Origin of the sequence: Alkalibacterium sp. (genome assembly GCF_046484155.1) — a bacterium.
In the GTDB taxonomy this organism is placed as follows: Bacteria; Bacillota; Bacilli; order Lactobacillales; family Carnobacteriaceae_A; genus Alkalibacterium.
The window spans coordinates 1-41,107 of sequence record NZ_JAWOBT010000112.1 but is presented as its reverse complement, the minus strand read 5'-3'; the positions used below and the strand labels follow the sequence as shown (position 1 = coordinate 41,107).

Below are 41,107 nucleotides of genomic sequence, written 5' to 3'. Positions count from 1 at the left end.
TGATTTTCGAACGTTTTTCTATGATCATTAAAGATACGCAGTCTCTAGATTATTTAATTGAACACGTTTACTTTGAACTCTTCAGAGAATATTGTCATGCTGTAGCCAATTTTTCTACGTCTGACTACTCATCAGTGATGAAAGAAATCGTTACCTATATCACGGACAATCTAACCAATGAATTGACTCTAACAAACATTGCTTCGATTTATGGTATGCATCCTGTGCATCTGGCACGGAAGTTTAAACAAGAAACAGGTAACACCTTTATTGGATACGTCAACCAGCAGCGTGTTTACCTTGCGAAATACTACTTCCACTTAGGCGATTATCAAATGAGTGAGGTAGCAAATCTAGCCGGCTTTAATAGTCATTCGTATTTCACAAAGGTTTTCAAAAAAATAACTGGCAAGACACCTACAAAATACCTTAAAGAAATTCCAGTTAGTGAAAAAGTTTAAATTTATCCTTCTCTTCCGATAACTTCTTCTATGCAACCGATTTTTCCTTAGATAAAAAAAGAAGCTGATTTTATCAGCTTCTTTTTTTATCTACTTCCAGTTAACTCTTTCCGCTGCCCCATGTTCTGATGTTAAATGAATGGTCTTTTTATTTTTTTCTTTAAACATAAGTGTTATGTCAGCTTTTATGGTTTCTTTTATTGTGTAATCCATCTCATCATTCATCGGTGCAATTAGGTTGTTGCCATTCAGCAAACTCACCTCTGCAATCAAACTTTTGTTTATGTCAGTCAGCTTGACCGTATAGCCTAGTTGATCGTCATTAACCATGACTTCTGCTTTTGAACCTAAATAGGTCGCGAATCGGTGTTCCTTCATACCATCATGAAAGACGGCAATGGTACCCGTAAAATGGTTGATTTTCAAATCGATGTCTGCCACCGATAAAAATAATGAACTCCTATTATTTTCCTTAAACTGATTGGACTGAGCCCACACATACTGGCTTGGAAAATTAGCGCCCCGGTCTTTTTCCATGTAGCCTGTACCCGCATCGATTTTTACTGTCTCACCATTTATAACGACCCTCCCTTTAACGTCATGACGCATACTGACAACGTCATGTGAACAAGGCATTTTAACATATTCAAAAGGTCCCATTATGCTTGGCGAATAAATATCCTGCTTTAATCTTAGGAAATCCCCAAATTCCAAATCGATCAGCATATCATTGCCATCATCCACTAAATGGGCCTTCACACCTGTTTCACTCAATACAAACAAAGGCATAAGTATGGAGTAAGGCGCTTCAACCACCTCAAACGCTTCTATTGGATAGGTTATTTTTCCACTTAAACTCTTCCCTTTATAAAATAGGTTGTACTGGACAAAACATTCTTCCTCATCAAATAATGCTATACCCGGTATAAGAGACAAGGTAAAGTCCTGTTTAGCATCTGAACTTTTCACATACCATCCTTCAAAATAGGGGGCTTTGGCATTCAAACCCTGAAAATCAAATCGATTCGCCATTAGTCTGCTCCTTTTTAATGATATCTTCAAAAAAATGAGGGGCTGGATATCCGATGTCTAAAATAGTGATCTCCCCTGTATAGGACTGTGCATGTTCATGCCCAAAACCTTTTTTCATGAATCCGATGGTATACGTTTCTTCTGCTTCTACAGCGACACCCAATACTTCGCCGGTATTGGCAGAGAGGCCAGAAGGCACATCAAGCGCAATGATTTTGCCTTTAGACTCATTGATGCTTTTTATGGCTCGTCTGTGTGGATCCTCCACGTTTCTGTTCAACCCGATACCAAATAGTGCATCGATGACCACGTCGCCTTTAAAATCTGTGGCTCCTGCAGCAAAGCTTTCAATATCTATATTCAGATTTTTGACAATTTTCAACTGCTGCTTAAATTCTTTTGAACCGTTTTCCGTGTCCCCCACAACATAGAGAGTAACCGACTTACCAGCCTGAAAAAGAAGGCGTCCGATCGCTAAACCATCTGCACCGTTATTCCCTGTTCCGCAAACGATCGCATACGATGTCATTTCATCCGCCTCATCCGCCAGGATCTTTTCGGCAACTGCCAAGGCTGCCCGTTCCATCAATACCATCGAGGGAATGCCAATGGTGTCAATAGTGAAGCTATCGATCGCTTTAATGGTTTGACTTGATAATCCGTCGATCATACCGCTCACCCCAATTTTTTTAGTTGATTTTATTATAACAAAAAGGAACCTGTAAACGAACAGATTCCCTTTTAACCTCTTAGCTATTTAGAATGTCTTCCAATAATTGTGGATCAAATGTTTTTTCTTTCAACATCGCAATTTCATGCTTGTATGGTGGTTTCTTATTTTTCTTGTCTTCCCCTACAAAGGGTGTTTCAAGTATCTTAGGTAAATGAGCCAGTTTCTCATGATGAACCACATAGTTAAGTGCCTCAAAGCCAATTTCACCGAACCCTATGTTGGCATGTCTGTCTTTTGCTGCTCCTCTTAGGTTCTTCGAATCATTGACATGGACAACTTTCAGCATATCCAGCCCTATGATCCGGTCGAATTCAGCTAAGACACCGTCGAAATCATTTTTGATGTCATAACCTGCATCATGAGTGTGGCAGGTATCCAGGGTCACAGATATTTTATCTTTCAATTTAACTTTATCGATGATCTGCGCTAATTCTTCGAAAGAACGTCCGATTTCCGTCCCTTTTCCCGCCATGGTCTCCAAAGCGATCTGAAGGGTTTGATCTTCATGTAAGATCTCATTTAAACCTTGAGCAATCTGTTCAATGGCTAACTCAGCGCCTGCACCCACGTGTGCCCCCGGATGCATGGTCATCTGCATTGCCCCTAGTGCTTCAGCACGTTTGATTTCTTCTTTCATAAATTGAACGGCAAAACCATAGTTCTCTTTCTTTATCGTGTTCCCTAAGTTTATAATATAGGGTGCGTGCACGACGATATCTGCGACATTTATACCATTTTCTTTCATATAAAGTTGCCCTGCCTCTATATTCATTTCTTCAATTTCTTTTCTACGGGTATTCTGGGGCGCGCCCGTATAGATCATAAATGTTGAAGCGCCATATGCAACAGCTTCTTCGGCTGATCCGAGCAACATCTTCTTGCCCTTCATCGATACATGTGAACCTAATAAAACCATTATTTCCCCTCCATCTACTTACTTTCTTTTAATGCTAATCCCAGCTCGTCTAATTGACCGTTAGAAACAAGAGATGGAGCATCTGTCAATGGATCTATAGCTCTTCCATTTTTCGGAAAGGCAATAACTTCTCTGATATTATTTTCATTAGCAAGGATCATGACTATGCGGTCTAATCCAAAGGCAATCCCGCCATGAGGTGGAAACCCGTATTCTAGTGCATCAAGCAGGAAGCCAAACTGACTGATTGCCTCTTCTTTAGTAAAACCTAACGCAGAAAACATCTCTTCTTGTAAGCCTCTCTTATGGATACGCATAGATCCGCCGCCGATTTCATAACCGTTTAAAACAATATCATAGGCATCTGCCATGACATTCTCGGGTTCAGATGCTAATTTGTCGATGTCTTCTTCTACCGGTCTGGTGAATGGATGGTGCGCAGCATTGTAACGTCCTTCTTCTTCATCATATTCTAACAATGGCCATTCTACTATCCAGACAAAAGATATCTGAGATTCATCTATAAGGTCCAATTCTTTCCCTAAGTGACTTCTCAAAGCACCCAGTGCATCATAGACGATTTTTGATTTGTCGGCTACAAATAAGAGCAAGTCGCCGCTTTCGGCATCCATCGTGTCTAAAAGAGAGCTTTGAACTGTTTCATCATTAAAGAATCTAGCGATCGGACCCGTCAACCCTTCATCCGTCACTTTCATCCAGGCTAAACCTTTAGCTCCATATATTTTAGCTATACTTTCCAAGGCATCGATGTTCTTACGAGAAAAGCGCTGAGCTGCGCCCTTAACTGTTAAACCTTTGACCATGCCGCCGTTTTCTACAGCTGATGAGAAAACCTTAAAGGAAGACTCTTTCGCAACATCATTTAAATCGACAAGTTCCAGTCCAAATCTAAGGTCTGGCTTATCGCTGCCGAATCGTTCCAGCGCTTCTTTAAATGTGAGACGTGGAAAAGGTGCTTCCAGAGTGACGCCTTTGACTTCCTTTATCAAGCGGACAAACAGGTTTTCCATCGTTTTCTGGATGTCTTCTTTGTCTGTAAAGCTTGTTTCAATATCTACTTGTGTAAATTCCGGCTGACGGTCCCCTCTTAAATCTTCATCTCTGAAACAACGGACGATCTGATAATAGCGGTCATATCCGGAACTCATGAGCAATTGTTTGAACAATTGCGGTGATTGCGGTAGCGCAAAGAATTTCCCTTGGGTCACTCGTGATGGAACAAGATAGTCTCGCGCGCCTTCTGGTGTCGATTTAGTTAAATATGGCGTTTCAATATCTAAAAAGCCTTCATCATCCAGGAAATCTCTAAACACTTTTTTTACCTGGTGACGCAGTTTCATGTTTTCCTGCATTTTGGGTCTTCTTAAATCCAAATAACGATATTTCAGACGTAAGTCATCGGAGACAGGCGCTGTATCGGATATTTCAAACGCAGGCGTTTTCGCTTCGTTTAAGATCTCTACTTTATCAGCCATGATCTCTATTTCACCTGTGGCTAGTTCTTCATTTACCTGACCTGCTTGTCTAAGAACGACTTTTCCTTCGACAGCAATCACATATTCAGAACGGATTTTTTCTGCTATCTCTAACGCTTCTTGATTCTGATTACTATTGAAGACAACTTGAATAATGCCTTCGCGGTCTCTAAGATCAATGAATATCATCCCGCCCAAATCGCGTCGCTTTTGCACCCAACCTGTAACGGTAACTGTTTCTTCGGTATATGCTTTGGTAATCTTTCCACAATATTCTGTACGTTTCATTTTATTCACCCTTTTTATTTAGTCTTGATTCTACTTCGTTAAATGTCGCTTTAAAGTTGCTGTATAACTCATCTAGATCGATATCCATTTGTTGGCCACTTTGAAGAGCTTTGATCGTGACTTTATTTTCACTTAATTCGTCTTCACCCATGGTAAAGACGAATTTAGCGCCCCACTTATCAGCTGTTTTGAACTGTTTACCGGGTTTCCTGTTCATGAACTCGCGCTCGACAGACAGGTTGTTCTGACGCAGGTACTGCGTTAATTTAGTGGCTGCTTTATTGACTTTATCTCCAATAGTCACCACATAGGCATCGATCGTACTCACTTTTGGATAGTCGTAGTTCATGAAGTCTAAAAGAATGATCAGGCGTTCGATTCCGAAACCAAAACCGAATGCCGGCGTTTTTGGTCCACCCATTTCTTCGACTAAACTGTCATAGCGTCCCCCGGCACAAATCGTTGCATTGGATCCGAACTTCGGATGCGTCGTCATGACTTCAAATATCGTGTCATTATAGTAGTCTAAACCCCTGACCATATTTTTATCTATTTCATACGGAATGGATAAATCTTCAAGCATCTCTTTAACTGCTTCAAAATGCTGGTTTGATTCTTCGTTCAAAAAATCCAACACGGAAGGAGCATCTGCAACCAAGACTTTGTCCTTCTTGTCTTTACTGTCCAGCACACGGAGAGGGTTCTTATACAAACGTTCTTTTGAATCGTTGCTTAACTCGTCAAAGTGAGGTTCGAGATAAGCGATCAATGCTTCCCGATATTTCAGTCTAGATTCTGAATCTCCCAGTGAATTGATGACAAGCTTCAAGTCTTCGATACCAAATGACTTGAATAAATCCATCGCCAATGCCATCGTTTCGACATCTACCGCAGGGTTCTTGCTCCCAAAAACTTCCACACCCAACTGATTAAATTGACGCTGTCTCCCGCTTTGCGGACGCTCATATCTAAACATCGATCCGATATAATAGAGTTTCATCGGTTTGTGATACTCGGGCGCATACAGTTTGTTTTCGACGTAGGCGCGGACCACGCCAGCTGTGCCCTCAGGTCTTAATGCGATATGACGGTCTCCCTTGTCATTAAAATCGTACATCTCCTTGGAAACGATATCGCTTGTTTCGCCAACGCCTCGAGCAAATAAATCGAATTTTTCAAATAAAGGTGTTCTAATTTCTTTGAATTGATAATTATTTAAAATAGCTCTGGCTTGTTGTTCAACAACTTGCCATTTTTCGGATTCAACGGGTAAAATATCTACGGTACCTTTTAATTTTTGGTAATTCATCTTTTAAACCTCCAGATATAGTAAGTTAAAGTATTTTTGTCCATAAAAAAAGACCCTCCTCTATGTCTGCCATAGAAAAAGGACGTACTTATAACGTGGTGCCACCTTAATTTCAGAAAGTTTACACTTTCTCTCTTAGAGTTAACGCTCACACGTGATAAGTTTCCCTATCATTCCTTTTAGATCGTCATTCATTAATGCATTATAAACCTTTTTCAGCCCGGAAGGTTTTCTCTTTAGTGAAACGCTCATTAATTACTTTATCTAACATCAGGATGACTATTTTATTCGCTTCTTATAAGCTTACAAGAATGGCCGCCAGATGTCAATACACATCTTTTCTGGCTCTAATTACGGTGTTTTCCACTCATCTTCCTGTTATTCTTCTTGAAACGATCAAAATATCGGAAAAATATATCTTTACTATTGCTAAAAAAGTATCTCTATCGGTATAATGAGGACAAACCATACGCCGGGGGGATAATAATGAACCAAAGTTATTTACATAAAAAAAATAGTCGCTCATTTTTCATACTCATCATCATTTTGCTGTTCACTCTCCTCTTGACAGCAATAGTAGCTTTAGCAAATGAAAACAAAGTAACTGTGCTCGCGTCGACATTAAACATCCGGTATGGACCGGGTCTTTCACACGAAATCCTCACTCAAGTCCAGGAAGAAGATCGACTTAACGTACTGGGGGAAGAAAATGAGTGGTACAAAGTCCGTCTGGATTCAAATCAAATCGGTTGGGTCGCAAGCTGGTTAGTGGAAAATGAAGAAGTCTCATTAGATAATCACCTTTTTGGACGCGTCACATCCCCGGAGGTAAATGTCAGACAATTTTCTACAATAGACTCCGCTGTTTTAGGCACGGTTAAACAAGACGAGGAGTTTCCTATTTTATACAGAGAAGATGACTGGGTGCAGATCCTCTTTAATCAACGCGTTGCCTGGTTGCATTCTGACTTGATTGACGTCATAGATCAACCTGCAGAAACCGAAGAACTGACGGGTTCAACGGATTCGTTGAGAATAAGTGTCGGAGGCACACCCGCAAATATCCGACTGAAACCGACAACTGATGCCGAGATCTTAACTACACTAAGAACAGCCGAAGAATTCGAGGTACTCACTGAAGAAAATGAATGGTATCAAATAGAGCTTGCTAATGGAACCAAAGGTTTTGTAGCCGGTTGGATTACCGAAACGATTACAACAGAATCGGTTAGCGCGAAAGAAGTATCATTGACCACTGAACCTTCGCATTATGCGACAACGCTGGCTGAGGCAACCATAGTTATTGATCCTGGTCACGGAGGTTATGATCCAGGTGCTGTTGCAGCGAATAGCTTCGCTGAAAAAGAAATCACCTTAGACACCGCTCTTTTGTTAGCGGATCTCCTAAAAAAAGCGGGGGCTAATGTTATTTTAACGCGAAGTTCTGATGATTATATCTCTTTAAACGACCGCGTCTATTATGCACACAGAGCTAATGCCGATGCGTTCATAAGTCTACATTATGATTCAGTCGAAAAGGCTAACACGATGTCAGGTACTACGACCTATTATTATTCAGAAAACGAAAAAGCTTTAGCAGAGACAGTTAATCATTATCTTGCTAAAGATGTTAATCTCGACAATAACGGCGTAAGACACGGTAACTACTTTGTATTAAGTCAGAATTCTCAGCCTTCTATACTGTTGGAATTAGGTTATCTCAATAATGATCACGATATTACAGTCGTTAATACCCATGCTTACCAAACAACCGTCGCTGACGCTGTGTACCAGGCTTTAGACGAGTATTTCTCGCCGCGTTGATTTCATAATCACCAAAAAAGGGTCATCACGATTTTTTTCGTGATGGCCCTTTTGCTTATTTGTTTTTCGAATCAAGGAGTATGGTCACTGGACCGTCGTTAATGAAATCAATTTCCATATGCTTACCAAATTTCCCGGTTTCTACACGAATACCTTGCTTAGATAATAATTCATTGAACTGATTGTATAACTTGTCTGCATATTCCGGCTTTGCAGCCGCCACAAAGCTTGGACGATTTCCTTTCTTAGTGTCTGCATGCAGAGTGAATTGTGAAATAGACAGGATATCCCCATTAACATCTTTAACTGATAAATTCATTTTGTCGTCTTCATCTTCAAATATACGTAGATTACTTATTTTACGCGCAAGATAATTGATATCTTCTTCTCCATCATCGTCTTCCACACCAATAAAAACAACTAATCCATGATTTATTTCCCCAACAGTTTCATTTTCGACTCTTACATTCGCTTCTTTCGCACGTTGTATGACTGCTCTCACTAAAATCCTCCTAAAACCTGTAACTATTACGTTGTTATGCGTTTCACCGAATAGACATCTGGTACAGATTTAACTTTATCAACGATCTGTTCTAATTCTTTGAGATTTTGAATAGCAATAGTGACTTTAATTGTAGCCGTTCCATTTTTGTCCACGCGTCCATTCACATTACTCAGTTTATTGGTCTGAGAATTGATTACTTGCAGGATCTCGTTTAAAAAGCCACTCCGGTCATATCCTTCTATTTGTAGTTCAGCGTTATAGTCTTTACTTTTATTAGCATCTGTCGATTCCCATTCCACGTCAATTAAACGGTTTTCGTTGTCATCTGACGTATGAAGATTCGGACAGTCTTTTCTGTGGATAGAGATACCTCGTCCGCGGGTGATATACCCAACGATATCGTCGCCAGGAACTGGGTTACAACATTTACTTAAACGAACAAGTAAATTATCCGCTCCTTGAATAACGACGCCACCTTCTTGTCTTATTTTCATTTTTTCAGGTTCTTTTTTATTCTTTAACTCGATCGTATGGGTAGACTCATCAAATTGGTATGTTTCTTTTTCGCGTTCTTTACGTTCTTTATCGGTCAGTCGATTGGCGACGGTCGCACTCTTGACTTCACCATATCCAATCCCAGCATATAAATCTTCAATATTTTGAAAATTGAAACGGTCAGCTGCTTTTTTCAACTTTTCTTTTTTTAAAATATCTTTTGGATTAAAGCCCATTTCAAGCAGTAATTTTTCAAGGATATCTTTTCCACGTTCGATACTTTTTTCTCTTTCCTGGGTTTTAAAGAATCGCTTGATTTTATTTTTTGCTTTCGAGGTGTTTACATAATTCAGCCAATCTCTGCTCGGTCCGAATGAATTAGCAGAAGTTAACATTTCAACGATGTCACCTGTTTTGAGTTTATAATTAAGTGGGACGATTTTCCCGTTCACTTTCGCTCCCATCGCTTTATTACCTACTTCAGTATGCACATGATAGGCAAAATCCAGCGTACTGGATCCGCTTGGTAATTCCATAACGTCTCCTTTGGGACTGAAGACGTAGACTTTATCTTTAAAAATATCTTGTTTGATCGAATCCATAAAGTCGCTCGCATCGCTGGATTCACTTTGCAGTTCCAGGATATCTCGAAACCAGGTAATGTGCTCACTTAGTTCATCGTTATCTATTTTTTTACTGATACCTTCTTTATACGCCCAATGAGCCGCCACACCATATTCCGCGATTTCATGCATTTCCATGGTTCTGATCTGCACTTCAAGCGGTGTTGCGTTCGGTCCCAGCACTGTCGTGTGCAGCGACTGGTACATATTTGCTTTCGGCATAGCGATATAATCTTTGAAACGTCCCGGCATTGGCTTCCATCTCGTATGAATGGCTCCTAATACGGCATAACAGTCTTTGATAGAATCGACAATGATCCGAATAGCCAGCAGATCATAAATTTCGCTGAATTGTTTTTTCTGACTTTTCATCTTTTCATATATCGAATAAATATGTTTCGGTCTTCCTGTTATTTGCGCCTCGATCCCTAATTCCTTAACTGAGGCTTCAATAGCTGTTTTAGCATCTTCAATGTAATTCTCCCGGTCTTCCCTTCTAGAATTCATGAGATGCACGATACGGTAGTATTGCTGCGGGTTCAGGTACCTTAATGACGTGTCTTCTAATTCCCACTTCATCCGGTTGATACCCAGACGATCCGCTAAAGGTGCATAGATATCTAACGTTTCCTTGGCGATCTCCCGTTGTTTCTCAGGACGGTGGTGTTTGAGCGTGCGCATGTTATGGACTCTATCTGCCAGTTTGACAAGAATGACACGCACATCTTGAGCCATAGCTAGAAGCATTTTACGATGATTTTCTGCCTGATGCTCTTTTTTCGACCTGAATTTAAGTTTACCCAACTTGGTAACGCCATCAACCAGGTCGGCAACTTCCGGAGTGAATATCTCAGCTAATTGAGCATACGTGTAGTCAGTATCTTCTACGACATCATGTAGAAAACCTGTCGCAACAGTCACAGGGTCCATTTTCAACTCTGCTAGAATCCCAGCGACCTGAATAGGATGCATGATGTATTCTTCCCCTGATTTTCTCATCTGGCCTTTATGGGCTTCGTCAGCCAGATCATATGCTTCCTTTACAAATCTAACATGTTCACTACTCATGTAAGTCAGACAAAGTGCAATCACTTCTTGTGCTGTGTAATCTTTATTTTGTGGCATGGGTATCACCTTCATCCTTAGAGGTTATCACTATATATAATAGATCTTTCGTTATAAGAAAACCAGCACTAATTGGAGTGCTGGTGACTTCTTCTTATTAATTATAATGCTTTTTTATGCTTAATTCAAGATATCCTAATATACAATCTCTCAGTATGCTTCTGTCGCTTCATTTCCTTCAACGATTGCTACACCATTAGATGTTCCGATACGGGTTGCACCAGCTTCGATCATTGCTTTCGCATCCTCACTTGAACGGACGCCACCTGAAGCTTTAACTCCCATTTTTGCGCCAACCGTTTTGCGCATTAATTTTACATCTGCAAGCGTTGCTCCGCCTGTGGAAAATCCAGTAGATGTTTTAACAAAATCAGCACCGGCTCTTTTAGCCGCTTCGCAGGCTCTTACTTTTTCATGTTCATTTAATAAGCACGCTTCGATAATAACTTTAACTAGTGCTTTTCCTTTTACAGCTTTTACAACTGCTTTGATGTCATCATAGACCAAAGCATAGTCTTCGCTTTTTAACGCCCCGATATTGATGACCATGTCGACTTCAGTTGCTCCTTCTTTAACGGCTTGTTCAGCTTCAAATGCTTTAACTTTTGATGTGTTGGCTCCTAAAGGAAATCCGATAACTGTACATGTTTCTACATCTGAATCTTTTAACATATCAGCAGTGTATTTGACCCAACCCGGGTTGATACACACAGATTTAAAGTTATATTTGATGGCATCTATACAAACTTTTTGTACATCCAAATCTGTCGATTCTGGTTTCAATAATGTATGATCGATATATCTCTCTATGTTTTCCATTCTATTCACTCTTCCTTTTCCATTTTTTTAGCAATGATGGCAATCCAGTCTTTCATCTGATTGATTTGTATTATCTCAAATCGCTGTTGTTCCAAAGCCTGAATAACCTCATCTTTTTTTTCTAATATAATACCTGACGTGATAAAGAGGCCATTATCATTCAAGTGATGATATGCATCCGGAATAAAAGGTAATATAATTTCAGTTAAGATATTAGCCACAATGATATCAGCCTTGTCTTTAACACCCGTTAACAGATTGTTTGCCTTGAGGACAATATCATTTTCTAACTTATTCAATTTGATATTATCCCGCGCTGACTTCACCGCTACTTCGTCTAGATCATAAGCTCTAATCTCTCCGGCACCATAAAAGGCACTCGCAATTGAAAGGACGCCTGAACCCGTGCCAACATCAAATACTGTTGCCTGAGGATAAAGGGTTGTCTCTAAAGCCTGAATACATAACTGCGTTGTCGGATGAGTCCCCGTTCCAAAAGCCATGCCCGGATCTAAATAGACGATACGTTCATCAGGAAAACGTTTCGTATACGTTTCCCATTTAGGCACAATGGTTAAAAAGCGAGTCACATTTACTGGATGATAATGTTTCTTCCAGGCAGTCGACCAATCTTCTTCCTTAACATCATTAACCTGAATATCAAGATGGGTGATTTCTATCCCAAAATCCGCTAATAGTTTTACTCGTTCAGCTAATAGTTTTTTTATAGCATCCAAATCATCATGTTCGGTGAAGTAGCCTTTGATAATCACGCCATCTTTCGGAAAATCTTCTTCGTTTAATTCCCATAGCGTATCGTTTTTATATACAGGCGGATTCAAAAAATCATTACGATCGCTGATAGAAACACCTGATGAACCTAGTTCTGTAAAGATGGATGTTACAGCTTCCGCAGCCTCATTATTGATAGCTACACTAAACTCTTTCCACTCCGTCATTTGCTTCATCCTTTTTCAATTTTTCTAAAAATGATTTTTCATCGTCTATGGCGATCGGGACTTTTTCTTTGCTGTAACGCCCCGTCTCTTTCAACGTTTGAATCATGTTGGTTAAATTGCTTTCGCTCCAGCTCAGGGAAAATGAATCAGCAAAATCATCACTTAAGAACTCTGTCAACTCTACTTTACCTTTTTTTGTCGTGTAGTTTAGTTGTCTAAGTATGGCATCAACGTAACCTTTTTCGATGCCAAGGTGGCTGTTCATTGAAAAAGAAGCGAGATAGTTTTGTGGTTTCACATGTGCATAAGCCGGATCATAGAAGCATAAAACATCCTCAAACTGGACTAAGCCCGGTTCGTTGTTTTTCCCGAGTATATCCTGTACCTGAACAGATTCTTCCGATTTAACATGAAACGTAATATAAAGTTCAATTAAGTTCTTTTTGCTCTCTTTAACAATTTTCCATTTAAAGTTCGGGAGCATCTCTTTAAGTGTGTTGTCTATATAACCAGATAAGTCATTTGTCATACAAACACCTCCTCGTTTTAGTCTAACATAGCGCTCCATCCATTATCTACCGAAAGTTCCCCTTTCCCCCTGGAGAGATATGGGTTTCCTTTAACGGTAAAACGCAGTAAAGATTCAGTCCATTCCCCTTTATTTGGGATACCAATTCTTTTAGATTTTTCAACTGTTGAAGGGGTTCTTTTATGCCTGATATCTATATAGAGCGACGGTATTAAAATGGATGTCCCATGGTCCATCATCGTAATTCCCATAGCCTTCGTTAATTTCCCCGGTCCATTCGTGACATCAACGCCTTTTCTTTGGCGTCGCTCCTCCATTAGACTTCTTCCTTCATAGGGCTCAACGGCCCGTATGAGGACGCCCTGTGGATCACCTTGGTCTCTAGTGACGACATTTAATAACTGATGTGTGTGCATTTTATATATATAGATGGTTCCTGCCCGTTCAAACATTGCTTTCATACGAGGTGTGTTTTTCCCATTATAACTGTGACAGGCTTCATCTAGAACACCAACGTACGCCTCCGTTTCCACTATCCATCCTGAAGTGGTCACTCCATTTGTTTCTTTAACTAAGAGACAGCCCAATAAGCGTTCAGCCATTTCTTCTGTTGATAGTTCCGTGTTTGTTAGTAAAGACATTCTTTATACGTTCACTCCATTACTTAATCTTCATCGTTTTCATTTAAATCATTCGGCAAATAATCTATTTGAACTTCCAGTACCCGCCTGTTTCTAACGGCGGTGACAGTAACTTTCATATTATGATATTTAAAAGAGTCACCCACTTGTGGGAACTGACCTAACTCTTCAACAACAAAGCCACTTACCGAATTTGATACATAGGTTTCGTATCCGGTGAGTCCAAACAATTCAAATATTTTATCCAAACCAGCCGTTCCTTTAATCTTATATCGTTTCCCTGCTATCAATTCGACAACCTCTTCATCGATGATATCAGATTCATCCCATATTTCTCCAACAAGCTCTTCAAGAACATCTTCCATCGTGGCAATGCCGATGGTACCACCATGCTCATCTGTAACAATAGCCATATGTGTTTTGCTGTGCTGCATCATTCTAAGTAGTCGAGATAGATTCATGACCGGCGGAACAAAAACAACATCTTTTAAGACAGAAAGTAAGGATACGGCTTTCTCTGCGTTCCGTTTTTTGCGTAGATAACGGTTGAAATCTTTTTCATGAAGAACCCCTACAACGTTATCAATCGATTCATCATATACGATCAACCGCGAATAATTGTGCTCTGTAAACAGTTCTTCTACTTCTTCGTCTGTTACATCTATTTCACAACTCACGACATCCACTCGTGGTGTCAAAATAGACGACACTTCTAAATCATCAAATTCAATTGCGGCTTTCACTAACTGACTTTCATAATCCTCAATGCTACCGCCGCTTTCAGCTTCTTCTACAATCGATAGTAATTCGTCCTCACTAATGATATCTATGTCACCAAAATTAAATACTCTCTCCAATAAAACCTTCCACTTTCTAAGCAGCCATAAGAAGGGTTTAAACAAAATCATTAAAAAGTGAATGTACGGTGTTGAAGCCTTAGCAAAAATTTCCGGGTTTTCCTTAGCAAGTGTTTTAGGCGTGATCTCACCGAAAATCAATACGATGATCGTCATTACGATCGTTGCAATCGTTGGTCCGTATACCGGAAACCACTGCACGAATAATAACGTTGCAATAGCAGTCATACCTATATTTACAATGTTATTTCCTATCAATATGGTTGATAAAACAGCATCAAAGTTTTCTGCTAATTTCATCGTCTTTCCAGAACGTTTATCTCCTTTTTCAGCCTCGTTTTTCAATCTGATCCGATTAGCTGATGTAAATGCTGTTTCCGAAGAAGAAAAATAACCAGATAAAAACACTAAAATTACTAGAATGATTATACTGTTTATATTATCACTATCCATTTAAATGTAATCCCTACTTTCTTAGTTTTTCCCTTTTATTATAGCACAGATTATCCTGAAACTTGACTATTATGAATAAAAGAGCTCTAGAACAGAAAAAAGGCAATAGCCCTGCTTAAAAAGTTCAGATCAAAATCTGACTCAGCAAGAACTATTGTCTCTCAATTATTGTTTTCCACTTATATTATTAATTATCCAAGTTCAACACAGCCACGAAGCTTTCTGGTACTGGTGGAATTTTTTATAGAAATACACTAGAGCAATGTACCTTAAATTAACGGCTTTTTAGAACTTACAGACGATGACAAAATGTAGAAAAACAAATAAAGCCACCTACTATATTTTTGTGAATACAACAATAACTCTTACAAAACTAATTCATTTAATAAATTTTCCAAGTTCATTATTGTAATTCTTTTACCATATTTTAAGTAAAAATCTTCCTTTGGTGAATGAAACCAATTAATTTGATAGCCTTTGATTTTTCCATTTCCGTTTTCATATATAACCACAACGTCCCTCTCTGGACCATGCTTTTTAATGTCTTTGCGTACGAATTCAATAAACCAATCATTTTTCATAAGATTTCTTCCTTTACCTAATACTATAACTATTATGCTGCTAAATTTCCGCTAAATCTATTCGATCTTGTATTATTATCTGGCTATTGAAATCAAAGTATGTATTAAATCTGTTCTCAAATTATAATGTACCCATACTTCTACATCCTCCTGTTCTCTGAATAATAACACCAGCTCTGCCACGAATTCCCTTTAGAAATGGTATTGGTTTCCTCTTACATATACTATTGTCCTTTTATTTAAAAACTCATCAAAATAAAATAAAAAATTTTAATAAATTTTTGGCCTTACCCGAATCGGAACAACAATGTGTCTTTTTTCTCATCTGACCAAAAAGACAAATAAATAAGCAGTCGACATTTTCGAGAATACATTCCAGAAACAACAAAAATTGCCTACGATCCAACATTGAAGTTGGGTGGTAGGCAATTTAATTTGTTTAAAAATGATAATGTTGATTTAAAACTGTTTAATCTTCATCCAGGTTGAGAACAGCCATGAAGGCTTCTTGTGGAATTTCCACACTACCCACATTCTTCATGCGTTTTTTACCTGCTTTTTGTTTCTTCAAGAGTTTTTGTCGACGCGTGACATCTCCGCCGTACAGTTTGGCTGTCACGTCTTTACGGTAAGCTTTTACTGTTGAACGAGCAACAATGTTCTGACCGATCGTTGCCTGGATCGGGATCTCAAACTGTTGTCTTGGAATGGTCTTTTTCAACTGTTCAACAACTGAACGTCCACGAGCCTGGGCAAAGTCTTTATGCACGATGAAGCTCAGTGCATCCACTGGTTCACCATGAATGAGAATATCCAATTTCACCAGGTTACTTAAACGGTATCCGGATTCTTTATAATCCAGAGAAGCATAGCCTTTCGTACTGGATTTCAATCGATCAAAGAAATCATAAACAATCTCTGAAAGTGGAATGTTATAGACAACATTCACTCTGATATTATCAAGGTAGTCCATCGTGAGAAATTCACCACGTTTACGTTGGGCAATTTCCATTACAGCGCCCACATAATCATTCGGAACCGTTATGGTTGCTTTTACATATGGTTCTTCGACTGATTCGATCTGCTGAGGTTCAGGCATTTCTGACGGATTGGAAACCATGATGGATTCGCCGTCCGTTTTGTTTATTTTGTAAATAACTGAAGGTGCCGTCGTGATCAACTCTAAATTGAATTCACGTTCGAGTCGCTCCTGAACGACATCCATGTGGAGCATCCCTAAAAAGCCACAGCGGAAGCCAAATCCGAGCGCCTGTGACGTTTCCGCTTCGTATTGGAGTGCTGCATCATTTAGTTGCAAACGTTCAAGCGCTTCACCTAAATCTTGGTATTTAGCAGAGTCGGTCGGATACATCCCACAAAAGACCATCGGTTTCATATAACGATATCCAGGCAGAGCTTTTTCAGTCGGATTATTGGCTAATGTTAACGTATCCCCGACACGTGTATCACGGACCGTTTTAATATTAGCTGTGACATATCCTACATCCCCAACCATCAAATAATCACGTTCGAGCGGCTTAGGTGAGAAGATACCGACTTCAGTTACCTCAAAGGTCTTGTCATTACTCATTGTTTTGATGGTATCACCTTTTTTGATTACCCCATCCATAACCCGAACACTTAAGACCACACCTCTATACGCATCATAGGCGGAATCAAATATAAGGGCTTTTAGCGGATTGTCGATATCTCCTTCAGGGGCAGGTACTTTCTGTACGATCTGTTCCAGGATATCTTCAATTCCTACACCCGTTTTTGCACTTGACAATATAGCTTCAGTGGCATCGAGTCCAACCACGTCTTCTATCTCTTTTCGGACACGCTCGGGATCAGCAGCGGGTAAATCGATTTTATTGATGACCGGTAAAATTTCAAGGTCGTTTTCTAATGCTAGATACACGTTGGCCAAAGTTTGCGCTTCAACGCCTTGTGCTGCATCAACAACCAATATTGCTCCTTCACACGCGGCTAAGCTTCTAGACACTTCATACGTGAAATCCACGTGTCCTGGAGTATCAATGAGGTGAAGGATATAGGTTTCACCATCTTTAGCTTTATAGATGACTTCTACAGTGTTTAATTTAATAGTGATACCGCGTTCTCTCTCTAAATCCATGGAATCAAGTAATTGTTCCTGCATTTCCCGATCGGCCACAGTATGCGTCAGTTGCAGAATACGATCGGCAAGGGTTGATTTACCGTGATCGATATGTGCAATAATAGAAAAGTTTCTGATTTGCTTCTGTCGTGCTCTTGCTATTTTTTTATCCATTCTTCTATTTCCTCATTCCTCTAAAACATTCCTTACTATTATACCAACGATTAGACCAGAGTACAATTACTTTCAAGAAGACAAAAAGAAGGGACTCATCATCCTGTTTAATGAGAATGTGTCCCTTCTTTTTTAAAATTATTTAGTGTCTAAGATGTATCGAAGCTGTTTAACACTTCAACCGACACATACGATTCAAAGAAACCATTAAAGTCTAAGTCTACAGTGAAAGAGAAAATTCTTCGCTTTCCTTATTATCTCTTGTCTTTAAAGGCGTCTTTCACTTTCGAAAAAAACGAACTGTCACCCTGCTCCACTACATCATCATAGTCACTAGCTTCTGCAAATTTCCTTAAATGATCAGCTTGATCTTCCGTTAATGTGTCTGGCACAACAACCTTGACCTTGATATGTTGATCTCCGTTACCGGCTCCTCTAAGTCTCGGTGCGCCTTTTCCTTTCAAGCGGAATGTCGTTCCGGGTTGAGTTCCAGCAGGAATTTTAAATTTAACTTTACCATGTACTGTAGGTACTTCCAGTTCATCACCCAAAGTGGCTTGGACCATATTAATAGGTAATTCATAGTAAATTTCTGAACCTCTACGGTCAAACGTATTGGAAGCTTTTACTCTAAATATGACATATAGATCTCCGTAAGGTCCACCGTTTTCGCCTACATCACCTTGATTTTGAAGACGCATTTGATTGCCATCTTCAACACCGGCAGGAACAGTGACTTTAACCGAGTGTTGCTGTTTTGTATGTCCTTCGCCATGACAAACGGGGCATTTTTCTTTTATTTCTTTCCCTGTACCATTACATACCGGACACACTTGTTGCGTCATGACGCGACCAAATGGTGTATTTCTTTCCACATTAACTGCTCCTGCACCATGACATTTCGAACAGGTTTGTGGACTTGTTCCAGGTTTGGCTCCACTTCCATCACAGTTTTCGCATGCTTCTTCACGATTGTAGCGAATGGTGGTTTCTTTTCCGAAAATAGCCTCTTCGAACTCTAAATCCATCACATACTGTAGATCTTCCCCTTGACGGGGAGCGTTAGGGCTTCTTCGTCTGCCGCCGCCACCGCCGCCAAAAAATTGATCAAAGATGTCTTCGAAGCCACCGCCGCCAAATCCACCAGCTGAGCCTCCAAAGCCGCCGCCTGCACCAAAGTTGGGATCAGTAGCAGCATGACCGTACTGGTCGTAGGCAGCTCGTTTTTGTTCATCGCCCAATACTTCGTAAGCTTCAGAAATTTTCTTGAATTTATCTTCCGCATTTGATTCTTTGTTTATATCCGGGTGGTATGTTTTTGATAGTTTCCGGTACGCCTTTTTTATTTCTTCTTGAGAAGCATCTTTAGAAACGCCAAGCAGGTCATAAAAGTCTTCTTTTCCAGCCATTGTATTCCTCCATCATTGTAATCAGTCAAGCTATGACATCTGTTCAATTATATCAGTAACGGACAGATGGATATCAAAAAGAAAGAAAGCACTTGTTGAAAACTAAGAATAAGTGCTTTCTCCTTTTTGTTATCTAACTTCTATTATTTTTCGTCATCTACTTCTTCAAAGTCTGCGTCTACGACATCTTCTGAAGAATCAGCATCTGTTGATTCGCCAGCTTGTGCGCCTTCGCCTTCGCTTTGTTCTGCAGCTGCTTGCTCATATAATTTCACTGACATCTCTTGAACGATTTCGTTTAATGTATCACGTTTCGTTTTGATATCTTCAGTGTCATCTTTTTCTAAAGCCGCTTTTAATTCATCACGCGCTTCTTCTGCTTTTTTGATGTCAGCTTCGTCGACTTTACCTTCTAAGTCTTTCAAGGTTTTATCGATTTGGAAGACTAACTGATCCGCTTCATTGCGTAATTCAACTTCTTCTTTACGTATTTTATCTGCTTCAGCATTTTCTTCAGCTTCTTTTACCATGCGTTCGATATCTTCATCAGATAAACTAGATGTTGATTTGATCGTGATTTTTTGTTCTTTTTTTGTACCTAGATCTTTTGCAGATACATTTACAATACCGTTTTTATCGATATCAAAAGTGACTTCGATTTGAGGAACACCACGAGGAGCTGGTGGAATATCCGTTAATTGGAAACGACCCAATGTTTTGTTATCACTAGCCATTGGACGTTCACCCTGTAAGACATGTACATCTACAGCTGGTTGATTGTCTGCAGCTGTTGAGAAGACTTGTGATTTACTTGTTGGGATTGTTGTATTTCTTTCGATCAATTTAGTAAATACACTGCCCATTGTTTCAATACCAAGTGATAATGGAGTTACATCCAGCAAGACGATATCTTTAACGTCACCTGAAATAACACCACCTTGAATAGCAGCACCCATTGCAACAACTTCATCAGGGTTTACTGAACGGTTAGGCTCTTTGCCGGTTTCCTTTTTAACAGTATCGACAACAGCTGGGATACGTGTAGTTCCACCAACTAGAATAACTTCGTCGATATCAGATTGTTTTAGACCAGCATCTTTTAATGCTTGACGAACAGGTTGTTTGGTACGTTCCACTAAGCTATCTGTGATTTCATCAAATTTAGCACGTGTCAAGGTGATTTCCAAGTGTAATGGACCTGAATCTCCTGCACTAATGAACGGTAAGCTGATTTGTGTTTGAGAAACACCTGATAAGTCTTTTTTCGCTTTTTCAGCAGCATCTTTCAGACGCTGTACTGCCATTTTGTCTTTAGACAGATCGACGCCATTTTCTTTTTTAAATTCAGCAACCAAATAATCTATGATTTTTGCATCAAAGTCGTCTCCACCAAGATGATTGTCTCCAGCAGTTGCCAGAACTTCAAATACACCGTCGCCTAATTCAAGGATCGATACGTCAAATGTACCGCCACCTAAGTCAAAGACCAGGATTTTTTCATCTTTTTCAACTGTATTGAGACCATAAGCTAATGATGCTGCTGTAGGTTCATTAACGATTCGATCAACTTCAAGACCAGCAATTTTACCTGCATCTTTTGTTGCTTGACGTTGTGAGTCGTTAAAGTAAGCTGGAACAGTAATAACGGCATTTGTTACTTTTTCACCTAAATAATCTTCAGCATATTCTTTGATGTGTTGTAAAATAAATGCAGAGATTTCTTGGGGAGAATATTTTTTGCCTTCTACTTCAACTTCATATTTTTCGCCCATGTGACGTTTAATTGAACTCACCGTGTTAGGATTAGTAATTGCCTGACGTTTAGCTACTTCCCCAACTTGAACTTCACCATTTTTAAATGACACAACAGATGGTGTTGTACGATTCCCTTCTTTGTTAGGAATGATTTTTGCTTCTCCGCCTTCTAAAACGGCAACCGCTGAATTTGTTGTTCCTAAGTCAATACCAATAATTTTTCCCATAATATATCTCACCTTTACTTTTTAATTTTTATAGTGTTACAGATACTTTTGCAGCGCGTAATACGCGATCGTGCAGTTTATATCCTTTTTCAAAAACTTGAGACACTTCGTTGCTTTCCTGACCCTCATTAGCAGGCACTTGCGTGTAGGCTTCATGATAATTAGGATCAAACGGTTCACCTAATGGATCGATGATTTCAATACCCTCTTTTTCAAAAGCTTGCAAGGAATTATTATAAACCATTTCAATGCCTTTTTTCAAATTTTTACCAGCTTCAGTGTCGACTTCGATTGTTAAGGCCCGTTCTAAATTATCTAGAACAGGTATAAGTTCCTGAGCTAATGATTGAGAGCTGTAACGCGATAGGTCCTGACGTTCGCGCTCATTGCGCCTGCGAATATTGGCTAATTCTGCCTGTAATCTCAAGTAGCGATCAGTCATTTCATCCAGTTCCTGATGGACTTTGGTTAGTTGACTTTGTTCTGTTTCTTCAGACGAATCACTTTTAATAGTTTTTTCATCATGGTTACTATCTTCCTGAGACGTTTCGGATGCTTCTTCCTGCATCTGCTGCTCTTCTTTATCTTCCACAATACTTCCTCATTTCCTGATTATTCTAAATAATACTCCAGTAACGTGTGCGTTAAGTGTTTTCTGAATACATCCAGTACACCGAACGTTTCGTCATAGGCCATACTAGTCGGTCCCAGAATCGCAATGACTCCTTTTCCATAGTTGCTCACATTATAGGTTGTTGTAACCAAACTGAACTCTTTTAGGAGCTCGTGATCAATTTCCTCACCAATTTTGACGACGAAATCATCATTTATTTGGTCGATCAGTGCATACATATCGCCACTGTTATCCAGCATAGTATACAACGATTTCAATTTTTGCGTGTCCATATTCTCAGAAAAATCTAAAATGTTTAATTTACCAGAGATGTGATGTCTTGATTCAGTTGATTCTTTGAAAGCAGAATCTATAGATAAAAACATCTCTGTTGCATTAGACGCATACTTTCTGATGAGTAACGGGATATCAAACTTTAATTTTTCCGCAACCTCCGTCAAAGTATGACCAACTAAATGGTAATTAAAGATATTCGTAACTTTAATCAAATCCGATTCTTGAATGGTTCTAGGCATACGAAAGACTTTATTTTCGATTGTACCTTTATCGGTTTGAATGATGGCCATCACCTGGTTACCATTTAATGCGAGCAGTCTAAAACCAGTTAGTCGACTCGTTTCAGCTTTCGGCCCCAATACAATAGCTGTATAGTGAGTTAAATCAGATAATAATTGAGCAGACTGATACATAATATCATCCATCTGCTTCACATGATTCCCGAAAACTTCACTTATCGTTTTCAACTTATCCTGAGCAACTTCTTGCGGCTGCATAAGATGATCGATGTAGAAACGATAGCCTTTCAGCGAGGGAATTCTACCAGAAGAAGAATGTGTCTTTTGAATAAAACCCAGTTTTTCTAGTTGGCTTAATTCATTTCTTATGGTGGCAGAGCTCGCTTCAATGGCCGTTTCGATCATGATCGTCTTAGAACCAATCGGTTGACCCGTGGATGTGTAAAGTCGAATGAGAGCATCTAGAATAATTAATTGTCTCTTTGTTAACATGTAAAATCACCCCTTGATGCATCCTGCATCATTAGAGACCAGGTTAAAGTGCAACAAAACTTGTTACACCTTATTTCTGTAAGCTTTCATTAAATTAGCACTCGAAGTCGCCGAGTGCTAACACATCTATAATTTAACAAATCTAATGATTACTGTCAACAATTAAATCTGATTTATTTTGACCTTTGACAAACTTTCTTTAGCATCCAGTTCATCTTGATCTAATTTTTCAATTAATTCTTCAACAGAGTTAAATTTTATTTCATCTCGCAGATAGTCGACCCATTTTATTTTTACATCTTCTCCATAAATATCTTCGTTAAAATTAAAGATATGCACTTCGATCGAATAACTTGGTCTATAACCAAATGTCGGGTTGTATCCAATAGACGCCATGCCATCTAGCCACTCGTTGTTGACCCACATTTTAACGGCATAGACACCTCTTTTTGGCACCATGACATAAGGATGTGGATAGATATTAGCTGTAGGATAACCCAGCTCTCTACCTCGGGCATCACCATGAACAACAAAACCACTTATTTCATAAATATAGCCCAGTAATTTGTTTGCTTGATCAATTTTTCCTTCACTGATGTATCTTCGAATACGGGTGGAACTGATTTTATCATCTTCATCCATCTTCTTCTCCACTTTAACAATATCGAATCTGTCTTTAGCATACTTGTGCAGTATGTCCATATTCGCTTGTGCCGCTTTCCCATAAGTATAGTCAAAGCCTGCAACGACTATTTTAGCATGCCACTCAACTATATACTGATCGACAAATTCCTGAGGCGACAGTCTACCAAATTTGGCAGTAAAATCGACCTCATATAAAATATCTACGCCAAGATTTTCAATGATATATTCTTTACGGTCGAGAGGTGTCAGATACGAGTGCTTGTCAGGGTCAAAGCTTCGATAAACAAAAGCAGGATGACGTTTAAATGTCATGACGGCACATTTCAATCCTCTTTCTTTTGCTATTTGAACACCTTTGTTTATGACAGCTTGATGTCCTCTATGCACACCATCGAAAAAACCTAAAACCAATACAATATCTTCCTTGATAATTTCTTCTTTATCATACGGATGATGAATTTTTCTTATGTCCATACTTATACCACCAATTCGTTACGTAAAACTTTTGCAGGTTTAATGTACTGTGATTTTGTCGGGTGAGCCTTATAAATAGCTACAGCTTTTTCCCGGTAATAGAAAACTATTTCCTCTTCATCCTTCGCTAAGTAGACTTGACGCTCTAAAAGGCTACCATTTCTCACTTTAAGATATTCGTCCGAATCCAACTCATAACTTGGCATGTGACTCAATGCTTTTTCAAGAGGGAAAATAGCCTCTTCTACTCGTTTCTCATCAACTAATACTTGCACTTCGGATAGTGTCAATGCTTCTTCACGGTTAAAGCCACTGCTTGCTTCTCTTGTCAGATCAGACATATGAGAAGGACTTTTTAATTTTGCACCTACATCAACAGCTAACGTTCTGACATATGTCCCTTTGCCACATACAACTTTAAAAGAAAAAGAAAGAGTTTCTTTTTCTTTATTCCTTACTACGTCGGATGTTCGGTCGAATGAATAAATGGTCACTTCTCTTGAAGGTCTGTCAATAACTAAACCTTCTCTTGCATACTCATATAATCTTCTGCCATCTACCTTTACGGCAGAATACATTGGAGGTGTTTGCGTTATTACTCCTTTGAATTCAGATAACGTCTTGTCAATGTCATCTTCATCGATGTTAAAATCTACGGGCTTTTCTTCGACAACCTCACCTGAACTGTCTTCTGTTGTCGTTGAAAATCCTAATGTTATTTCGCCTGTATAAATCTTCTTAGAATCCATCATATACTCGATGACTTTAGTCGCTTTACCGATCGCTACCGGTAAAACCCCATCGACATCTGGGTCTAATGTTCCCGAATGTCCAATTTTTTTTGTTTTAAGTATTTTTCTTAATTTGAAAACACAATCGTGACTTGTCATTCCTCTTTCTTTCCATATAGGTAATAACCCTTCCATTGTATCCTCCTAGATAGTGCTTTATTTAAAATTTTACAAAAGAAAAGAGAATCTATGTTCAATAAACAAAGATTCTCTCCTTTTCTTATACCAAGAAAAACGACTCCAAATCTTACTTATAGACTTATTCGTTTTGATCTTCTTTTAGTTTGTTTAATAGCTGATCGATCTTGCTGCCATAGGCAACAGATTCGTCACGCGCAAACGTTAATTCTGGCGTTTTGTAGAGCGATAGTCGATTACCTAATTCTTTTCTAATCAAGCCTGTCGCTTTATCTAAACCTGTTTGCGTTTTACTTACACTATCTTCATCATCAGAAAGTGTACTGTAATAAATCGTTGCCTGCTGTAGATCGCCAGTGACATCCACGCCCGTAACATTCACGCCGTCTACACGGGGATCACGAACACGTTTGCGTAAGATATCTGTCACTTCTTTTTGAATTTCCTGCGATACTCTACCTACTCTATAGTTAGGCATAATGGTCACCTATCCTTAAGATTTAGTTTATTTTTTTTTGATTTCAACCATTTCATAGGCTTCAATAATGTCATCAAGTTCAATTTCATTATAACCTTCAATCGTTAAACCACATTCGAATCCTTTTTTAACTTCTTTTGCATCGTCTTTGAAGCGTTTCAGACTTGAAAGTTCACCTTCGAATTTCACGATACCATTACGGATCAAGCGGATAGAACTGCTGCGTTTGATCACACCATCGGTAACAAGACAGCCGGCAATCGTTCCAACTTTTGAAACATCATACGTCTCGCGAACCAGTGCTTGACCAGTAACTTTTTCTTCATATTCAGGATCAAGCATGCCAGTCATCGCTGCTTCGATTTCATCGATAGCATTATAAATGATACGGTGCGTGCGGATGTCGACTCCTTGACGGCTAGCACTTTCTTTTGCCTGGATAGTTGGTCTTACGTTAAATCCGATGATGATTGCCGAGCTCGCAGAGGCTAATGTGACATCACTCTCATTGATTGCACCGACACCGGTATGAATGATGTTGATTTTAACACCTTCCACTTCGATTTTTTCCAAACTAGCTGCTAATGCTTCAACAGAACCTTGGACATCACCTTTAATAATGACGTTGACCGATTTCAATTCGCCTTCTTCTAAACTATCAAACAAGTTTTCCAGTGTTACTTTATTGGTAATTGAACGTTGAGCTTCAGTTGCAACCGCTGCTCTTGATTCACCGACTTGTCTCGCAGTTTTTTCATCTTCAAAGACAACAAAACGATCTCCGGCTTGAGGCGTGTTATTTAAACCAGTAATCTCTACTGGCGTAGATGGTTCCGCTTCTTTTACACGACGTCCTTTATCGTTGGTCATCGTTCTCACGCGACCATAGGTATTTCCTACAACAATAGGGTTACCTTGACGGAGTGTTCCTTCTTGAACAAGAAGTGTAGCGATTGGACCTTGTGACTTATCTAAACGTGCTTCAATAACTGTACCGATAGCTGGGCGTTTAGGATCTGCTTTTAATTCTTCGATTTCAGCAACAAGTAAAATCATTTCAAGTAATTCATCCAGATTTTGATTGAAGAGAGCCGATATTTGAACAAAAATCGTATCTCCGCCCCAATCTTCAGGGACCAATTCATATTCTGTCAATTCCTGCATAACGCGATCAGGATTGGCACCTGGTTTGTCTATCTTATTCACAGCGACGATGATTGGCACTCCTGCAGCTTTTGCATGGTTGATTGCTTCGACTGTTTGAGGCATGACACCGTCATCAGCAGCGACAACAATGATGGCTATATCAGTGATGTCAGCACCACGTGCACGCATGGTAGTAAACGCTGCGTGACCAGGTGTGTCTAAGAACGTAATTATTTTACCTTTTTCTTTCACTTGATACGCACCAATATGTTGAGTGATTCCGCCAGCTTCGCCTTCAGTCACTTTAGTTTCACGTAAACTGTCCAATAATGTTGTTTTACCATGGTCAACGTGACCCATAATGGTTACGGTTGGAGGACGAGTCACCATATTTTCTTCTGCAGGTGCTTGTTCAAAGAAAGTATTGAAGTCAGTTAAGTCAACTTTCACTTTTTCTTCCGTTTCAATACCATATTCAGTAGCTAATAATTCAACCGTCTCTTTATCTAATGATTGATTTTGAGTTGCCATAACACCCATCATGAATAATTTTTTGACGATTTCAGCTGGTTCACGATGCAATTTTTTCGCTAATTCAACAATAGTTATGCCATCAGTATACTCTAAAACTTCCGGCAAATCTTTATGCTTACGCGGTGTAGAGGATACTGGGGCCTTTTGATTTCTCTTACCCTTACGTCTTCTTGCACCTGCTGGTCCACCGTGTATACCTCTATGCTGTCTAGAGTTTCGTCTTTTTTTGTTTTCAAAGGATTGTTTTTGCTGTTCATCCGTTGTGCGTTTAGGTAATTCAGGCGCTCCACTTTTATTCTCTTGTGTTGTTGGTTTTTTTGCGGCATGTGATCCGGGTTTTTTATTATTTATATTATTTTGTCCTTTACTATGCTGAGATTGGCTCTCAGTTTTTTTGTTCTGATTCGTTACTGGTGCAGGTCGAGTAGCTTTATCTGCAGATTTTGTCTGCTTATTCTGATGCTGGCTCGTATTGTTTCTGTTATCATCAGATTTTTTGACTTCTTTTGCTGGTTTAGAAGAAGCCGGTTTTTCTTTAGGCACGTTGTTCTGGCTGATTACTTTTTTCAGTTGTTCAACCTCTTTATCTTCCATCGAGGCCATATGACTGCTGAAATCGAATCCCAGATTCTTAGCTTTTTCTAAAACTTCTTTACTAGCCATGTTATTTTCTTTTGCAAATTCGTAGACTCTTTTTTTGCCCATATAATCACCTTCCCATTCTTAATTAGAGCAATTTTTGAAGGGAATGCATAAAACCATCATCCATGAGGGCACATACTGTCCGGTCCTTCCCTAAAGCGTGAGAAATTTCTTCTCGTGTAAATGCTGTTACTAAAGGAACATCATAATACTCACACTTATTCAAAAATTGTTTTTGTGCATTGTCGCTAGCATCAGACGCTAGACAGACTATCTTTGCTTTATTGGATCTTATCGATTGAAGAACTAAACTTTCACCAGAAATCAACTTGCCAGCACGCTGAGTTAATCCTAATAAGTTTAAAGCACGTTCTTTATTGTTCATTCTCAATTTCCATTCTCGCTTTTTTATAATCGATGTATTCCATCAAGTCATCATAGAAAGAATCATCCACTTGTGCATTAAGCGTTTGGTTAAATATTTTTTTATCTTTTGCCTCTTTAACTAATGCGGTATCTAAAGATATATAGGCGCCCCGTCCGTTTTTCTTGCCTGTCGGATCGACTGAGACGTCGCCATCTTTGCTTCTGACAATACGAACCATTTCTTTCTTTGGCTTCATTTCCCTAGAAACGACACATTTCCTCATGGGTATTTTACGCTTTTGCATAATCCCACCCCTTATTCGCTTTATTATAAATTGTTTTCATCCTCCGGAAACGTCTTCTCATCTATTTCTTCCATTGAGGCTTTTGAGGCTTCTTCTTCGCCCATGTCGTCTCTTTTTTCTGCTAACTCAACTAAATCTTCTGCATCATTGGAATCGAGTTCTCCCGCTTGAAAGTCTGTGTCCATTACAGGTTCTTCCGGTTGACTATCCATTTGACTATTGTCTTCGGCTAGTACGGTAGAATCCGCATCATCTGATATATTTTCATCTTGATACTCAACGACTTCAGTTGACTCGTCATCTTCAAACGATGAAGGCGTCTCGATCATTGACTCAAGATCATTCGTCGCATCTGCATCGTCCTCATTTAAAGCTTCAAAGAATGAATCATCTTTCAGTGCGGCTGTTTCCTGTTCAAGAGATGCCATGTCGGATTCTGATTTGATATCAATTTTGAATCCAGTTAGTTTTGCTGCCAAACGGACATTTTGTCCACGTTTACCAATGGCTAACGAAAGTTGATAATCTGGAACGACGATGACACACGAATGTTGATTGTCATCAAACTTAACATCGACGACTTGAGCTGGGTTCAGTGCATTTTTAATGTACACAGAAGGATTTTTGTCCCATTCAACAATATCCATATTCTCACCATTCAATTCATTAACGATGGCTTGAACACGTGAGCCTCTCGGTCCAACACAGGTGCCAACCGGGTCAACATTTTCATCACGAGAAAACACAGCGATTTTGGATCGATCGCCAGCTTCACGCGCAATGGAAACAATTTCCACAATACCATCATAAATCTCAGGAACTTCCTGTTCAAACAGACGTTTGATCAAGTTAGGATGTGTACGACTAACAAAAACTTGTGGTCCTTTAGTTGAATTTTCTACTTTGCTCACATACACTTTGATGCGGTCGTGTGTTTGATACGTTTCATTTTCAATTTGGTCTCGCTTTGACAACACTGCTTCTACTTTACCCAAATTGATGTAAATAAATTTATTGTCTTGTCTTTCAACCGTACCGGTCATCAAATCATCTTCGTATTCAATATACTCGTTATAGATAATTGTGCGTTCGGCTTCTCTCAGTCGCTGCATGATAACCTGCTTAGCTGTTTGAGCGGCAATACGTCCGAAGTTTTTTGGAGTCACTTCAAATTTGATTTTGTCGCCAACTTCATAGGCTTTATTGCGTTCTCTTGCATCTTCTATACTAACTTCTAATTGTGAATCATATACTTCTTCCACAACTTCTTTAACTTGATAAACAGTTACCGTACCTTTTTTTTCATTGAAACTAACTTCAACATTTTGAGAAGTTCCGTAATTACGTTTATAGGCTGAAATAAGGGCAGCTTCCAAAGCATCGATAACGATTTCTTTAGAAATACCTTTTTCTTTTTCTAAAGTTTCAAGAGCAGCTGCTAATTCTTTACTCATATTTTAACTCCTTTTACTCATTCTTAGCGTGTTTTACGTCTGAAAAATCTATAGCTAATCGAGCCTTAGCTATATGTTTTTTTTCGATCTGAATATCTTTGCGTCTAGTTTTATCTTTCACCGTTAAAACAATGTAATCCTCATGCCACTCTTTTAGTTTACCTTCAAAGCTTTTTTCTCCTTGAACTTCACCATGTAGAGCTACGTGGATATATTGATCCACCGCATTTTTTATATCATTATCTGAATGGAGTGGTCTTTCAGCTCCCGGTGAAGAAACTTCAAGGTAGTAAGCATAGGGTATCGGATCAGGTTCAATAGAATCTAATTTTTCTCCTATTTTCTCACTAAACAAGGCACAATCATCAAGACCGACCCCGTTTTCTTTATCGATATATAAACGTAAAAACCAGTTTTTACCTTCTCTTACATATTCGACATCGACCAGCTCATAACCCAATTCTGCTGCAACAGGTTGTGATATTTCTTTAACTTTTTCAACTGTTTTCAATTACACCTTCACTCCTTTCAGACATTAAGCGTCATAATTTACGTTCTAAATAAAGGCTGTGAAAAAGAGTGAGCGGATTCGCTCACTCTTTACTCAGTCTATCTCGCTCGATTCGTTAATAGTGTACCATAGATTCCTATCTACCGCAACTTTGACCCCTTCGAATTAGAGATCAAACAGCGATAGTTGATTTTCATCAGGCAAGCTTTTCAGCGCTCGATTTGTTTCTAAATATTCCATAATTGTTTTTGAGACTTTTCCTCGTCTGGATAAGTCTTCCTTAGATAAGAATGGCCCATCTTTTCTCGCTTCCACGATGGCATTAGCCACGCTTTCGCCTAGTGACGGAATAGCTCTGAACGGAGATAATAAGGTATTTTCCTGAATCAGGAAATTCTTGCCATCCGATTCATCAATATCGACCATCTTAAAGTCATAACCACGTTCAACCATTTCATTTGCTAATTCTAATACTGTAAGCAAATTCTTTTCTTTGGTAGAGGCATCCATACCTTTATCTGTAATTTCCTTCATTCGGCTTTTGATGCCTTCTTTACTCTTACACATCGCTTCTAAATCAAAATCACTTGCTCGAATGGAAAAATATGCAGCGTAATAGTATAGAGGGTGATGCACTTTAAAGTACGCAACACGCAAAGCCATTAATATATAGGCTGCCGCATGGGCTTTAGGAAACATATACTTGATTTTCAGGCAGGAAGCAATGTACCACTCTGGGACATCATTGCTGCGCATCTCTTTTTGCCAGTCATCTGGAATGCCTCGTCCTTTTCTGACATATTCCATAATTTGAAAGGCTAAACCATCTTCCAGGCCTTGATGTTGTAGATAGATCATAATATCATCACGACAACCGATCACTTCTGCCAGTGGGATATTATGCTGTCTAATCAACTCTTCGGCATTGCCCAGCCACACGTCCGTTCCGTGAGATAAGCCTGAAATCTGGAGTAACTCGGCAAATGTTGTTGGGTTCGTTTGTTCCAGCATCTGTCGAACAAAACGTGTCCCAAACTCAGGGACACCAAGTGTTCCCGTTTTGGAATAAATCTGTTCCGCTGTAACGCCTAAGACTTCGGTTCCGCTGAACAGTTTCATGACATCTGGATCATTAACAGGAATATCCAATGGGTCAATACCGGATAAATCCTGCAGCATCCGGATCATACTTGGATCATCGTGCCCAAGTATATCTAGTTTCAATACATTGTCATGAATAGAATGAAAGTCGAAATGCGTTGTCTTCCATTCAGATTCCCGGTCATCAGCCGGATATTGAATAGGGGAAAAGTCATAGACATCCATATAATCAGGAATAACAATGATCCCTCCTGGGTGCTGCCCTGTCGTACGTTTGACGCCTGTCAACCCTTTGGATAGACGGTCGACCTCAGCAGACCGATAACTTAACTGGTGATCCCGTTCATAACCTTTTACATATCCAAAAGCTGTTCGATCTGCAATCGTTCCTATCGTTCCTGCTCGGAAGACATAATCTTCTCCAAATAGTTCTTTAGTATATAAATGGGCTCTTGCCTGATATTCACCCGAAAAGTTCAGATCGATATCCGGCACTTTATCGCCGTTAAATCCTAAAAATGTTTCGAACGGGATATCCTGACCGTCCCTATATAATGGGGCTGCACACTTCGGACATTTTTTTTCTGGCAAATCAAATCCTGAGCCAATTTCTCCGTTAGTGAAGAATTCTGAGTGCTGACATTCTATACAGCGGTAATGCGGCGGCATAGGGTTGACCTCGGTGATTCCTGTCATTGTCGCAACAAAACTGGACCCAACCGAACCCCGGGAACCGACTAAGTAGCCGTCTTCGAGACTCTTATGCACCAGCTTTTGTGAAATGAGATAAATCACCGAGAATCCATTCCCTATAATACTGTCCAGTTCTTTTTCCATGCGCGCTTCGATTATTTCCGGTAAGGGGTTGCCGTATAATTCATAAGCTTTATCATAGCTCATTTTACGGATCTCTTCCTCAGCGCCTTCCATTTTGGGCGTATACAAGTCTTGTTTGACCGGTGTGATATCATCGGCAATACTGTCAACCAGTTCGTTCGGGTTTTTAATAACAACTTCTTCAGCCGTTTCATCACCTAAAAAGGCTAAACTCTCCATCATTTCATCCGTGGTACGGAAATAGACCGGAGGATTTTTGTGCTTACTGACATGGGACTTGTTCTGCGTCTCCAGTAATATATCACGGTAAACCCCGTCTTCGGGATGAATAAAATGAACGTTCCCGGTCGCTATTACTTTCTTGTTCAGTTCTTTACCGAGTTTCACTATATTCTCTATGATGTCTTCTAAATCATCTTTATTCCTGACTAATTCCCGATTAATTAGATCCTGATAAGCTTCTTTAGGCATAATTTCCAGATAATCATAGTAGGAAGCTTTTTTCTTAGCCTCTTCATACCCTCTTTGCATCATGGCCTCAAAGACTTCTCCTTGAGCACACCCGGATGCGATAATCAATCCTTCGCGATACTTATCAAGAAATGATCGAGGAACGCGTGGGACACGGTAAAAATAGTCGACTAATGACCCTGAAATAAGCTTGAACAAATTCTTTAATCCCGCTTGGTCTTTTGCCCATATCGTAACGTGACTTGGTCTAGACTTTTTATACGCGTCTCCGCCGCCCATATACTTGTTTAGTTCATTATGACGTTGAATGTTATATTCCTTTTTGGCTTTCTTTATGAATATCCACAGTAAACGGCCCGTCGTTTGCGAGTCATAAATAGCTCTATGGTGCTGTTCCAAATTCACTTTGAAACGTTTAGCCAACGTATTCAACCGATGGCTCTTAAACGTTGGATTAATGAAACGTGAAAATTCCAGAGTATCAATGACTGGTTTATCAGACATGGCCATCTCATGCTTTTTATAGGACGTGTTTAAAAAACCCATATCAAAGATAGCATTGTGAGCGACTAAAATACCGCCATCTGAAAACGACTTGAACCGTTCAAGCACTTCTTTTTCTGATTTGGATCCACGAACCATTTCATCAGTGATCCCCGTTAAGTTTATCGTTGTATCAGACAAGCGATGACCTGGATCGATAAATTCCTGAAACTCTTCCACGACGTTACCTTTATGCATTTTAACTGCGGCTAATTCAATGATGTTGTCATAGATAGCCGAAAGTCCTGTTGTTTCTACGTCAAAGACCACATAAGTTGCATCATCCAAGCTTTCTTCGGATTCATTGTAAGCAATCGGGACTCCATCATCAACGAGATTGGCTTCTACACCATAGATGATCTTGACGTTGTTTTTCTTGCCGGCAGCATGTGCTTCCGGATAGGATTGAGCCACACCATGATCGGTGATGGCGATGGCTTTGTGTCCCCACTTAGCTGCCTGTTCAACCAGATCTGTAGCATTTGGGGTGGCGTCCATTTGGCTCATGTTCGTATGTGCGTGAAGTTCTACTCGTTTATTATCGTCGGGGTAGGTGTCTTTTCGTTCCGCATGATAAGTTTGAGTGATGTCTTGAACGTTCATGACAAGGTCGCGCATGAACGTGTCTTCTTGAATGCTCCCTCTAACTTTCAGCCAGGTTCCCGGTTTCACCCGTTCAAACATGGCTTCATCCTGTTCGTTATTGGAAAATCGTTTGCATGAGAACGACGACGAATAGTCCGTTATCTTGAAAATCAACAATTTCCTTCCCGAACGCAGCTCTCTAACTTCTGAATCAAAAACATAACCTTCGAGTGTGACGCGTCGCTCTTCTTCTTCAATCAAAAGCATTTGCTTGATTTCTTCATTGGCCGGAATGGGTCTGCCTAACTTGACCGGACCCTCCGCTTTCATTTCTTTCTTATCCTCTTTTTTCTTTTCAGCTTTTTCTGCTATCCTAGTATACTCCTGGGCAAGAATTTCATCGTCTTCTTCTTTTTGAAGTTTAAATTCTTCCATGCTTTTCTCGTGTGCATGCGAATCAACCACGGGCATGATTTTAAATTGCGCTGGAAAGCCTAGTTGATGATAACTTTGAGATATTTTTGGTAGAAAATCGGTTTCGTATTTTTCTTTGGCTAGCTCCTGATCAATTAAAAACATCCACTGATTACCTTCTTTAGTCGGGTAACTCTCAGCTAGCATCCTATTGCAAATAGGCGAATCCACGCCACTAAGGTGACAAGCATAATTCCAATAGTCTTTCACTTTTTCTTCTGTGACCACGGGATTTTCCGCATGAATAGACAATTCTATTTCAGACAAAACCTCAAATGATGACTTCAAAGCATTTTTCAAAGAAAGAAATAAAGGAAATGGAAGTACGTTGGTCAATTTCAATGTGATATGCCATTTTCTTTTTTTCTTATACACAGTAACTGATTCTACTTCCCCACCTTCTAGCCATTCCGCTTCCTCAAGTGATGGAGAGAAACCTATTTGTTTCAAGAGAGTTTGAAATAATTCTGATTTGCTTAAACTCACATTCAATCCTTCTTTCTAAATTCTTAGCTACCTCAACATAATAGCACAGAAAACTGAGACATAGAATGCCTCAGTTTTTGTCTTTATTATGCTGGACCGTGGTTTATCGTCAATATTTCTATTGTGTGGAAAACATCAGCCACTTTACTTTCAACCATTTCGCCAGTTTTTCTTATCGTCACTTCTACTGTACCTTCGGCAGCTTTTTTGCCTACGGTGATTTGTACGGGAATCCCTATTAATTCAGCATCAGTAAATTTAACACCCGGTCGTTCTTTTCTATCATCGATCAGTACTGTGTAGCCACGTTCCTGGAACTGTTTGTATAATTGATTAGCCAGTCCAAGCTGTTCTTCATTTTTCACTTGAACGGGGATGATATGAACATCAAATGGTGCCACTGATGAAGGCCATACCAGACCCTTTTCATCCGCATACTGTTCTGAAATAGCTGAAAGGAGACGACTCACTCCAATGCCATAGCTTCCCATAATAACGGAGGTTTGTCTGCCATTATTATCTAGTACGGTCGCGTTCATTGCATCACTGTATCGAGTACCTAGTTTAAAGATATGTCCTATTTCAATACCTTTAGTGAAACAGAGATTTCCCTGATTATCAGGAGTTGGATCTCCTTCTTTAACGATGCGGATATCCGCATACGTATCGACGGTGAAATCTCTGTCAGGATTAACATTCATATAATGTTTGTGCTCTTTATTTGCGCCTGTTACACCGTTAACGATGTCTTGCACATGTAAATCGGCTATTACTTTGACATCCCCGCTCAAACCGACTGGTCCGACATATCCAGGATACGTGTTGAATTTCGTTTCAATCTCTTCTTCTGTTGCTGGTTCGACGTCTTCTACATTAAGTGCAATTCTAAGTTTGACCTCATTGACTTCTTGATCTCCACGAACGATGGCTAATACAGGAGTTTCTTTATCAGCCATATACAAGACACTCTTGAGTAGTTTTTTCTTGTTCACTCCCAGGAAGTCCGAAACCTCTTCAATTGTTTTTTTGTCAGGTGTATCGACTTCTTTAAGACCTAGTTGTACATCTGTTTTCGGTGATTGTTTGTAGTAGCTTGCCGCCATTTCTAAATTAGCTGCATAATCCGTTGAATCAGAATAAACGACCGTGTCTTCACCCGCATCGGCTAAGGCCATAAATTCAATGGAATCTTTTCCACCCATGGCACCTGCATCCCCGATGATTGCTCTGAAATCCAAGCCCATTCTTTTAAAGGCGTTAGTGTACGCTTGGGCAATGGCATCGTAGGATTCATCTAAACTTTCATAACTATCATGAAAAGTATACGCATCCTTCATGATGAATTCCCTACCTCTCATCAAACCAAAACGCGGTCTTTTTTCATCACGGTACTTGGTTTGGAACTGATACAAGAGTAAGGGTAATTTTTTATATGACTTTATGTCTTCACTAATTAATTTAGCAAATGTCTCTTCATGTGTTGGGCCTAAAATAAAATCCCGTTCATGTCTGTCTTGCAATTTTATGAGGTCTTCACCATATGTCTCATAACGTCCTGATTCTTTCCATAAATCGGCAGGAAGTAAAGATGGAAGTAACATCTCAGATCCATCTATTGCATCAAGCTCTTCTCGGATGATCGTCTTGACTTTCTCCAGCACGCGATTTGCCAAGGGGAGGTAGGTATATATGCCGGCTGATAATTGACGGATATACCCTGCTCGGAGTAGTAATTGATGACTGATGACTTCTGCATCACTTGGTACGTCTCTTAATGTAGGTGCAAATAATTTTGACTGCTTCATTATTAACTGATATCTCCTTCGATGATTAATTTAAAAAGAATGTTTGTATATCATTCCACGTGACTAATAACATGAGAATGAGCAAAAATAGAACGCCGATTAAAGTGATATAGCCTTCTTTTTCTTGACTTAGTGGTTTCTTACGTATACCTTCAATGATATTTAATAACAGCTTCCCACCATCCAAAGCTGGGATAGGCAGCAAGTTCATGATTCCCAAGTTGACACTCAGAAATCCTAGCCAGCTGATCAAACCGATGGCTCCTGCTTGAACAACTGCTTCTGTCGTCGCGTAAATGGCGACCGGTCCACCTAACTGATCGACACTAAATCCTCCTGTAAAGAAAGAAGCGAGCAGTGTAAAGATCTGGCTTGTAATGAACACTGTTTCGGTGAAGCCATAGGTCAATTTCGCTCCCAGACTTTCATCGATATAAGCTTGTATTCCGATTCTGCCCACTGTGGTCCCATTTACTTCTTCAGCAGACGGTTCTATGGTTTCTTCATAAACAGCGCCGTCTTGCGACTCCAGTCTGAAAGTAAGGTCTTCATTGGGATTCTCTTGGATGATCATGACCATGTCATTCCAGGAATCGACTTCCTGTTCATCGATCGCCAGTACTCTGTCTCCTGTTTCGATGTCAGCCACTGCTGCGGGTGTATCCTCCGCTATGTCCCCGATTCTAGCTTCTTGAGAACGGACGCCTCCTTGAACAAACGCTAAAAGCGTAAAAGCAAGGATAGCCAGTATAAAATTGTTTAACGGGCCGGCAAAATTTGTGAGCATGCGGTTTGGTAATGATGCACTTTGGAACTGTCGGTCTTTAGGTGCTATTTGCAGGACTGTTCCGTCTTTTTCAACCAGCAAGGCATTACGTTTCACACTGAATGTTGTTTCTTCTGTGTCCATACCTACACGGCCGGTTAAATACATTTTTTCATCAAAATCAAATGATGAAACTTCTACAGGGATCGTATCAACCGTTGCATCTGATGCTTGTATGTCTATCTGTTCAACGTCCTCGTTTTCATCGAGCGTTAGTTGAACAGCCATACCCGGCCTTAAATCGGCTTCTTCCTCATAGCCGGCCATTCTGACGTAACCGCCTACGGGTAACATGCGAATAGTGTAAGTCGTTTCTCCCTTACGGTGATAAAATAGTTTAGGACCAAATCCTATAGAGAATTCTCGAACCAATATACCCGCACGTTTAGCAAAGTAAAAATGGCCGAACTCATGTACGACAACGATAATGCCGAAAACTAAAATGAATGCTAAAATATTTTGAATCATATCAAAACTCCTTTATAAATCATACGATGCCCAATATAAACAACAGGTTTAAAACAAGAAGCAAACTGTCGAAACGATCTAGGACGCCTCCGTGTCCAGGCAATAATTTCCCTGAGTCTTTTGTATGGTACTCTCTTTTTATCTTTGATTCAAGCAAATCTCCAATTTGTCCGGTTATGGAAATAATGATCACTAATAAAAAATTAGCAAACAGGGAATCCGATTGTGGGAAATAAAACAAATAAACAAAGGCTAAAGCCGACGCTAAAATTGTGCCTCCTATAGATCCCTCAATCGTTTTATTCGGAGAAATGTTCGGTGCCAATTTTGTTTTCCCTATTTTTCTTCCAATCAGGTATGCACCTGTATCCGTTGCCCAAATGACTAACAAAACTAAAATAAGCAAAGGTAGATTACTGAATCTCAATGAAACAAACGAATAGAATCCAATGCCTATATAGGTCATAATCAGAGTGATTTCTCCTATATCCTGTGTTGTCAGTCGAGTAAAGGCTATAGAATATAAAAAGAGCAGGATCATAACTAAACTTATAGTTCGTGTAAAGACTTCAACCGCAAAAAGAACTGGGAAATAAACGGATAAAACCATCAAGGCCACTCCTATTAATGACAGGAGTGCTGGTACTGATGTTATGGTTATTTTTTTCATTTTATGAAATTCTGCAAGGCCAATAACAGCTAAAGACGTCATCACAATGGCCAATGGCCACGAGCCTATCAAAATTATTGGTATAAATAGTACTAGTGCTATAATGGCTGTCAGTATTCTAGTCAACATATCCTATCCTCAGCTTTCTGTATATTAAACGGCTCCGTATCGTCGCCGTCTTTTCTGATATTCTGCGATAGCACCATCAAAAACTTCTCCATCGAAATCGGGCCATAATAAATCCGTAAAATAAAATTCACTATAAGCATTTTGCCATAGTAAAAAGTTACTTAATCGTTTTTCCCCACTACTTCTTACGAGTAGATCAACCTCATGATAAGGGGCTATCGAACGTGTAAATAAATGTTCTTCTATGAGTTCTTCTGTTATATCATCACATGAAATTTCATTATTTAATACTTTCTTGCAAAGAACTTGTGTGGCTTTAGTGATCTCAGCCCGCCCGCCGTAATTAAAAGCGAAGTTCAACACCATACCCGTGTTTTCTTTCGTCTGATCCATTGCTTTGTTGATCGCTTTTTTCGTAGATTTTGGGACTTTATCTTCAAAGCCTATCATATTCACTTTAACATTCTTTTCTTGAAGTTCAGGTACAAACCGGTCAAAAAAGAGAATGGGTAATTGCATCAAAAAATGGACTTCTTGAGGAGGTCGTTTCCAGTTTTCTGTAGAAAAAGCATACAAGGTGAGGACTTTCACCCCTCTCTCGCTTGCTCGCATCGTCACTCTACGAATAGCTTCCATGCCTTCTTCGTGTCCAAACTTTCTTGCTTTCCCTTGTTTCTCAGCCCATCGTCCATTCCCGTCCATAATGATGGCTACGTGATTGGGACTATTATTTTCTTGTTCATTCATATTAGCCGGTGTTTAAGCTACACCTTACCCTCCTAAAGTCTGCGACATCTCTTCTATTGTAGTGAAAATATGCATCAATTGCCATAACAATTCCCTATTATAAAAAAATAGTCAAACCAATATAGTTTATCACTTACTGCTTATTTGCTATACTGTATGTATAATTAGTATCATTTATTAAAGATTATTGAGGGAGGAACGCCCACGTGAGACGTTTACGAAAGTATATCATAAGTATTGTTGTGACAACAATCGTCACCAAACTTGTTAATAAATACATTATAGATAAACTTTAATGTTTTCCTAAGAAAAAGGAGAGTAGCTCATAAACTTAGAGAATGATACCTCAAAGAGGCATTCTGTTAAGTTTCCCTGTGCTACTCTCCTTACTTTTTAACCTTCTATAATTTCTTTCTCTTTTTCTTCAGACAATTTATCGACAGCTTTAACACTGGCGTCTGTCAATTTTTGAACTTCCTCTTCGTACTCACGCAAATCATCTTCAGTCAAGTCTCCGGCTTTTTCAGCTTTTTTAAGTGCGTCCATTTCATCACGACGAATGTTTCTGATCGCGACTTTAGCATTCTCAGCTTCTTTACCTACTTGTTTTGCAATGTCCTTACGTCGTTCTGCCGTTAACGCGGGAACGATCAAGCGAATAACATTGCCATCATTTGAAGGTGGAATACCAACGTCAGACTGATTGATGGCTTTTTCTATGTTACCCAAAGCACTCTTATCGTAAGGTGTGATAAGCAATACACGGGCTTCCGGTACTGAAATCTGTGCTATCTGATTCAAAGGCGTTGGTGCACCATAATAATCAATACTTACTCGATTCAACAAACTTGGATTAGCACGACCGGCTCTGATAGTGCCTAACTCTCTCAAATAAGACTGTTCCGCTTTCTTCATTCTTTCACGTGTTTCTTTTAAGATTGCTTCCGTCATAATTTGCTCCTCCTGACAGTTGTTCCTATTGCTTCGCCTAGAACAACACGTTTAATGTTTCCAGTTTCATTCAATTTAAATACTACTAGAGGGATATCGTTATCCATGCTCAATGATGAGGCAGTCGTATCCATGACTTGCAGTGAATTATTGATAATATCTAAATAAGTCAACTCATCATATTTAATGGCATCTTCATAAATGTTAGGATCAGAAGAATAAATACCATCAACATTGTTTTTTGCCATCATGATAACATCTGCCTGCATTTCCGCAGCTCTCAGCGCAGCCGTTGTATCTGTGGAGAAATACGGACTACCTGTACCCCCAGCAAAGATGACCACTCTACCTTTTTCTAGGTGTCTGATTGCTCTTCTTCTGATATAAGGTTCAGCAACTTGACGCATCTCGATCGACGTTTGTACTCGAGTAGGGACCCCTATGTTTTCTAATGAGTCTTGCAAAGCTAACCCATTCATAATGGTTGCAATCATACCCATATAATCTGCTTGAGCACGTTCCATACCCATCTCTGCGCCAACATGACCGCGCCAAATAT

Annotated in this window: 35 protein-coding genes; 2 read left to right on the top strand and 33 right to left on the bottom strand. The window is 39.6% G+C overall.

The annotated features are described in order from the left end of the window. Positions 1 to 461, top strand: a 461-nt coding sequence (locus R6U02_RS08265) for a helix-turn-helix transcriptional regulator (RefSeq protein ID WP_410263138.1), incomplete at its 5' end; no start/stop codon positions are given. Between the two features lie 90 nt (positions 462 to 551). Here the strand turns inward: R6U02_RS08265 and R6U02_RS08260 are convergent. The 5 genes from R6U02_RS08260 to hisS all read right to left on the bottom strand — a co-directional run bounded on the left by R6U02_RS08260 (position 552) and on the right by hisS (position 6,235). Further along, complete coding sequence (locus R6U02_RS08260; protein ID WP_410263137.1) at positions 552 to 1,493, bottom strand: tocopherol cyclase family protein; 942 nt, start codon at positions 1,491 to 1,493, stop codon at positions 552 to 554. Next, positions 1,477 to 2,163, bottom strand: a complete 687-nt coding sequence (locus R6U02_RS08255) for an NAD(P)H-hydrate epimerase (RefSeq protein WP_410263136.1) — start codon at positions 2,161 to 2,163, stop codon at positions 1,477 to 1,479. The genes R6U02_RS08260 and R6U02_RS08255 overlap by 17 nt, the downstream gene beginning before the upstream one ends. A gap of 79 nt (positions 2,164 to 2,242) precedes the next feature. Then, positions 2,243 to 3,142, bottom strand: a complete 900-nt coding sequence (locus R6U02_RS08250; protein ID WP_410263135.1) for a deoxyribonuclease IV — start codon at positions 3,140 to 3,142, stop codon at positions 2,243 to 2,245. 14 nt (positions 3,143 to 3,156) lie between these two features. Next, positions 3,157 to 4,926, bottom strand: coding sequence for an aspartate--tRNA ligase (aspS, locus tag R6U02_RS08245; protein ID WP_410263140.1), 1,770 nt, complete (start codon positions 4,924 to 4,926; stop codon positions 3,157 to 3,159). Between the two features lies 1 nt (position 4,927). Then, the gene (hisS, locus tag R6U02_RS08240; RefSeq protein ID WP_410263134.1) at positions 4,928 to 6,235 is read right to left on the bottom strand and encodes a histidine--tRNA ligase; all 1,308 of its coding nucleotides are present in this window, start codon (positions 6,233 to 6,235) and stop codon (positions 4,928 to 4,930) included. A gap of 486 nt (positions 6,236 to 6,721) precedes the next feature. Here hisS and R6U02_RS08235 point away from each other — a divergent pair, with 486 nt between their 5' ends. Next, positions 6,722 to 8,059, top strand: coding sequence for an N-acetylmuramoyl-L-alanine amidase (locus tag R6U02_RS08235; protein ID WP_410263133.1), 1,338 nt, complete (start codon positions 6,722 to 6,724; stop codon positions 8,057 to 8,059). Positions 8,060 to 8,114: 55 nt separating this feature from the next. On the opposite strand, the gene dtd is transcribed toward R6U02_RS08235, so the two are convergent. From dtd to pyrH, 28 genes are all read right to left on the bottom strand, one after another. Then, positions 8,115 to 8,561 carry a D-aminoacyl-tRNA deacylase gene (gene dtd / locus R6U02_RS08230; protein WP_410263132.1) on the bottom strand — a complete coding sequence of 149 codons (447 nt, stop codon included), beginning with the start codon at positions 8,559 to 8,561 and terminating at the stop codon, positions 8,115 to 8,117. Between the two features lie 26 nt (positions 8,562 to 8,587). After that, entirely contained in the window at positions 8,588 to 10,807 is a 2,220-nt protein-coding gene (locus R6U02_RS08225) for a RelA/SpoT family protein (RefSeq protein ID WP_410263131.1), read from the bottom strand. A 150-nt stretch (positions 10,808 to 10,957) separates the two neighbouring features. Beyond that, positions 10,958 to 11,626 (bottom strand): deoxyribose-phosphate aldolase, encoded by a 669-nt coding sequence (gene deoC, locus R6U02_RS08220; protein WP_410263130.1) that lies wholly within the window; start codon positions 11,624 to 11,626, stop codon positions 10,958 to 10,960. Positions 11,627 to 11,631: 5 nt separating this feature from the next. After that, the gene (gene prmA / locus R6U02_RS08215; RefSeq protein WP_410263129.1) at positions 11,632 to 12,585 is read right to left on the bottom strand and encodes a 50S ribosomal protein L11 methyltransferase; all 954 of its coding nucleotides are present in this window, start codon (positions 12,583 to 12,585) and stop codon (positions 11,632 to 11,634) included. Further along, on the bottom strand, positions 12,563 to 13,114 hold the full coding sequence (locus R6U02_RS08210; protein WP_410263128.1) for a DUF3013 family protein: 552 nt from the start codon (positions 13,112 to 13,114) through the stop codon (positions 12,563 to 12,565). The genes prmA and R6U02_RS08210 overlap by 23 nt, the downstream gene beginning before the upstream one ends. 17 nt (positions 13,115 to 13,131) lie before the next feature. Then, a complete protein-coding gene (locus tag R6U02_RS08205) occupies positions 13,132 to 13,755 on the bottom strand; it encodes a DNA-3-methyladenine glycosylase (RefSeq protein WP_410263127.1) in 624 nt (207 codons plus the stop codon). A 23-nt stretch (positions 13,756 to 13,778) separates the two neighbouring features. Next, on the bottom strand, positions 13,779 to 15,065 hold the full coding sequence (locus R6U02_RS08200; protein ID WP_410263126.1) for an HlyC/CorC family transporter: 1,287 nt from the start codon (positions 15,063 to 15,065) through the stop codon (positions 13,779 to 13,781). 365 nt (positions 15,066 to 15,430) lie between these two features. Next, positions 15,431 to 15,646, bottom strand: a complete 216-nt coding sequence (locus R6U02_RS08195) for a hypothetical protein (protein ID WP_410263125.1) — start codon at positions 15,644 to 15,646, stop codon at positions 15,431 to 15,433. A 469-nt stretch (positions 15,647 to 16,115) separates the two neighbouring features. After that, positions 16,116 to 17,939: a translation elongation factor 4 gene (gene lepA / locus R6U02_RS08190; RefSeq protein WP_410263124.1), complete on the bottom strand. Its 1,824-nt coding sequence runs from the start codon at positions 17,937 to 17,939 to the stop codon at positions 16,116 to 16,118. Between the two features lie 254 nt (positions 17,940 to 18,193). Continuing rightward, complete coding sequence (gene dnaJ / locus R6U02_RS08185) at positions 18,194 to 19,348, bottom strand: molecular chaperone DnaJ (RefSeq protein WP_410263123.1); 1,155 nt, start codon at positions 19,346 to 19,348, stop codon at positions 18,194 to 18,196. 143 nt (positions 19,349 to 19,491) lie between these two features. After that, positions 19,492 to 21,330 carry a molecular chaperone DnaK gene (dnaK, locus tag R6U02_RS08180; RefSeq protein WP_410263122.1) on the bottom strand — a complete coding sequence of 613 codons (1,839 nt, stop codon included), beginning with the start codon at positions 21,328 to 21,330 and terminating at the stop codon, positions 19,492 to 19,494. Between the two features lie 28 nt (positions 21,331 to 21,358). After that, the gene (gene grpE, locus R6U02_RS08175; protein WP_410263121.1) at positions 21,359 to 21,922 is read right to left on the bottom strand and encodes a nucleotide exchange factor GrpE; all 564 of its coding nucleotides are present in this window, start codon (positions 21,920 to 21,922) and stop codon (positions 21,359 to 21,361) included. A 20-nt stretch (positions 21,923 to 21,942) separates the two neighbouring features. Continuing rightward, entirely contained in the window at positions 21,943 to 22,971 is a 1,029-nt protein-coding gene (hrcA, locus tag R6U02_RS08170) for a heat-inducible transcriptional repressor HrcA (RefSeq protein ID WP_410263120.1), read from the bottom strand. A 162-nt stretch (positions 22,972 to 23,133) separates the two neighbouring features. After that, complete coding sequence (locus R6U02_RS08165; RefSeq protein ID WP_410263119.1) at positions 23,134 to 24,090, bottom strand: bifunctional riboflavin kinase/FAD synthetase; 957 nt, start codon at positions 24,088 to 24,090, stop codon at positions 23,134 to 23,136. A gap of 2 nt (positions 24,091 to 24,092) precedes the next feature. Beyond that, positions 24,093 to 25,016 (bottom strand): tRNA pseudouridine(55) synthase TruB, encoded by a 924-nt coding sequence (gene truB, locus R6U02_RS08160; protein ID WP_410263118.1) that lies wholly within the window; start codon positions 25,014 to 25,016, stop codon positions 24,093 to 24,095. A 124-nt stretch (positions 25,017 to 25,140) separates the two neighbouring features. Next, on the bottom strand, positions 25,141 to 25,497 hold the full coding sequence (rbfA, locus tag R6U02_RS08155; protein ID WP_410263117.1) for a 30S ribosome-binding factor RbfA: 357 nt from the start codon (positions 25,495 to 25,497) through the stop codon (positions 25,141 to 25,143). 27 nt (positions 25,498 to 25,524) lie between these two features. After that, complete coding sequence (infB, locus tag R6U02_RS08150) at positions 25,525 to 27,882, bottom strand: translation initiation factor IF-2 (RefSeq protein WP_410263116.1); 2,358 nt, start codon at positions 27,880 to 27,882, stop codon at positions 25,525 to 25,527. A gap of 22 nt (positions 27,883 to 27,904) precedes the next feature. Then, positions 27,905 to 28,204, bottom strand: coding sequence for a YlxQ-related RNA-binding protein (locus R6U02_RS08145; protein WP_410263115.1), 300 nt, complete (start codon positions 28,202 to 28,204; stop codon positions 27,905 to 27,907). Further along, a complete protein-coding gene (rnpM, locus tag R6U02_RS08140; RefSeq protein WP_410263114.1) occupies positions 28,194 to 28,490 on the bottom strand; it encodes an RNase P modulator RnpM in 297 nt (98 codons plus the stop codon). The genes R6U02_RS08145 and rnpM overlap by 11 nt, the downstream gene beginning before the upstream one ends. Positions 28,491 to 28,513: 23 nt before the next feature. Further along, entirely contained in the window at positions 28,514 to 29,944 is a 1,431-nt protein-coding gene (gene nusA / locus R6U02_RS08135; protein WP_410263113.1) for a transcription termination factor NusA, read from the bottom strand. 13 nt (positions 29,945 to 29,957) lie between these two features. Next, positions 29,958 to 30,455 carry a ribosome maturation factor RimP gene (gene rimP, locus R6U02_RS08130; RefSeq protein WP_410263112.1) on the bottom strand — a complete coding sequence of 166 codons (498 nt, stop codon included), beginning with the start codon at positions 30,453 to 30,455 and terminating at the stop codon, positions 29,958 to 29,960. Between the two features lie 165 nt (positions 30,456 to 30,620). Continuing rightward, positions 30,621 to 34,952 (bottom strand): PolC-type DNA polymerase III, encoded by a 4,332-nt coding sequence (locus tag R6U02_RS08125; protein WP_410263111.1) that lies wholly within the window; start codon positions 34,950 to 34,952, stop codon positions 30,621 to 30,623. Between the two features lie 86 nt (positions 34,953 to 35,038). Then, positions 35,039 to 36,757 carry a proline--tRNA ligase gene (locus tag R6U02_RS08120; protein WP_410263110.1) on the bottom strand — a complete coding sequence of 573 codons (1,719 nt, stop codon included), beginning with the start codon at positions 36,755 to 36,757 and terminating at the stop codon, positions 35,039 to 35,041. Between the two features lie 25 nt (positions 36,758 to 36,782). Continuing rightward, a complete protein-coding gene (rseP, locus tag R6U02_RS08115) occupies positions 36,783 to 38,048 on the bottom strand; it encodes an RIP metalloprotease RseP (RefSeq protein WP_410263139.1) in 1,266 nt (421 codons plus the stop codon). A 22-nt stretch (positions 38,049 to 38,070) separates the two neighbouring features. After that, complete coding sequence (locus R6U02_RS08110) at positions 38,071 to 38,850, bottom strand: phosphatidate cytidylyltransferase (protein WP_410263109.1); 780 nt, start codon at positions 38,848 to 38,850, stop codon at positions 38,071 to 38,073. A 24-nt stretch (positions 38,851 to 38,874) separates the two neighbouring features. Beyond that, positions 38,875 to 39,597, bottom strand: a complete 723-nt coding sequence (locus R6U02_RS08105) for an isoprenyl transferase (protein ID WP_410263108.1) — start codon at positions 39,595 to 39,597, stop codon at positions 38,875 to 38,877. A gap of 393 nt (positions 39,598 to 39,990) precedes the next feature. After that, positions 39,991 to 40,548 carry a ribosome recycling factor gene (gene frr / locus R6U02_RS08100; RefSeq protein ID WP_410263107.1) on the bottom strand — a complete coding sequence of 186 codons (558 nt, stop codon included), beginning with the start codon at positions 40,546 to 40,548 and terminating at the stop codon, positions 39,991 to 39,993. Continuing rightward, on the bottom strand, positions 40,545 to 41,107 hold a 563-nt coding region (gene pyrH / locus R6U02_RS08095; protein ID WP_410263106.1), incomplete at its 5' end, for a UMP kinase. The genes frr and pyrH, both read right to left, overlap by 4 nt.

Coding starts and splice junctions, on each gene's coding strand:
- R6U02_RS08260 (WP_410263137.1), bottom strand. CDS start 1,493: ATGGCGAATCGATTTGATTTTCAGGGTTTGAATGCCAAAGCCCCCTAT.
- R6U02_RS08255 (WP_410263136.1), bottom strand. CDS start 2,163: ATGATCGACGGATTATCAAGTCAAACCATTAAAGCGATCGATAGCTTC.
- R6U02_RS08250 (WP_410263135.1), bottom strand. CDS start 3,142: ATGGTTTTATTAGGTTCACATGTATCGATGAAGGGCAAGAAGATGTTG.
- aspS (WP_410263140.1), bottom strand. CDS start 4,926: ATGAAACGTACAGAATATTGTGGAAAGATTACCAAAGCATATACCGAA.
- hisS (WP_410263134.1), bottom strand. CDS start 6,235: ATGAATTACCAAAAATTAAAAGGTACCGTAGATATTTTACCCGTTGAA.
- R6U02_RS08235 (WP_410263133.1), top strand. CDS start 6,722: ATGAACCAAAGTTATTTACATAAAAAAAATAGTCGCTCATTTTTCATA.
- R6U02_RS08225 (WP_410263131.1), bottom strand. CDS start 10,807: ATGCCACAAAATAAAGATTACACAGCACAAGAAGTGATTGCACTTTGT.
- deoC (WP_410263130.1), bottom strand. CDS start 11,626: ATGGAAAACATAGAGAGATATATCGATCATACATTATTGAAACCAGAA.
- prmA (WP_410263129.1), bottom strand. CDS start 12,585: ATGACGGAGTGGAAAGAGTTTAGTGTAGCTATCAATAATGAGGCTGCG.
- R6U02_RS08210 (WP_410263128.1), bottom strand. CDS start 13,114: ATGACAAATGACTTATCTGGTTATATAGACAACACACTTAAAGAGATG.
- R6U02_RS08205 (WP_410263127.1), bottom strand. CDS start 13,755: ATGTCTTTACTAACAAACACGGAACTATCAACAGAAGAAATGGCTGAA.
- R6U02_RS08200 (WP_410263126.1), bottom strand. CDS start 15,065: ATGGATAGTGATAATATAAACAGTATAATCATTCTAGTAATTTTAGTG.
- R6U02_RS08195 (WP_410263125.1), bottom strand. CDS start 15,646: ATGAAAAATGATTGGTTTATTGAATTCGTACGCAAAGACATTAAAAAG.
- lepA (WP_410263124.1), bottom strand. CDS start 17,939: ATGGATAAAAAAATAGCAAGAGCACGACAGAAGCAAATCAGAAACTTT.
- dnaJ (WP_410263123.1), bottom strand. CDS start 19,348: ATGGCTGGAAAAGAAGACTTTTATGACCTGCTTGGCGTTTCTAAAGAT.
- dnaK (WP_410263122.1), bottom strand. CDS start 21,330: ATGGGAAAAATTATTGGTATTGACTTAGGAACAACAAATTCAGCGGTT.
- hrcA (WP_410263120.1), bottom strand. CDS start 22,971: ATGTTAACAAAGAGACAATTAATTATTCTAGATGCTCTCATTCGACTT.
- R6U02_RS08165 (WP_410263119.1), bottom strand. CDS start 24,090: ATGGACATAAGAAAAATTCATCATCCGTATGATAAAGAAGAAATTATC.
- truB (WP_410263118.1), bottom strand. CDS start 25,016: ATGGAAGGGTTATTACCTATATGGAAAGAAAGAGGAATGACAAGTCAC.
- rbfA (WP_410263117.1), bottom strand. CDS start 25,497: ATGCCTAACTATAGAGTAGGTAGAGTATCGCAGGAAATTCAAAAAGAA.
- infB (WP_410263116.1), bottom strand. CDS start 27,882: ATGGGCAAAAAAAGAGTCTACGAATTTGCAAAAGAAAATAACATGGCT.
- R6U02_RS08145 (WP_410263115.1), bottom strand. CDS start 28,204: ATGAACAATAAAGAACGTGCTTTAAACTTATTAGGATTAACTCAGCGT.
- rnpM (WP_410263114.1), bottom strand. CDS start 28,490: ATGCAAAAGCGTAAAATACCCATGAGGAAATGTGTCGTTTCTAGGGAA.
- nusA (WP_410263113.1), bottom strand. CDS start 29,944: ATGAGTAAAGAATTAGCAGCTGCTCTTGAAACTTTAGAAAAAGAAAAA.
- R6U02_RS08120 (WP_410263110.1), bottom strand. CDS start 36,757: ATGAAGCAGTCAAAATTATTTGCACCTACATTAAGAGACGTACCAAGT.
- R6U02_RS08110 (WP_410263109.1), bottom strand. CDS start 38,850: ATGTTGACTAGAATACTGACAGCCATTATAGCACTAGTACTATTTATA.
- R6U02_RS08105 (WP_410263108.1), bottom strand. CDS start 39,597: ATGAATGAACAAGAAAATAATAGTCCCAATCACGTAGCCATCATTATG.
- frr (WP_410263107.1), bottom strand. CDS start 40,548: ATGACGGAAGCAATCTTAAAAGAAACACGTGAAAGAATGAAGAAAGCG.